General features: G+C 72.5%; 57 protein-coding genes (1 of these 57 running past the window's edge). 30 read left to right on the forward strand and 27 right to left on the reverse strand.

The annotated features are described in order from the left end of the window. On the reverse strand, window positions 1-780 hold the 5' portion of the coding sequence (gene rho, locus QSK39_RS22445; protein ID WP_285479731.1) for a transcription termination factor Rho. The gene continues 282 nt to the left of window position 1, outside the view; the window shows 780 of its 1,062 coding nt (coding positions 1-780); it begins with the start codon at window positions 778-780; its stop codon lies off the left edge, out of view. A 243-nt stretch (window positions 781-1,023) separates the two neighbouring features. Here rho and QSK39_RS22450 point away from each other — a divergent pair, with 243 nt between their 5' ends. Then, a complete protein-coding gene (locus QSK39_RS22450; protein ID WP_285479732.1) occupies window positions 1,024-1,545 on the forward strand; it encodes an ATP-binding protein in 522 nt (173 codons plus the stop codon). 431 nt (window positions 1,546-1,976) lie between these two features. On the opposite strand, the gene QSK39_RS22455 is transcribed toward QSK39_RS22450, so the two are convergent. Both QSK39_RS22455 and QSK39_RS22460 read right to left on the reverse strand, forming a co-directional pair. After that, window positions 1,977-2,189, reverse strand: a complete 213-nt coding sequence (locus tag QSK39_RS22455) for a hypothetical protein (protein ID WP_285479733.1) — start codon at window positions 2,187-2,189, stop codon at window positions 1,977-1,979. A gap of 42 nt (window positions 2,190-2,231) precedes the next feature. After that, window positions 2,232-3,404 (reverse strand): glycoside hydrolase family 64 protein, encoded by a 1,173-nt coding sequence (locus QSK39_RS22460; RefSeq protein WP_285479734.1) that lies wholly within the window; start codon window positions 3,402-3,404, stop codon window positions 2,232-2,234. Window positions 3,405-3,730: 326 nt separating this feature from the next. Here QSK39_RS22460 and QSK39_RS22465 point away from each other — a divergent pair, with 326 nt between their 5' ends. Further along, a complete protein-coding gene (locus QSK39_RS22465; protein WP_285479735.1) occupies window positions 3,731-4,627 on the forward strand; it encodes a glycoside hydrolase family 16 protein in 897 nt (298 codons plus the stop codon). Between the two features lie 17 nt (window positions 4,628-4,644). Next, on the forward strand, window positions 4,645-5,139 hold the full coding sequence (locus QSK39_RS22470) for a methylated-DNA--[protein]-cysteine S-methyltransferase (RefSeq protein ID WP_285479736.1): 495 nt from the start codon (window positions 4,645-4,647) through the stop codon (window positions 5,137-5,139). On the opposite strand, the gene QSK39_RS22475 is transcribed toward QSK39_RS22470, so the two are convergent. Then, window positions 5,136-7,349 carry an extracellular catalytic domain type 1 short-chain-length polyhydroxyalkanoate depolymerase gene (locus QSK39_RS22475; protein ID WP_285479737.1) on the reverse strand — a complete coding sequence of 738 codons (2,214 nt, stop codon included), beginning with the start codon at window positions 7,347-7,349 and terminating at the stop codon, window positions 5,136-5,138. The two genes, QSK39_RS22470 and QSK39_RS22475, sit on opposite strands and share 4 nt — an antisense overlap. 136 nt (window positions 7,350-7,485) lie before the next feature. Here QSK39_RS22475 and QSK39_RS22480 point away from each other — a divergent pair, with 136 nt between their 5' ends. Genes QSK39_RS22480 through QSK39_RS22495 form a run of 4 tightly spaced genes read left to right on the forward strand, consistent with a single transcriptional unit; the run spans window position 7,486 to window position 11,583 of the window. Beyond that, the gene (locus QSK39_RS22480) at window positions 7,486-9,048 is read left to right on the forward strand and encodes an alkaline phosphatase D family protein (protein WP_285479738.1); all 1,563 of its coding nucleotides are present in this window, start codon (window positions 7,486-7,488) and stop codon (window positions 9,046-9,048) included. 54 nt (window positions 9,049-9,102) lie between these two features. Next, window positions 9,103-9,975, forward strand: a complete 873-nt coding sequence (locus QSK39_RS22485) for a helix-turn-helix transcriptional regulator (RefSeq protein ID WP_285479739.1) — start codon at window positions 9,103-9,105, stop codon at window positions 9,973-9,975. A gap of 46 nt (window positions 9,976-10,021) precedes the next feature. After that, window positions 10,022-10,867 carry an oxidoreductase gene (locus QSK39_RS22490; RefSeq protein ID WP_285479740.1) on the forward strand — a complete coding sequence of 282 codons (846 nt, stop codon included), beginning with the start codon at window positions 10,022-10,024 and terminating at the stop codon, window positions 10,865-10,867. Next, entirely contained in the window at window positions 10,864-11,583 is a 720-nt protein-coding gene (locus tag QSK39_RS22495; protein WP_285479741.1) for an SDR family oxidoreductase, read from the forward strand. Before QSK39_RS22490 ends, QSK39_RS22495 begins: the two co-directional genes overlap by 4 nt. A 3-nt stretch (window positions 11,584-11,586) precedes the next feature. Here QSK39_RS22495 and QSK39_RS22500 read toward each other — a convergent pair whose 3' ends face one another. After that, a complete protein-coding gene (locus QSK39_RS22500; protein WP_285479742.1) occupies window positions 11,587-12,258 on the reverse strand; it encodes a histidine phosphatase family protein in 672 nt (223 codons plus the stop codon). An 82-nt stretch (window positions 12,259-12,340) separates the two neighbouring features. Here QSK39_RS22500 and QSK39_RS22505 point away from each other — a divergent pair, with 82 nt between their 5' ends. Next, window positions 12,341-13,564, forward strand: coding sequence for a PP2C family protein-serine/threonine phosphatase (locus QSK39_RS22505; RefSeq protein WP_285479743.1), 1,224 nt, complete (start codon window positions 12,341-12,343; stop codon window positions 13,562-13,564). 17 nt (window positions 13,565-13,581) lie between these two features. Here QSK39_RS22505 and QSK39_RS22510 read toward each other — a convergent pair whose 3' ends face one another. Next, window positions 13,582-13,965, reverse strand: a complete 384-nt coding sequence (locus QSK39_RS22510) for an STAS domain-containing protein (protein WP_285479744.1) — start codon at window positions 13,963-13,965, stop codon at window positions 13,582-13,584. 172 nt (window positions 13,966-14,137) lie between these two features. On the opposite strand from QSK39_RS22510, the gene QSK39_RS22515 reads away from it, so the two are divergent. The 6 genes from QSK39_RS22515 (at window position 14,138) to QSK39_RS22540 (ending at window position 21,898) form a co-directional block, all read left to right on the forward strand. Further along, window positions 14,138-14,521 (forward strand): STAS domain-containing protein, encoded by a 384-nt coding sequence (locus QSK39_RS22515; protein ID WP_285479745.1) that lies wholly within the window; start codon window positions 14,138-14,140, stop codon window positions 14,519-14,521. After that, a complete protein-coding gene (locus tag QSK39_RS22520; RefSeq protein WP_285479746.1) occupies window positions 14,518-16,092 on the forward strand; it encodes a PP2C family protein-serine/threonine phosphatase in 1,575 nt (524 codons plus the stop codon). Before QSK39_RS22515 ends, QSK39_RS22520 begins: the two co-directional genes overlap by 4 nt. Further along, the gene (locus QSK39_RS22525; protein ID WP_285479747.1) at window positions 16,089-16,514 is read left to right on the forward strand and encodes an ATP-binding protein; all 426 of its coding nucleotides are present in this window, start codon (window positions 16,089-16,091) and stop codon (window positions 16,512-16,514) included. Before QSK39_RS22520 ends, QSK39_RS22525 begins: the two co-directional genes overlap by 4 nt. Before the next feature lie 83 nt (window positions 16,515-16,597). After that, complete coding sequence (locus QSK39_RS22530) at window positions 16,598-20,665, forward strand: SpoIIE family protein phosphatase (RefSeq protein WP_285479748.1); 4,068 nt, start codon at window positions 16,598-16,600, stop codon at window positions 20,663-20,665. After that, complete coding sequence (locus tag QSK39_RS22535; RefSeq protein WP_285479749.1) at window positions 20,662-20,964, forward strand: STAS domain-containing protein; 303 nt, start codon at window positions 20,662-20,664, stop codon at window positions 20,962-20,964. Before QSK39_RS22530 ends, QSK39_RS22535 begins: the two co-directional genes overlap by 4 nt. Window positions 20,965-21,175: 211 nt before the next feature. Beyond that, window positions 21,176-21,898, forward strand: coding sequence for a GAF and ANTAR domain-containing protein (locus QSK39_RS22540; protein ID WP_285479750.1), 723 nt, complete (start codon window positions 21,176-21,178; stop codon window positions 21,896-21,898). Window positions 21,899-21,901: 3 nt separating this feature from the next. Here QSK39_RS22540 and QSK39_RS22545 read toward each other — a convergent pair whose 3' ends face one another. Then, window positions 21,902-22,312, reverse strand: a complete 411-nt coding sequence (locus QSK39_RS22545) for an ATP-binding protein (protein ID WP_284742631.1) — start codon at window positions 22,310-22,312, stop codon at window positions 21,902-21,904. 123 nt (window positions 22,313-22,435) lie between these two features. Between QSK39_RS22545 and QSK39_RS22550 the strand changes: the two genes are divergently transcribed. From QSK39_RS22550 to QSK39_RS22560, 3 genes are all read left to right on the forward strand, one after another. Next, window positions 22,436-25,708, forward strand: a complete 3,273-nt coding sequence (locus QSK39_RS22550) for a glucodextranase DOMON-like domain-containing protein (RefSeq protein WP_285479751.1) — start codon at window positions 22,436-22,438, stop codon at window positions 25,706-25,708. 18 nt (window positions 25,709-25,726) lie between these two features. Continuing rightward, a complete protein-coding gene (locus QSK39_RS22555) occupies window positions 25,727-26,284 on the forward strand; it encodes a DinB family protein (RefSeq protein WP_285479752.1) in 558 nt (185 codons plus the stop codon). 125 nt (window positions 26,285-26,409) lie between these two features. Further along, window positions 26,410-26,943 carry a DUF4232 domain-containing protein gene (locus tag QSK39_RS22560; RefSeq protein ID WP_285479753.1) on the forward strand — a complete coding sequence of 178 codons (534 nt, stop codon included), beginning with the start codon at window positions 26,410-26,412 and terminating at the stop codon, window positions 26,941-26,943. A gap of 158 nt (window positions 26,944-27,101) precedes the next feature. Here the strand turns inward: QSK39_RS22560 and QSK39_RS22565 are convergent, their stop codons facing one another. From QSK39_RS22565 to QSK39_RS22575, 3 genes are all read right to left on the reverse strand, one after another. Then, window positions 27,102-27,515 (reverse strand): hypothetical protein, encoded by a 414-nt coding sequence (locus tag QSK39_RS22565; protein ID WP_285479754.1) that lies wholly within the window; start codon window positions 27,513-27,515, stop codon window positions 27,102-27,104. A gap of 73 nt (window positions 27,516-27,588) precedes the next feature. Further along, complete coding sequence (locus QSK39_RS22570; RefSeq protein ID WP_285479755.1) at window positions 27,589-28,854, reverse strand: sensor histidine kinase; 1,266 nt, start codon at window positions 28,852-28,854, stop codon at window positions 27,589-27,591. Further along, on the reverse strand, window positions 28,851-29,540 hold the full coding sequence (locus QSK39_RS22575; protein ID WP_285479756.1) for a response regulator transcription factor: 690 nt from the start codon (window positions 29,538-29,540) through the stop codon (window positions 28,851-28,853). Before QSK39_RS22575 ends, QSK39_RS22570 begins: the two co-directional genes overlap by 4 nt. 101 nt (window positions 29,541-29,641) lie before the next feature. Here QSK39_RS22575 and QSK39_RS22580 point away from each other — a divergent pair, with 101 nt between their 5' ends. Beyond that, window positions 29,642-30,115, forward strand: a complete 474-nt coding sequence (locus tag QSK39_RS22580; protein WP_285479757.1) for a hypothetical protein — start codon at window positions 29,642-29,644, stop codon at window positions 30,113-30,115. Here the strand turns inward: QSK39_RS22580 and QSK39_RS22585 are convergent. Further along, window positions 30,112-31,122 carry an aldo/keto reductase gene (locus tag QSK39_RS22585; protein WP_285479758.1) on the reverse strand — a complete coding sequence of 337 codons (1,011 nt, stop codon included), beginning with the start codon at window positions 31,120-31,122 and terminating at the stop codon, window positions 30,112-30,114. The two genes, QSK39_RS22580 and QSK39_RS22585, sit on opposite strands and share 4 nt — an antisense overlap. Before the next feature lie 184 nt (window positions 31,123-31,306). On the opposite strand from QSK39_RS22585, the gene QSK39_RS22590 reads away from it, so the two are divergent. From QSK39_RS22590 to QSK39_RS22600, 3 genes are read left to right on the forward strand one after another with little or no spacing between them, the layout of a single operon-like run. Further along, window positions 31,307-31,834 carry a YbaB/EbfC family nucleoid-associated protein gene (locus QSK39_RS22590; protein ID WP_285479759.1) on the forward strand — a complete coding sequence of 176 codons (528 nt, stop codon included), beginning with the start codon at window positions 31,307-31,309 and terminating at the stop codon, window positions 31,832-31,834. Beyond that, a complete protein-coding gene (locus QSK39_RS22595; protein ID WP_285479760.1) occupies window positions 31,831-32,145 on the forward strand; it encodes a hypothetical protein in 315 nt (104 codons plus the stop codon). Before QSK39_RS22590 ends, QSK39_RS22595 begins: the two co-directional genes overlap by 4 nt. Further along, window positions 32,145-33,890, forward strand: coding sequence for a WXG100 family type VII secretion target (locus QSK39_RS22600; protein WP_285479761.1), 1,746 nt, complete (start codon window positions 32,145-32,147; stop codon window positions 33,888-33,890). Before QSK39_RS22595 ends, QSK39_RS22600 begins: the two co-directional genes overlap by 1 nt. On the opposite strand, the gene QSK39_RS22605 is transcribed toward QSK39_RS22600, so the two are convergent. From QSK39_RS22605 to QSK39_RS22640, 8 genes are all read right to left on the reverse strand, one after another. After that, window positions 33,891-35,369 (reverse strand): PucR family transcriptional regulator, encoded by a 1,479-nt coding sequence (locus QSK39_RS22605; protein ID WP_285479762.1) that lies wholly within the window; start codon window positions 35,367-35,369, stop codon window positions 33,891-33,893. It abuts the gene before it with no gap. A gap of 392 nt (window positions 35,370-35,761) precedes the next feature. Beyond that, window positions 35,762-36,832, reverse strand: a complete 1,071-nt coding sequence (locus QSK39_RS22610; protein ID WP_285479763.1) for an S-methyl thiohydantoin desulfurase family protein — start codon at window positions 36,830-36,832, stop codon at window positions 35,762-35,764. A gap of 21 nt (window positions 36,833-36,853) precedes the next feature. After that, on the reverse strand, window positions 36,854-37,564 hold the full coding sequence (locus QSK39_RS22615) for an SDR family oxidoreductase (protein WP_285479764.1): 711 nt from the start codon (window positions 37,562-37,564) through the stop codon (window positions 36,854-36,856). After that, a complete protein-coding gene (locus tag QSK39_RS22620) occupies window positions 37,561-38,655 on the reverse strand; it encodes an S-methyl thiohydantoin desulfurase family protein (protein WP_285479765.1) in 1,095 nt (364 codons plus the stop codon). The genes QSK39_RS22615 and QSK39_RS22620 overlap by 4 nt, the downstream gene beginning before the upstream one ends. Next, window positions 38,652-39,722, reverse strand: coding sequence for an S-methyl thiohydantoin desulfurase family protein (locus QSK39_RS22625; RefSeq protein WP_285479766.1), 1,071 nt, complete (start codon window positions 39,720-39,722; stop codon window positions 38,652-38,654). The genes QSK39_RS22620 and QSK39_RS22625 overlap by 4 nt, the downstream gene beginning before the upstream one ends. After that, a complete protein-coding gene (locus tag QSK39_RS22630) occupies window positions 39,722-41,263 on the reverse strand; it encodes a hydantoinase/oxoprolinase N-terminal domain-containing protein (RefSeq protein ID WP_285479767.1) in 1,542 nt (513 codons plus the stop codon). The genes QSK39_RS22625 and QSK39_RS22630 overlap by 1 nt, the downstream gene beginning before the upstream one ends. Before the next feature lie 11 nt (window positions 41,264-41,274). Continuing rightward, window positions 41,275-42,603, reverse strand: a complete 1,329-nt coding sequence (locus QSK39_RS22635) for a purine-cytosine permease family protein (protein WP_285479768.1) — start codon at window positions 42,601-42,603, stop codon at window positions 41,275-41,277. A gap of 105 nt (window positions 42,604-42,708) precedes the next feature. After that, on the reverse strand, window positions 42,709-43,569 hold the full coding sequence (locus QSK39_RS22640) for an SDR family NAD(P)-dependent oxidoreductase (RefSeq protein ID WP_285479769.1): 861 nt from the start codon (window positions 43,567-43,569) through the stop codon (window positions 42,709-42,711). 32 nt (window positions 43,570-43,601) lie between these two features. Between QSK39_RS22640 and QSK39_RS22645 the strand changes: the two genes are divergently transcribed. Both QSK39_RS22645 and QSK39_RS22650 read left to right on the forward strand, forming a co-directional pair. After that, the gene (locus QSK39_RS22645) at window positions 43,602-44,225 is read left to right on the forward strand and encodes a TetR/AcrR family transcriptional regulator (protein WP_285479770.1); all 624 of its coding nucleotides are present in this window, start codon (window positions 43,602-43,604) and stop codon (window positions 44,223-44,225) included. Between the two features lie 21 nt (window positions 44,226-44,246). Next, complete coding sequence (locus tag QSK39_RS22650; protein WP_285479771.1) at window positions 44,247-45,077, forward strand: alpha/beta fold hydrolase; 831 nt, start codon at window positions 44,247-44,249, stop codon at window positions 45,075-45,077. On the opposite strand, the gene QSK39_RS22655 is transcribed toward QSK39_RS22650, so the two are convergent. Next, on the reverse strand, window positions 45,064-45,432 hold the full coding sequence (locus QSK39_RS22655; RefSeq protein ID WP_285479772.1) for a DUF742 domain-containing protein: 369 nt from the start codon (window positions 45,430-45,432) through the stop codon (window positions 45,064-45,066). The genes QSK39_RS22650 and QSK39_RS22655 overlap by 14 nt on opposite strands. Before the next feature lie 102 nt (window positions 45,433-45,534). Then, window positions 45,535-46,557 carry a LacI family DNA-binding transcriptional regulator gene (locus tag QSK39_RS22660; RefSeq protein WP_285479773.1) on the reverse strand — a complete coding sequence of 341 codons (1,023 nt, stop codon included), beginning with the start codon at window positions 46,555-46,557 and terminating at the stop codon, window positions 45,535-45,537. A 126-nt stretch (window positions 46,558-46,683) separates the two neighbouring features. Between QSK39_RS22660 and QSK39_RS22665 the strand changes: the two genes are divergently transcribed. Beyond that, window positions 46,684-47,970, forward strand: coding sequence for an ABC transporter substrate-binding protein (locus QSK39_RS22665; RefSeq protein WP_285479774.1), 1,287 nt, complete (start codon window positions 46,684-46,686; stop codon window positions 47,968-47,970). A 37-nt stretch (window positions 47,971-48,007) separates the two neighbouring features. Then, a complete protein-coding gene (locus QSK39_RS22670) occupies window positions 48,008-48,553 on the forward strand; it encodes a S1 RNA-binding domain-containing protein (protein ID WP_285479775.1) in 546 nt (181 codons plus the stop codon). Between the two features lie 11 nt (window positions 48,554-48,564). On the opposite strand, the gene QSK39_RS22675 is transcribed toward QSK39_RS22670, so the two are convergent. Next, window positions 48,565-49,926 carry an NAD-dependent succinate-semialdehyde dehydrogenase gene (locus QSK39_RS22675; RefSeq protein ID WP_285479776.1) on the reverse strand — a complete coding sequence of 454 codons (1,362 nt, stop codon included), beginning with the start codon at window positions 49,924-49,926 and terminating at the stop codon, window positions 48,565-48,567. Window positions 49,927-50,045: 119 nt separating this feature from the next. Here QSK39_RS22675 and QSK39_RS22680 point away from each other — a divergent pair, with 119 nt between their 5' ends. Then, window positions 50,046-50,480, forward strand: coding sequence for a hypothetical protein (locus QSK39_RS22680; protein ID WP_285479777.1), 435 nt, complete (start codon window positions 50,046-50,048; stop codon window positions 50,478-50,480). Between the two features lie 56 nt (window positions 50,481-50,536). Further along, window positions 50,537-50,986 (forward strand): hypothetical protein, encoded by a 450-nt coding sequence (locus tag QSK39_RS22685; RefSeq protein WP_285479778.1) that lies wholly within the window; start codon window positions 50,537-50,539, stop codon window positions 50,984-50,986. On the opposite strand, the gene QSK39_RS22690 is transcribed toward QSK39_RS22685, so the two are convergent. Together QSK39_RS22690 and QSK39_RS22695 are read right to left on the reverse strand one after the other, a co-directional pair. Next, window positions 50,941-51,378: a L,D-transpeptidase gene (locus QSK39_RS22690; protein ID WP_285479779.1), complete on the reverse strand. Its 438-nt coding sequence runs from the start codon at window positions 51,376-51,378 to the stop codon at window positions 50,941-50,943. The two genes, QSK39_RS22685 and QSK39_RS22690, sit on opposite strands and share 46 nt — an antisense overlap. 69 nt (window positions 51,379-51,447) lie before the next feature. Beyond that, window positions 51,448-52,365, reverse strand: a complete 918-nt coding sequence (locus tag QSK39_RS22695) for a hypothetical protein (protein ID WP_285479780.1) — start codon at window positions 52,363-52,365, stop codon at window positions 51,448-51,450. Window positions 52,366-52,499: 134 nt separating this feature from the next. On the opposite strand from QSK39_RS22695, the gene QSK39_RS22700 reads away from it, so the two are divergent. Continuing rightward, window positions 52,500-52,805 carry a hypothetical protein gene (locus QSK39_RS22700; protein ID WP_285479781.1) on the forward strand — a complete coding sequence of 102 codons (306 nt, stop codon included), beginning with the start codon at window positions 52,500-52,502 and terminating at the stop codon, window positions 52,803-52,805. A gap of 1 nt (window position 52,806) precedes the next feature. Here QSK39_RS22700 and QSK39_RS22705 read toward each other — a convergent pair whose 3' ends face one another. Further along, a complete protein-coding gene (locus QSK39_RS22705; RefSeq protein WP_285479782.1) occupies window positions 52,807-53,253 on the reverse strand; it encodes a nuclear transport factor 2 family protein in 447 nt (148 codons plus the stop codon). 86 nt (window positions 53,254-53,339) lie between these two features. On the opposite strand from QSK39_RS22705, the gene QSK39_RS22710 reads away from it, so the two are divergent. After that, on the forward strand, window positions 53,340-54,200 hold the full coding sequence (locus QSK39_RS22710; protein ID WP_285479783.1) for a LysR family transcriptional regulator: 861 nt from the start codon (window positions 53,340-53,342) through the stop codon (window positions 54,198-54,200). A 15-nt stretch (window positions 54,201-54,215) separates the two neighbouring features. Here the strand turns inward: QSK39_RS22710 and QSK39_RS22715 are convergent, their stop codons facing one another. Together QSK39_RS22715 and QSK39_RS22720 are read right to left on the reverse strand one after the other, a co-directional pair. Then, window positions 54,216-54,599 carry an STAS domain-containing protein gene (locus QSK39_RS22715; RefSeq protein WP_285479784.1) on the reverse strand — a complete coding sequence of 128 codons (384 nt, stop codon included), beginning with the start codon at window positions 54,597-54,599 and terminating at the stop codon, window positions 54,216-54,218. Between the two features lie 121 nt (window positions 54,600-54,720). Next, on the reverse strand, window positions 54,721-55,401 hold the full coding sequence (locus QSK39_RS22720) for a TetR/AcrR family transcriptional regulator (RefSeq protein ID WP_285479785.1): 681 nt from the start codon (window positions 55,399-55,401) through the stop codon (window positions 54,721-54,723). A gap of 118 nt (window positions 55,402-55,519) precedes the next feature. On the opposite strand from QSK39_RS22720, the gene QSK39_RS22725 reads away from it, so the two are divergent. Continuing rightward, window positions 55,520-55,726: a 4-oxalocrotonate tautomerase family protein gene (locus tag QSK39_RS22725; RefSeq protein WP_285479786.1), complete on the forward strand. Its 207-nt coding sequence runs from the start codon at window positions 55,520-55,522 to the stop codon at window positions 55,724-55,726. Window positions 55,727-55,733: the final 7 nt, after the last annotated feature.

Here is a 55,733-nt window from a genome sequence, read left to right on the forward strand (position 1 = left end):
CGTGTCGGCCAGTGAACTGGTTTCCACCAGCGCCGACGCGACGATCGTGAGCGAGCCGCCGCCTTCGAGGTTGCGGGCCGCGCCGAGGATGCGCTTCATCGGCTGCAGCGCGGCCGCGTCGACGCCGCCGGACAGCGTCCGGCCGGATGGGCGGGCCGAAAGGTTGTACGCGCGGCCGAGGCGGGTCAGCGAGTCGAGGAGCAGCACGACGTCTTCACCGCGCTCCACCAGGCGTTTCGCGCGCTCGACGGCGAGTTCCGCCACGGCCACGTGTTCGGCGGGCGGACGGTCGAAAGTGGACGCGATCACCTCACCGCGCATGGTCCGGCGCAGCTCGGTGACCTCCTCCGGACGCTCGTCGGCGAGCAGCACCATCAGCCGGCATTCCGGGTGGTTGACCGCGATGCCGTGGCCGATCTCGCGCAGCACGGTGGTTTTCCCGGCCTTCGGCGGGGAAACGACCAGCGCGCGCTGCCCCTTGCCGAGCGGGGTGACGAGGTCGATGACGCGCGGCAGCAGGCGCGCCGGCGTGGTTTCGAGCAGCAGCCGCTGGTCCGGGTGCAACGGGACCAGGTCGGCGAAGTGCGGACGCGGCTCCGCCGGGTCGGCACCGTTGACGCTGGCGATTTCTTCGCCCGCGCCGGTGATTTCGTCGCCGGGACGCAGCTTGTGCTTGCGGACGACGGAAAGCGGGAGCCTGGTGTCGTCCGGGGCCGGCCGGTAGCCGGTGCGGACGAAGGGGGTTTTTCCTGACAGGTCAAGGATTCCGTGAAAAGACATGAGTGTTCTCCTGATGAGGGTTCGGTCCACGCGAACAGCGGGACCGGAGATGAGGAAGAAGGCCGATCGGCCTGGATCCGGGAGCTTCCTCCGGGCGGCCGACGGGCCGACATCCGCGAGGAGCACCTTTACGTTAGCGCGACGTCACGGAAAGCACAACGGGTAAGACCCGGTGGCGTTGGGTAGCTCTCCAGAGGAAGCCCTGAGCACGGGGGAAACCACGGCGGACGATGGGAGCGGATCGTGTACCGACACACCCCGGAACCTGGCCTCGACGTGGGCGAGGCCACCGACGCCGACCAACCGGGGACCACGTCCCCGGCGCGCACCCGCGCCGGCGCCGTGGTCACCTCGACGTTCGAAGAGCTGGCGCCCGCGCTGCCGAACGAGATGGCGGACCTGCGCCGCAAGCTGACCCGCTGGCTGGGCGAGCTCCCACTCGACCCGGCGAGCACGCACGACATCACGCTGGCCACGTACGAGGCACTGGCGAACGTGGCCGCCCACGCCTACCCGGACGGCCACGGCTGGGCCCGCCTCCAGGCAGCCCGCACCGGCGACGCGGTGACCATCACGGTGACGGACACGGGTTGCGGCATTTCGGCGACCCGCCCGCGCCAGGCAGGCCTGCGCACCTCGGGTGGCCGGGGCCTGGTGCTCATCGACAAGGTGACGGACCAGTCCGACATCGACACGAGCGCCGACGGCACAACGGTCCGCATGACCTGGCGCCCAGCGGCACTGAGGGATCAGAACCCGGCCTGACCGGGCGACATTCGAGCGGGTTTGCGCAACCACCGGAGTTGCGGGGTGAGATTGTGCAACCACCGGGGTTTCGGGTGACTTCGCGCGACCACTGCGGTTGCGGGCGAGTTTGTGCGCCCACCGAGATTGCGGGTGGCCGGTGCAGCCGAGCGCAGATGCTTACGCAGCAAGCGTTGCACGCAGAGGACTTTGCCCGGCGACGGCTTGCACGACACAGGCTTCGCACGGCGACTTGCGCCGGCTGGCCGGCAGACCGACCGGCCAGCACCGAATGTCCGGGCGCGGGATCTTCGTCGTCGCGAGCTTCGCGACGAACCCGAACTGGCCCTGTCCCGCAACCGGCATCCCCGCAGGGCAGCGAAAGCGGTTCAGCTCGCTACAACAGCCGAATCCGCCCCGCCATTCCCCCAGTGTCCTACCTCACAACCCCCTCAGGCCGCTCCGGCCAGCCGGACCAGCCGGTTCCGCGGGTACGAAACCAGTTCCCTCTCCTCGTCCGTGGTGAAGATCTCGACGGAGTCCTCCCGCAACTCCGCCGAGGTCACCTGCAGCTGCCACGCGGGCAGTCCCGGCGCCGGCTCGTGCCAGAACCACTGGCCCTTGGTCAGCTGGTCCGCCGGGACCGTCGCGTCGTCCGTGTTCATGCCATGAGGCTAGCCGTCACCACCGACAGTTTTCGCACTGCCTCAGCCGTGCGCCGCGTTGACCGTGAGCGTCAGCACCTCGGGGTCGCCCGCGAAGACCGCTCCGCTGAAGTCCGGGCCCGGGCTCACGTCGTCGTACGGGAACGCGTACCCCCTGTTGTCCGGGAGTTTCGAGTGGACGATGCGCGCGTAGTGGTTGGTCACGTCGCCCTGGTAGAACTTCGCCGGGTCCTCGCCCGTGGGCTGGTTCGGGTTGTCCAGCAACGTCGTCCGGTTCAGCGCCGCGGCCAGGCGGGGGACGATCGCCTTGCGCGCGTCGCTCGCGCCTTCCGCCAGCGCGAACGGGCCGCTGTCGCAGCTCCACACGTCCGCCGTCGCCGGCTTGGCGAACGACTCGGCGCCGAACACCAGCTGGTCGCCCGAGACGCGGCCCGTGAACGTTCCCACGCCCGGGTTCTGCGAGTCGACGACCAGGTCCGTGCCCGCGTACTTCTGCCACACCTGGTCGATGTAGGCGTCGAGGTAGCCGCCGAACTGCGTCGCGTGGTGGTGCGGGGACAGCACGCGCAGGTTGCCGCTGCCGCCCGTCTGCACCAGCCCGCCCCATTCGCCGCCCAAAGCGGTCAGCGCCGAGGCGATCTGGTCCAGAGAACCAGCAGGCAGCCCGTTGACCGTTGACGTACCGGATCCGGACGTGGTCAGGGAAAGTCCCATCGGGATGCCGACGAAGTCGACGTAGCTGATGTTGGCGAACAGCTGCGTGTCGTTGAACGTGAACTCGCTGAACGACCAGTTCTTGCCGTAGTTCGCGTCGCCGGAGTTGAGGAAGCTCGGGTGCACCAGGTTCGGGCCCGGGTCGAGGAAGAAGTCGAGCTTCGCGTCGGTGACGACGTAGATGCGCGCGCCGCCCATCTTGGGCACCGACACCTGCGCCCCCGAGGCGATCGGGATGGCGCAGTCCTCCGGCAGCGGCGTCGTCGGTGCCGACGGCGAGTCCGGGTAGTACGGCGTGCCGTCGGCACGCAGCAGCACCAGGCGCCCGTCCGGCGTCGTGCCGGTGACGTAGGCGTACACGGTGCCGGAGCCCGAGTTGTTGACCAGCTTGAGGCCGAACGTGTCCGGCGTCGCGGCGTAGGCGGACCGCGCGAGGGGCAGCGCGGTGGCCGTGGCGAGCGTCGCCGCCGTGAGGCTGAGGAACGAGCGACGGGAGATCATGGTGTCCTCCACGTTGAGGATACGGCGGAGTCCATAATGGACGTCCGAGGACGGTTCGCAGGGATTCGTTGTGGACGTCAACAAACTATGACTCCACTTTCGTTACCTGGCAACCCTTCGAAAGAAGGTCCAGACCACCGCATCAGCCGGCCCGCGCGTTGCCCCGCCGCGGCGAATTCCAAACGCGACTCCCCCGGGACTGCCCACGGGTACCGGGTGCGGAGTACTTCCGGGCACATCCCTTGACGCGGGCGCGAACCGGCGGTGACAGTGGACGACCTCGCAGGTCGTGGACGGCCCCATTCCCCTCAGGAAGCGAGACCTCCATGCGCACCGTCAAGCGGCTCACCGCCGTGCTGGCCACGTTGTCCTTCGTCCTGGCCGCCGCTCCGGCCCACGCCGCCGACGAGTGGACCACCGTGTTCCAGGACGACTTCGACGGCGCCGCCGGCACCGGCCTCAGCGCCCAGGACTGGCTGTACGACACGGGAACCGGCTACCCCGGCGGCGCGGCCAACTGGGGCACCGGCGAAATCGAGACGGCCACGAACTCGACCGACAACGTCTACCACGACGGCGCCGGCCATCTGGCGATCAAGCCGCTGCGCGACGCCGCGGGCAACTGGACGTCCGGCCGGATCGAAACGCAGCGCACCGACTTCGCCGCCCCCGAAGGGGGTCAGCTGGAGATCAGCGCGACGCTCAAGCAGCCCTCCCCCGCAAGTGGCCTCGGCTACTGGCCGGCGTTCTGGGCGATGGGCGCCGACGCCCGCCCGGTCGGCGCGACGAACTGGCCGAGCATCGGCGAGCTCGACATCATGGAGGACGTCAACGCCCTGAGCAAGCACTCCACTACTTTCCACTGTGGACAGTGGCAGGGCGAGTGCCACGACCCGGACGGCATCACCAGCGACCTGCAGGACTGCGCCGGCTGCCAGGACGGCTACCACAGCTACTCCGTCGTCGTGGACCGGCGTGACGCCGCGGCCGAAGAGCTGCGCTTCTACCTCGACGGCAACCAGACGTTCGCGGTGAAGCAGAACCAGGTGTCCGACGCGACCTGGAAGGCCGCTGTCGACCACGGCTTCTTCGTCATCTTCGACGTCGCGATCGGTGGCTCCTACCCGAACAAGGTCTGCGGGTGCACCTCCCCGAGTGCGGACATCACGCCCGGCGCCGAGATGAGCATCGACTCGCTCTCGGTGAAGACCAGCCAGGGCTGACCCGTAAGCTGAGCGCCATGAAGCACGCCGTCATCGCGTCACCGATCGGACCGCTGACCCTGGTCGGCGACGGCACCGCGCTCATCGGCCTCTACTTCGACGGCCACCTGCGCACGCCCCGCGTCACCGATCTCGGACCTCGCGTGGACGACGGTTTCGAGGCGGCGGAGCAGCAGCTCGGCGAGTACTTCGCGGGCACGCGGCGCGAGTTCGACCTCGAACTCGCGCCGCGCGGCTCGGCGTTCGAGAAGCAGGTCTGGGCGCTGCTCACGAAGATCCCGTACGGCGAGACCCGCACGTACGGGCAGCTGGCCGCCGAGCTGGGCGACCCCGGCGCCGCGCAGGCGGTCGGGAACGCCAACGGCTGGAACCCGATCAGCGTCATCGTGCCCTGCCACCGCGTGGTCGGCACCAGCGGCGGCCTGACCGGGTACGCCGGCGGCCTCGACCGCAAGCGGTTCCTCCTCAGCCTGGAGGAGCCGCCCGCGGACGAGGTCGGCCGGTTGTTCTAGCCCGCCGAGCAGGTCACGGTCGGCGCCGTCAGGTTCCCGCCGTGCTGCACGGTGAACCCGATGACGTTGCCGCTCCCGTTGGGCCGCGCGGTCAGCACGTACCCGGTGCTGTCCCAGGTGCCCGTGTAGTTCCAGCTGCCGATGACCTTCTGGGGTGCCGAGAAGGTCATCGTGAGCACCCAGGTGTTCGACCCGGTCACCGTCACCTGGCCGTTGAAGCCGACGTTCCACTCCGCCGTCTTGGCGTAGGTCCCGGTGCACCCGCCCGGCGGCGGGGTCGTGGTCGTCGTCGGTGTGGTGGGCGTGGTGGTCGGCGTCGGGGTGGTGCCGCCGTTCAGCGCGTCGAGCACCGCGGTGTAGGCGGCCTTCTTCTGGCCGTTGCCGTCGAACAGCAGCGGCGTGCCGGACGCCCGCCACGAGTCCGTGTCCCGGATGCCCCACACGGTGATGCCGGTGCAGCGCGCGACCGCGAGACAGGCGTTCGTGACCGTCCGGAAGTTGTCCGCCTGCGTGGTGCCCGACCCTTCGATGTCCAGCTCGGTGATCTGCACGTCCACGCCGAGGGCGGCGAAGCTCTGCAGGGTCGTCCGGTAGTTCGACGGCACCGGGCTGTTGGCGTTGAAGTGCGACTGGAAGCCGACGCAGTCGATCGGCACGCCGCGGGACTTGAAGTCCTGGACCATCCGGTACACGGCCTGGGTCTTCGCCTGGTTCCAGTCGTCGGTGTTGTAGTCGTTGTAGCAGAGCTTGGCGCCCGGGTCGGCCGCCCGCGCGGCGCGGAACGCCGCCTCGATCCAGTCGTCGCCGGTGCGCTGCAGGTTCGAGTCGCGCCGGGCCCCGGAGCTGCCGTCGGCGAAGGCCTCGTTGACGACGTCCCAGGCGTAGATCTGCCCGCGGTAGTGGGTCGCGACCTGGGTGACGTGGTTCAGGATCGCCGAGCGCAGCGCGGACCCCTCCATGCCCTGCATCCAGCCGGGCTGCTGCCCGTGCCAGGCCAGCGTGTGCCCGCGCATCCGGGCACCCTGGCTCGTCGCCTGGCTGACGATCCGGTCGGCGTTGCCGTAGCTGAACTGGCCCTGCGAGGGCTCGGTGGCGTCGATCTTCATCTCGTTCTCCGGGGTGATCATGGAGAACTCGCGGCTCAGGATGCCGGTGTAGACGCTGTCCGAGAGCTTGCCCGCCGAGACCGCGGTGCCGAAGTAGCGCCCGGTCCCGTTCGCCGCGCCACCCAGCGTGGTGCCGCCGGACGGCGGCGGAGAAGTCGTCGTCGTGGTCGTGCCACCGCTGTTCAGGCCGAGGAACGCGATCGCGTACGCCACCATCCCGTTCTGCGGCAGAGCGTGCCCGGCACCCTGGACGCTGATCCCTTCGACCGGCGCCTGCGTGCCGGTGGCGCCGTAGCGCGTGCGCGTCCAGCCGGACTGCGGAGCGTCACTCGACGACGGTGTCTGGCTCACCCCGCGCAGGTTCGTCCACTGCTTGATCTCCTCCCCGAAGTTCGGGTAGCGCAGGGTGTCGTCGGCGGTGCCGTGCCACAGCTGCATGCGCGGGTACGGGCCGGCCTGCCCGCCGCTCATCTGGCGGGCCTGGTCGCCCCACTGCTGGGCGGTCTTGACGAGCTGCCCGCCCGAGCACTGGCTGTTCCAGCTCGACCCGTCGGTGGTGGCGAAGCAGCCGGCGGGGACGCCCATGAACGCCGAACCGGCGGCGAAGACGTCCGGGTACTCCGCGGCGAGGACGTTCGTCATCATCGCGCCGGAGGAGAACCCGGTGACGAACACGCGGCCGGGATCGACGTTGTAGTGCTGCTTGGCGTAGCCGACCATCGACAGGATGCCGACCGGGTCGCTGCCGCCGCCGCGGGTGAGGGCCTGCGGTGAGGAGACGTCGAAGCACTGCCCGCTGCGCGTGGCTTCCGGGAACACGATGACGTACCCGTACTGGTCGGCCGCGGTGACGTAGTCGCGCGCGTAGCCGTTGAAGACCGCCGAAGCCGAACCGGTGCAGTAGTGGAGGGCGACCAGCAGCGCCGGGCGGGCCGCGACGTGGTCGGGGACGTAGGTGTACATGTTGAGGTTGCTGGGGTTGGTGCCGAAGCCGGTCACGCGGGTCAGCGTGGCGGCCGACGCGGGCTGCGCCGTGATCACCAGCACGATGGCGGCGGCGATCGACAGAACGGCGGCGAGGAGGGCGGTGCAGAGTCTTCGCACTCGAGTCAATCCTTTCCGGGAGCAGGGCGCAGCTGTGACGATCGTTCGTTCGCGGCCCGGAACCGGTCAACGATTATCGGAATGTTTCGGGACCTTTCGAACTGCCGACCCGCCGTACTGCTGAAAGGATCCGGGGATGACCGAGCTCCTCCTGGGACCGCTGCTCCGGCACGTCGACGCCACCTCCGCGACGATCTGGGTCGAGACCGGCGGCCCGTGCGAAGTCCTTGTCGCGGAAGCGAAAGCGCGGACGTTCGAGGTGTCCGGGCACCACTACGCCCTGGTCGTGCTCACCGGGCTGGAGCCGGGGCGCAGCACGCCGTACGAGGTCCGGCTCGACGGCGAGCTCGTCTGGCCCGACCCCGGCAGCGACCTGCCGCCCAGCCGGATCCGGACGCTGGCCCCGGACGACCCGCGGTTCCGGCTGGTCTTCGGGTCGTGCCGCAAGCCGCGGGAGGAGGACGCGCTCGGGCCGGACGCGCTCGCCGCGTACGCCCACCGGATGGCCCGGCTCGACGAAGCCGAGTGGCCCGAGTCGCTGCTGCTGCTCGGCGACCAGGTCTACGCCGACGAAACCACCGACGCGACGCAGGAGTGGCTCGCCACCCGGCGTGACACGAGCCAGCCGCCCGGCAAGGAGGTCGCCGACTTCGAGGAGTACTGCCACCTGTACTTCGAAGCCTGGTGCGAACCGGCGGTGCGCTGGCTGATGTCCACCGTGCCGACGTCGATGATCTTCGACGACCACGACGTGCGCGACGACTGGAACACCTCGCAGGCCTGGCGCGAGGAGATGGCCGGGACCTCGTGGTGGCCGGAGCGGATCCGCGGCGCGCTCGCGTCGTACTGGGTCTACCAGCACCTGGGCAACCTCGGGCCGCACGAGCTGGCCGAAGACGACCTCTACCAGCGGGTGAGCACCTCGGGGGTGGACAACGCGCAGCTGCTGCGCGAGTTCGCCGACCACGCCGACCGCGAAGCCGACGGCGCGAAGGGCACCCGGTGGTCCTACCGGCGCGACTTCGGCCCGGTCCGGCTGCTGGTCATCGACTCGCGGGCCGGGCGGATCCTCGGCGGCGGCGAACGCTCGATGATCGGCGAGGCGGAGTTCCGCTGGATCGAGGAGCAGGCCTCCGGCGAGTTCGACCACCTGCTGATCGGGACGTCGCTGCCGTGGCTGATGCCCACCGCGCTGTCGGCCGCGCAGTCGCTCAACGAGCGCCTCTGCGAGCGGCCGGGACTCGTCGGGCGGCTGTCGGAGCGGTTCCGGCAGTTCGCCGACCTCGAGCACTGGCCGGCCTTCCGCGAGTCGTTCGCCCGGCTGACGCGGCTGATCGGGCGGGTCGCCGACGACGGCCCGGCGTCGGTGAGCGTGCTCTCCGGCGACGTCCACCACGCGTACGTCGCGCGGGCCGACCTCCCGGGGGCGCCGGTGCACCAGCTCACCTGCTCGCCGGTGCACAACACCGTCCCCTGGTACATGAACCGCCTGTTCCGCGCGGGCTGGGCGCGGGGGCTGACCCGGCTGAGCGAGGGGCTGGCCCGCCGGGCCGGGGTCCCGCCCGCGCCGCTGACCTGGGGTTGCGTGTCGGGGCCGCACTTCGGGAACGCCGTGATGACCTTCGACGTCGACGGGCGCGAAGCCACCGCGACGCTGCTGCAGCCGGAGCGGGACGGGGAGCCGATCCGGCTCACGTGAGGGTGGGTGCGCCACGACCTCCCTTCCCCTCCCGGGCCGGGTTAGCCTCGGATCATGGCTCAGAAAGACCCGCGGCGCGAAGCTCCTCCGTTGAGGGCGGCGGCGGGGGCATCGGCGGAGAACGCACTCGGGGAGTTCCTCCGGGCCCGCCGTGAACAGGTGGGCCCGGCGGAGCTGGGCCTGCCCGCGGGCGGGGCGCGCCGGGTCGCCGGGCTGCGCCGCGAGGAGGTCGCGGTGCTGGCCGGCGTCAGCACCGACTACTACGTCCGGCTCGAACAGGGCCGGGAGCGGAATCCGTCGGCGCAGGTCCTCGACGCGCTGGCCCACGGGCTGGCCCTCGACGAGGACGCCACCGCCCACCTGCACCGGCTGGCGCAGCCGGCGCCGAAACGGCGTCGCGCGCGGCGGCGGGAGCAGGTCAGCCCGAACCTCCTGCGGCTGATGGACGGCTGGCCGGACACCCCCGCGCTGGTGCTCGGCCGGTGCCTCGAGGTGCTCGCGCACAACGCGCTGGGCGAGGCGCTGTTCGGCGGGCACACCCACAGCGGTGACCTGGTCCGGCTGGTGTTCCTCGACCCGGACGCGCGCGAGTTCTACCCGGAGTGGGAGCGCGTCGCGGTCAACACCGTCGGCGGCCTGCGCGTGGCCGCGGGCCTCGATCCGGACGATCCCCGGTTGATCGAGACGGTCGGCGAGCTGTCGGTCAAGAGCGCGGACTTCCGCCGGTTGTGGGCGCGCCACGACATCCGGCAGAAGACGCACGAGACCAAGCGCTTCCACCACCGGCTGGTCGGCGAGCTCGTGCTGAGCTACGAGGCGCTGACCGTGAACAGCGCGCCCGGCCAGCAGCTGGTCGTCTACCAGGCCGAGCCCGGCAGCCCGTCGGAAGCCGCGCTCGCCCTGCTCGGCAGTCTCGCCGCGAGCTAGAAACCCCTTTCTGTCACCACCACCACCGAGGACGGAGTACTTCGTCATGCCCGAAAACTGGTTCATCACCGGCTGTTCCACCGGCCTCGGCCGCGCCTTGGCCGAAGCCGTGCTCGGCCGCGGCCTGCGAGCCGTGGTCACGGCCCGCGACCCCGCGCAGGTCGCCGACCTCGTCGCACGGCACGGCGACCGCGCGCTGGTGCTGCCGCTCGACGTCACCGACCACGCTCAGGTCGCCGACGCGGTGAAGCAGGCCGAAGCGGCATTCGGCCGGATCGACGTCCTGGTCAACAACGCCGGCTACGGCTACCTCGCCGCGATCGAGGAAGGCGAGGACGACGAGGTCCGGAAGCTCTTCGACGCCAACGTGTTCGGCCTCGCCGACGTCACCCGCGCGGTGCTGCCGGGCATGCGGGCCCGGCGGAGCGGGCACGTCGTGAACGTGTCGTCCCTCGGCGGGCTCGCCGCGTTCGGGGCCACCGGGTACTACCACGCGACGAAGTTCGCCGTGGAAGGCCTTTCCGAGTCTCTGGCCGCCGAAGTGGCGCCGCTGGGCATCAAGGTGACGATCGTCGAGCCCGCCGCGTTCCGGACCAACTGGTCCGGACCCTCCATGCGCCAGTCGGCGACCCGCATCGACGACTACGCCGAGACAGCCGGCGCCCGCCGGGCCGCGACCACCGCGACCTACGGCCACCAGCCGGGTGACCCGGTGCGTGCGGCCGAGGCGATCCTGACCGCGGTCGAGGCCCCCGAGCCGCCCTTGCGGCTGCTCCTGGGCAAGGCCGCCTACGACATCGCCACCGCCCGCCTCGACACCCTCCGGGCGGGCTTCGACGCCTGGCGCGAAACCACGCTCGGTGCCGACTTCCCGGCCAAGGAGAACTCGTGAAGATCGTCCTCATCACCGGCGCCAGCAGCGGCATCGGCCGCGCCACCGCGCTGCGGCTGGCCCGCGAAGGCCACCACGTCGTGCTCGGCGCGCGGCGGGAAGACCGGCTGACCGCGCTGGCGAAGGAAATCCACGACGCCGGGGGCACGGCCGACGTGCACCGCCTCGACGTCACCGACCGCGCGGACGTCGCCGCCTTCGCCGACGCCGCCGTCGAAGCCCACGGCCGGCTCGACGTGTTCGTCGCCAACGCCGGCGTGATGCCGTTGTCGCGCCTGGACTCCCTGCACGTCGACGAGTGGGACCGGATGCTCGACGTCAACGTCCGCGGCCTGCTCCACGGGATCGCGGCCGCGCTGCCACACTTCCGGCGCGCCGGCGGCGGGCACTTCGTGACGATCGCCTCCACCGGCGCGCACGAGGTCGTGCCGACCGCCGCGGTCTACTGCGCCACGAAGTACGCCGCCCGGGCGATCACCGAAGGCCTGCGGCTGGAGGCCGATCCCGGCATCCGCGTCACGACGGTGTCGCCGGGCGTCGTCGAGTCCGAGCTGGCCGACACGATCACCGAGCCCGGCGCGCGGGAAGCGATGCGCGCGTACCGCGCGGTGACGCTCCCCCCGGACACGATCGCCGGGGCGATCTCCTACGCGATCAGCCAGCCGGAAGGGGTCGACGTCAACGAGCTGGTCGTGCGGCCGACCGCGCAGCGGTGAGCCTCAGGACGGCAAGGGGGCGACCTGCTGGGCCAGCACCATGGTGAACGCGCCGTCGGGGTCGCGCTCCCACGTCGTCACCGAGCCGTTCGGGACTTCGGTGGCCCCGGCGGCGCGCATCAGCTCGGGCTCCGGCAGTCCTTCGAGGAGGTAACGCAGCGCGTAGATCGTCATCTCGTGCGCGGACAGCAGGACGCGCGCGCCGGGGTGGTCCGCGCTGAGCTCGTTCAGCAGGGATCGCAGCCGCAGCACGACGTCCGCCCAGGACTCGCCGCCCGGGGGCCGGTAGTAGAACTTGCCCAGCCGGCGCTTGCGGCGCAGCTCGTCGGGCCAGCGCTCGCGGACGCCGTGGGAGGTCAGCAGGTCCAGGACGCCGAGTTCGCGGTCGCGCAGCCGCTCGTCCGGGACGATCCGCACGCCGACGGGCGCGGCCAGGCGGGCGGTGTCCCGGGCCCGGCGGTAGGTCGAAGTGACCACGAGGTCCGGCGGGCGCTCGGCGAAGAACGCCCCCGCGGCCTTCGCCTGGTGCCGGCCCAGGTCGGTCAGCGGGACGTCGGCGTCGCGTTCGGCGACCTCGATCACGTCCGCCCCCGCCGACTCCGCCGCCTCCCGGGCCACGTTCCCGGTGCTCTCACCGTGGCGGACCACGGCCACCCACTCCAAGTCGACGCTCACGCCGGGGCTGGTACCCGCGGGGACCCGCCGACGAAACCCGGGATGGTTAGGCGCGCCAAGGGCTCCCGGCTAGGGTCGGTCCATGTCGCGAAGTCTCGACGCCGAGGATCGTCTCAAGCTGCTGGAGACGATCATCGGCGCGCCCGCCGAGCACCTCGGTCTCGCCGCGCTGCTCGCCGAGACCCTGCAGCGCCTGCGCGAGGGCATGGACGTCGACACCGCGACCGTGCTGCGGTACCAGGCCAGCGGCCGTCAACTGGTCGCCTTCGCGGCCGCCGGCATCGAAGAAGAGGTCCACCAGGGCGTCCGGGTGCCGATCGGCAGCGGGTTCGCCGGCCGGGTGGCGCTCGAACGCACTCCCGTCGTCCTGGACCACGTCGACGAAACCACCGTCGTCAACTCCCTGCTCTGGGAGCGGGGCCTGAACGCCATGCTCGGCGTGCCGATGGTCGCCGCGGGCGAGCTCGTCGGGGTGCTGCACATCGGGTGCGTCGCGCCCCGGCGGTTCACCCCGGGCGAAGTCGGCACCCTGCAGCTGCTCGCCGACCGCCTGGCCATGGCGATCCAGGTCGAGGCGCTCGAAGAGAACCGCACCGCCACCATGGCGCTGCAGCGCAGCCTGCTGCCGAACAGCCTGCCCGACCTGCCCGGTCTCACGTTCGGTGCCCGGTACGTGCCCGGCGCGGAAAGCGGCCTCGGCGGCGACTGGTACGACCTGTTCTCGCTCCCGGGCGACCGCGTCGGCGTCGTGATGGGCGACGTCTCCGGCCACGGTCTCGAGGCCGCCGTGATCATGGGACGGCTGCGCAGCGCCCTGCGCGCCTACGCCCTCGACTGCGAGAACCCGGCCGACGTGCTCGCGAAGCTCGACCGCAAGGCCAACCACTTCGAGCACGGCGCGATGGCCACCGTCGCGTACGGGGTCGTCGAGCCGAGCCGCGAAACCCTCGCCCTGTCGCTCGCCGGCCACCTGCCGCCCGTGCAGGCCGAGCCGGGTGAACCGGGCCGGCTGCTGGACGTGCCGCCCGACCCCCCGATCGGGCTGACCATCGGACAGCCCCGGCGGCGCACGACGGCGGTGGCGCTGACGCCGGGCAGCGTGCTCGCGTTCTACACCGACGGCCTGGTCGAGCGCCGCGACCGGCCGGTGGACGCCGGGATGAGCCAGCTGGCGGAAGCCCTGCGCGCCGGGGACCCCGACCGGGTCTGCGCGCAGGTGATGGCCGAGATGATCGGCAGCCGGGCGGCCCAGGACGACGTCGCCCTGCTGGCCATCCGGCGCCAGGACGTCCCGGCCGGCGGCTGACCCGGCCGGGACGTCGTTCAGGACGCGGTGAGCGCCGCCTCGCGGGTCGGGAACAGCGAAAGGCTCGCTTCGAGCCCGGTGAGCTGGATCGGGCGCAGGGTCGCCCGGCCGGCCGCGACGATCCGCACCACGGTGCCGGGGCCGGCGTCGCGGTGGATGGTCAGCAGCGCCGTCAGGCCGGGCGAGGCGAGGAAGTCCACCCGGGTCAGGTCGACCACCAGCAGCCGCGGGCCGGCTGCCAGCACCTCCGCGGCGGCTTGGACGAGAGCAGGCGCGGTGGTCGTGTCCACATCCCCGGCGACCTCCACGACGATCGCGCCGCTCTGCTCCGTTCGGGCGATCCGGAACTCGCCGAATGGCACAGCGGTGGCCGAGCCTTCACTGTGGATGTGTTCCGTCATCGTGTTTCGTCTCCTCGCCTTCGGCAACACCCCCGGGATTTCCGGTGGGCATGCTTGATCACGAAGGCTGTCTGCTCAACCGGTGCCAATCATGCCCTCCCGCCACGCCCACCGCCGTTTCAACACCGCGTCCCGCCTTGCGCACCCGGTACGAACAGGCAGGATGGTCGGCATGGCCGAAACGGACGAGACCGGGAACACCCTCGGTGCCGCCGCGAGCTCAGCGGGCACGGTGACGCTGGAAGACCGGGACGGCACCGCCGTGCTCCGGATCGACGGAGCCCTCGACCTCGCGCTGGCGCCGAAACTGCGGCAGCTGGCCGAGCGAGCCGCGCGCCTGGCGCCCGCGGTCCTCGTCATCGACCTGACCGGGGTCACCTTCCTGGCGTCCGCCGGGATGGCCGAGCTCGTGCGGGCGCACCGCGGGCGGACGGTGTCCGCGCCGCTGCGGGTGGTGGCCACCGGCCGGATCACCCTGCGGCCGCTGCAGCTGACCCGGCTGACCGACGAGCTCGCCATCTACCCGTCGTTGTCCGAGGCACTGGCCGCCGGATGACCGCGCCGGGGTTCGACGAGCTGCTCGGCGCCGTGCGCCGGGCGTTCGCCGACGGCTCCGGAACCCCCGTGGCCACCGAGGTCCGCTTCCTCTCCCCGGCCGAAGCACGCTCGGTGCTCGGCGACCACGCCGCGGTCGCCGTGACCGGCCGCGCGCTCCTGGCGGATCTGGTGCCGGGCCGGGAGATCACCGGCGCGATCGCCGTCACCGGCGACGAGCAGGACGCGCTGGTCTACACCACCGACGAGATCGGCGGGACGCCGTCCGCCGTCGCCGCCGCGATCGACGCCGCGGCCGCCCACCTGGCGGGCACCGTGCGCCGGCTGCGGGGTGAAGCCGTGGTGCTCGACGCGCTGCACTCCACCGGCCGGGAACTGACCGCGCAGCTCGACATCGACCGGATCGTGCAGGACGCCACCGACGCGGCCACGAAGGCGACCGGTGCCGAGTTCGGCGCGTTCTTCTACAACCTGGTCGACGAGCTCGGCGAGTCCTACACGCTGTACACGATTTCGGGCGTCCCGCGCACGGCGTTCGAGCGGTTCCCCATGCCGCGCAACACCGAGGTGTTCGCGCCGACCTTCGACGGCACCGGCACGGTCCGCAGCCCCGACATCACGCGGGACCCGCGGTTCGGGAAGAACGCGCCCCACCACGGGATGCCGGCCGGGCACCTGCCCGTGTGCAGCTACCTGGCCGTGTCGGCGCTCAGCCCGACCAGCGGCGAAGTGCTGGGCGGGTTCTTCCTCGGCCACTCGGAGCCGGACCGGTTCACCGCGCGGCACGAGTACCTCGCCGAGGGCATCGCCGCCTACTCGGCCATCGCGCTGGACAACGCCCGCCTGTACGAGCGCGAGCGCACCCTCGCTTCGGAGCTGTCGCGCAGCATGCTGCCGGTCGTGCCGGAGACCCCCGGCCTCGACGTGTTCACGCGGTACCTGCCCGCGGCGACCGGGAGCAAGGTGGGCGGCGACTGGTTCGACGTCATCCGGCTGCCGTCCGGCGCGACGGCGTTCGTCATCGGCGACGTCGTCGGCCACGGCGTCACGGCCGCGACCGTGATGGGCCAGGTCCGCACGGCCATCCGCTGCTACGCGCTGCTCGAACTGCCCCCGTCGGAGGTGCTGCGCAACGTCTCCGCGCTGACCGGCGGGCTGTTCGGCGAAAGCTTCGTCACCTGCTTCTACGCGGTCCACCGGCCGGACGACGGCACGCTGACCTTCGCGAACGCCGGCCACCTGCCGGCGATCCTGGTCCGCCCGGGCACCGCGCCGGAGGAGATCGGCGAGGCGCTGGCGCAGCCGCTGGGCGTCGGCGCGGAGTTTCCCCAGCGCACCACCGGGTTCCCGGCCGGCGCGGACCTGGTGCTCTACACCGACGGACTGGTCGAAAGCCGCACGCGGGATCTCACCCTGGGTGTGGAATGGCTCCTGGCGGGCATCCCGGGACTGCTGGCCGCGGCCGACCTCGGCACGGCGTGGGACAAGCTCGTCGACGAGCTCACCCACGGCCGGCACGACGACGACATCGCGCTGATCCACGTGCGTCACCGCGGAGAGGACGGAGCATGACGGACCCCCTCCCCCCGGGCGCGCCCGCGCCACCGGTGACGTTCCACCGGCGCATTGCCGCCGTGGCGGACCGGCTGCCGGAGCTGCGCGAAGCACTGGCGGTCTGGCTGGGCACGCTCGGCCTGGACGAAGAACGCCAGGAGGACGTCGTCCTGGCGGGGTACGAAGCGATGGCCAACTCCGCCGAACACGCTTACCACGACGGCGAAGCGGGCCTCGTCGACGTCCGCGCCGAGGCGCAGAACGGGCGCTTGACGGTGACGGTCACCGACTACGGGGCCTGGCGCGCCCCGGCGGCGACGAACGGGCTGCGGGGCCGCGGCCTGCTGCTCATCGACAGCCTCGCCGACCACAGCGCGCAGGTCCACCGCGAGGACGGCACGACGGTCACGATGACGTGGCTCTCCGACAGCGCGGGTTGACGCCGCCGCGCCCCGCACTCGCGTGCACGGCGGTGCCGGGCCCGCGCGGGTAGGCTCACGGGGCCCCGTCTACCTGGAGTGTGATGAGCGTCGGCGAGGAATCCGGCCAGCGCGCCGTCTTCCCGGGAACCAGCCAGATGGCGGCCCGGATGCGCGAGTTCGACTGGACCGCGTCCCCGCTGGGGGAACCGGCGGCGTGGCCGGTCAGCCTGACGACGGCCGTGCGGATCTGCCTCACCTCGCGCTTCCCGATGATCGTCTGGTGGGGCCCGGAACTGCGGTTCCTCTACAACGACGCCTACCTGCCGCTGCTCGGCACCAAGCACCCGGCGCTCGACAAGCCGGGCGCGCACGTCTGGGACGAGATCTGGCACATCATCGGCCCGATGCTCGAAGGCGTGATGACCACCGGCGAGGCGACCTGGTCGGAAGACCTGCTGCTGCCGATGAACCGGCACGGCTACTGGGAAGAGACCTACTGGACCTACTCCTACAGCCCGGTCCACGACGACGAAGGCGTCGTGCGGGCCGTCTTCACCGCGGTCACCGACACCACCGAGCGCGTGATCGGCGAACGGCGGCTGGCGACCCTGCGCGAGCTCGGCGCCCAGGCCGGCATCGCCCGCAGTGTCGGCGAGGCCTGCGCGCTGGTCACCGGCGTGCTCGGCCGGGCCGGTGCCGACGTCCCCTACGCCGCGATCCACGTCCGTGCGGACGGCGGCGGGGTCACCCTGGCGGCCGTCACCCCCGGCGGCGCCGGGCACGCCGACGGGTGGCCGCTCGGCGAGGTGCTCGCCGACGGCGTTCCGCGCACCGTGTCCGACCTGACGGCCTTCGGCGAGCTGCCGGCGGGCACCTGGTCCACCCCGCCCGCCGAGGCGGTCGTGCTGCCGCTGCCCGGACACGCCGAGGCCGCCGGCGTGATCGTGCTCGCGGCGAGCGCCGGGCACGCGCTCGACGAGTCCTACCGGACGTTCCTCGGGCTGGTGGCCCAGCAGACCGCCGCGCTGGTCAACGGCGCGCTCGCCTACCAGGCGCAGCAGGAGCGCGCGGAGGACCTGGCCGCGCTGGACGCCGCGAAGACCACCTTCTTCGCCAACATCAGCCACGAGTTCCGGACCCCGCTCACCCTGATCCTCGGTCCCGTCGCCGAGCTGGACCGGACGCTGGGCGACGCGGACGAGCGCGTCCGGGAAGAGATCGCCGTCATCCACCGCAACGCGCTGCGGCTGGGCCGGCTGGTGAACAACCTGCTCGACTTCTCGCGGATCGAAGCGGGCCGGATGCAGGCCAGCTTCGAACCGGTCGACCTCGCCGCGTTCACCGCGGAGCTGGCGAGCGTGTTCCGCGCCGCCGTCGAGCGGGCCGGGCTGCGGTTCGAGGTCGACTGCCCGCCGCTGGCCCCGCCGGTGCACGTCGACCGCGGGATGTGGGAGAAGGTCGTCCTCAACCTGCTCTCCAACGCGGTCAAGTACACCTTCGACGGCTCGATCCGGGTGACGACCGACCTCGACGGTGACCACGCGGTGGTCACGGTGGCCGACACCGGGATCGGGATCGACGCCGCCGAGCTGCCCCGGCTGTTCGAGCGGTTCCACCGGATCCCGTCGGCGCGGGCGCGCTCCAACGAGGGCAGCGGGATCGGCCTGGCCCTGGTGCGGGAGCTCGTCGGCATGCACCAGGGCGAGATCGCCGTGGAGAGCACACCCGGCGCCGGCACGACGTTCCGGATCCGGCTGCCGCTGGGCACCCGCCACCTGCCTGCCGAACACGTCGTGCCGGAGCGGCCGGCGGGCGGGATCGACGCCGAGACCGCCGAGCCGTACGTGCAGGAGGCCCTGCGCTGGCTGCCGGACGGCGACCCCACCCCCGACGTCGCACCGGTCCCGGTCACGGGCGCCCGGGTGCTGGTCGCCGACGACAACGCCGACATGCGCGACTACCTCGTCCGGCTGCTGCGCGAGGACTACGCGGTGACCGCGGTGCGCGACGGCGTCGAGGCGCTGGCCGCCGCGGCCGGCGAGCCGCCCGACCTGATCATCAGCGACGTCATGATGCCGCGGCTGGACGGCCTGGGCCTGCTCACCGAACTGCGGCGCGACCCGCGCACCGCCGCCGTGCCCGTGCTGCTGCTGTCCGCCCGCGCCGGGCAGGAGGCCGCCGTCGACGGGCTGGCCGCCGGGGCCGACGACTACCTCGTGAAGCCGTTTTCCGCGCAGGAGCTGATCGCCCGCGTCCGCACGACCATCCGGCTGGCCCGGCTGCGGACCCAGCACTCCCGGTGGCGCGCGGCGATGATCGACTCGCTGCAGGAGGGCTTCTTCGTCTGCGACGCCGACGGGCGGGTCGTGGAGCTGAACGCCGCGTGCGCCGAGCTGCTCGGCTTCGGCCCCGCCGGCCTGCCGTACCCGCCGCCGCACCCGTGGTGGCCGTCCCGCGCCGCCGACCCCGACGCCTACCGGCAGGTCGCCGCCGCCTTCGCCCGCGCGCGGAACGAGCCGGCCGGCAGCTTCGTGCTGCCGCTGCGCCACCGGGCCGGGCACCGGGTGTGGGCCGCGATCGCCTACAACGAGCTGTACGACGACGAGGGCAGCCGCCGGCTCGTCGGCACGATCCGCGACGTCACCGCGGAGCGCTACGCCGTGCAGCGGGAAAACGCGCTCGCCGCGATGAACCAGCGCCTCGCCGGGGTCAGCGGGGTGCCGGACGCGCTGCGCACCGGGCTGGACCTGCTGTGCGAGCTGTGGCAGGCCGAACGCGTGCTCGCCGTGACCTGGCCGCACGACGGCGAGCCGGAGCTCACCTCGACCGACCCCGCCGACGGGAAGTGGACGGACCTCGCCGCGCCGCTGCGCGCGCGGCTCGACGAAGTGCGCACGCTCCCGGCGCTGCACGCGACGCCGGCGGAGGGCGGGGCCGGCGCGACCCTGGACCACCCCGGCGGCCGGCTGACGCTCTGGGTGGAGCCGGACCCGCGCCGCCCGCTCGGCACCGAGGACCGGACGTTGCTGGCGCTGCTGGCCGGGACGCTGGCGCACGCCCTGCGCCGCGCCCACCGCGACGACCGGCAGCGCGAGGTCGCCATCGCGCTGCAGCGCTCGATCCTCGGACCGGCCCAGCTGCCCGACGGCTTCGCGGTGCGCTACGAACCGGCGAACCCGCCGCTGGAGGTCGGCGGCGACTGGTACGACGTCGTCCCCCTGTCCGGTGACCGGATCGGCATCGTCGTGGGCGACTGCGTCGGCCGGGGACTCGCCGCGGCCACGGTGATGGGCCAGCTGCGCAGTGCCTGCCGCGCGCTGCTGCTGGAGGCGAACGGCCCGGCGCACACCCTGACCACCCTCGACCGCTTCGCCGACCGGCTGCCGGGTGCCCTGTGCACCACCGTCTTCTGCGGGATCCTCGACCCCGCCACCGGCGCGCTCACCTACAGCAGCGCCGGCCACCCGCCGGCCACGCTGGTGCACCGCGACGGCTCGGCGGAGTTCCTCGACGCGGGCGGCAGCGTGCCGCTCGCGGTCCGCGTCCCCGCCACGCGCCCGGAGGCCACGGCGGTCGTCCCGGTCGGCTCGCTGCTGATGCTCTACACCGACGGCCTCGTCGAACGCCGCCGCGAGTCCCTGGACGACGGCATCGACCGGGCCACCTCGGCCGCCCACGACGCGCGGGACGCCGACCTCGCCGACCTGGCGGCGGCGCTGATGACCGGGCTCCGGCCGGCGGACGGGTACGAGGACGACGTCGCGCTGCTGCTCTACCGCCGGTCGGTACCGCCGCTGGAGCTGGACTTCCCGGCGCACCCGGACAGCCTCGCCTCGACGCGCCACTGGCTGCGTGCGTGGCTGGGCACGGCTTCGCTCGGCGAAGACCTCGCGCAGGACGTGCTCGTCGCCACCGGCGAGGCCTGCGCGAACGCCGTCGAGCACGCTTATCCCGAAGACTCGGGCAACGCGCACCTCTCGGCCCGCTTCGCCGGTTCGCAGCTGCTGGTCACGGTGACCGACCACGGCCACTGGAAGCGGCCGCCCCCGGACAACCACGTCCTGCGCGGTCGCGGGATGCCGATGATGGAAGCACTGGCCGACACGGTCGCGGTGCAGCACGACACGACTGGCACCACCGTCACGCTGGAATGGAGAATCGGTTCGTGACGACGGCACTCACGCTGGTCGCCTCGGCGGGCGACGACGGGGACCGGATCCTGACCGTGACCGGTGAGATCGACATGGGCAACGCGGCCGAGTTCGGGGCCGCCCTGGACCGCGAGCTCGCGGCCGGGACCGCCCTGACCGTCGACCTGACCGGGGCGACCTACCTCGACAGCGCGGGCATCGCGGCCCTGTTCGACCGCGCCGCGGCCCACGACCTGCGCCTGATCGCACCCCGGTTGCTCGAACGCGTCCTGCGGGTCTCGGGTTTCACCGAAGCCGCGAAAGTCACCATCCGCTGAAGGGTTGACCCGCTCCGTACCGGGTATGCGACGGTCAGCGACGGCCGCGGGGTGGGTTGTGCCGCCAGGTCGCCGCGAGGTGGTTCCCGGCGCCAACCCACGACGTTCAGCAGTGAGCCTCGGGCCGGTGCCACCGCTCCCTCCTGGCTCACCGGGCCCGTTCCGCCCGCGGGTAAGGTTCGCGCAGGAACTCGGGACGGGAGTGAGCGCAGTGACCGGTGATCCCATCCCGTCGGAGCACCTCGACGAGCTGACCGCCGCCATGGCGGACCTCACGGGTGCCCTGGAGACCGAACCCTCCGAGGCGGAGATCCTCGACGTCGTCTGCGCCGAAGCCGTCCGCGCCGTGCCCGGGGCCGACATGGCCAGCATCACCGCGATCCGCGACGGCCGGCCGGAAACCGCCGCCTCCACCGACGACCGCGCCGTCGACATCGACCGCGTCCAGTACGCGGCGGGCGAGGGCCCGTGCCTGCGGGCGGCCGAGAGCGGCGAGATCGTCCGGCTGCCGCTCGCCACCGCCGGCGCGCTGTGGCCCGAGTTCACCTCGCACGCGCTGAGCCTCGGCGTCGGCAGCTACCTCGCCGCGCCGCTGCGCGTGGACGGCACCCTCGCCGGCGCGCTCAACCTCTTCGGCTACGGGGACCACGGCTTCGCCGAGACGGACTCACGGATGCTGCGGCTCTACACCACGATCGTCTCGTTCGGACTGCGCACCACGCGCCGCTACCACCGGGCCCGGCAGCGCGCCGCCGAGCTCGAGCTGGCGATGAGCTCGCGGGCGGTGATCGAGCAGGCCAAGGGCATCCTCATGGCCGTGCACGGGATCACCGCCGACGAGGCCATGAAGCGCCTGATCGCGGAGTCGCAGCACACCAACGTGAAGCTCCGGGACGTCGCGACCCGGTTCGTCGAAAGCCTCTCGGCCGGCTGAGGTTCACGCGGTGCGCCGGACCGGGAACGGCCAGGTCAGCGTGATCACCGTGCCGTCGTCGGTCGAGCGGAGGTCCAGGCCGTCGACCAGCGCCTGGATCAGCCGCAGCCCGCGGCCGCCGTCGGACCGCTCCGCGATCGTGGTCCAGCGTCCCTGGTCGGCGACGGTGACGATCAGCACGTCCTCGTCGATCCGCGCCCGGACGTCGATCAGCCCCGGCCGGCCGTGGTAGGCGTGGTCCAGCACGTTCGCCATCGCTTCCCAGCAGGCCAGCACGACGTCGTCGGCCTGCCTGCCGACCTCGTCACCGGCACGTCTGCGCAGCCACGACACGAGGTGCCGGCGCAAGCTCGGCAGAGTCCGTGGCGAAACCGTGCCGCGGTACCGCCAGCCGTCCGCTCCGTGCTCTTCCACGTTCACCTCCTCGGGGGACTGTGGGTTTGCTACCCACCGGTCGGATTTCTCAATCACGGGTAACGACTTTCCCTGCTGCGTTCGGCTCTGGTGCGCCGCGGGCCGGCGTGATCGGATGGGCGGATGACTCGGTCGACGTCGTCCGTGGTGCTGTGCGCGGTGCTGGCCGCCGCCCTCCTGCCCGCACCGGCAGCCGCCGCTGCCGCCCCGGCTCCCGGTCCGGGAGCTCTCTCGCACTTCGGGCTGGCCCGCAAGGACTGCCTGGGCACCGCGCGGAACACGACGAGCAAGGCGTGGTTCACCGTGGCGGGTGGCGTGCTGTCCGATGTGTACGCGCCGGTGATCGACAACACGAACGTCGAGACGCTGCAGTTCGCCGTCACCGACGGCGCCACGTTCACCGACCTGCAGGCGCGGGACATGACCTACACCGTCCGCACCAGCGCGGGCGGGATGGCCTGCGAGGTGACGTCGACCCCGCGCAGCGGCAAGTACCGGCTGGTGACCGAGTACCTGACCGACCCGGCCCGGACCGGCGTGCTCATCCGGACGCGCCTGGACCCGCTGCGGGGGTCCGGCCGCGACCTCAAGGTCTACGTGCGGTTCGACGCGAGCATCAACGGCAACGGCGGGGGTGGCCCGGCGAACGGCGGCGGGGACACCGCGACCGTCGACGCGGCGACGAGCGCGCTGGTCAGCGCCGACCCGAACACGGTGTCGAGCGCGCCGGCCCGCGACTACGCCACCCCGCTGGCCGCCGCGCTGCGCGCCGACCGCCGGTTCCTGAACACGTCCAGCGGGTTCGTCGGCACCGCCGGCGACGGGCTGGCCCAGCTCGACCGCGACCACCGGTTGACCGACCGGACGTCGTCGGCGGTGAACGGCAACGTCGTGCAGACCGCGCAGCTGGACCTCGAGCCGCGCCGCCCGGCCGTGCTGGCGCTGGGCTTCGGCCCGGACGCGCGCGCGGCGGTCCAGACCGCCGGCGCGAGCCTGCGCACGCCGTTCGACCAGAGCTACCGCGACTACGCGCGCGGCTGGCGCGACTACGACAACCGGCTGGTTCCCTTGCACGGCAAGGACTCGGACGCCTACTACCAGTCGGTCAACGTGCTGAAGGCCAGTGAGGACAAGACGTTCCCCGGCGCGGTGGTCGCCTCGCTCGGCAGCCCTTGGGGCCAGGCGGTTTCCGCGGGCGACGCGCCCGGCGGCAAGCCCGTCTACTTCGGTTCCTACCGCGAGATCTTCGCCCGCGACCTCTACGAAAGCTTCTCGGGCCTGCTCGCCGCGGGTGACCGCGAGACGGCGCGAGCCAGCGTCCGGTGGTTGTTCAGCCGGCAACAGCAGCCCGATGGCCGCTTCCCGCGCAACTCCATGCTCAACGGCAAGAAGGCGCCCGACTCCGGCGGCGACCAGCTCGACGAGAGCGCGTACCCGATCCTGATGGCGTTGCAGGCGGGGCTCGACCGCGACCGCACGCTCTACACCGGCCACATCCGCGCGGCGGCGGACTTCGTCGTCGCGCACGGCCCGTCGTTCGGCTCCGAGCGCTGGGAAGAACAGGGCGGCTACTCCCCCTCGACGATCGCCGCCGAGATCGCCGGGCTCGTCGCCGCCGGAGTGATCGCCGACCGCAACGGCGACCCGGCGCGCGCCCGCGTCTACCGGGCCACCGCGGACCACTTCCAGCGCAGCATCAAGGGCTGGACGGTGACGTCGAACGGGCCGTACGGCGGCCGGTACTTCCTGCGCCTGACCAAGAACGGCGACCCGAACTCCGAATGGATCTACAACCTCGGGAACGGCTCGGTCGACGCCGACCAGCGCGCGGTCGTCGACGCCGGGTTCCTCGAGCTGACGCGCCTCGGCGTGCTGCCGGCGAACGACCCGGACGTCACGGCGTCGCTCGCCGTCGTGGACCGGGTGATCAAGCGGGACACCCCGGCCGGGCCGGGCTGGTACCGCTACGGCACTTCCGCGGCGGGCAGCGAGGACGGCTACGGCGACTGCTACGAGCCCGACCCGACGAACTGCGCGCCGACCGGGGCACCGTGGCCGGGGCCGAACACCGGGTCCGGGCACCTCTGGCCGGTGCTCGCCGGTGAACGCGGCGAACAGGCCGTGCAGACCGGCGATCGCGCCGGCGCCGCGGCGCTGCTGCGCGCCATGCGGGCCCAGACCGGCGGCACCGGGCTGATTCCCGAGCAGGCGTGGGAAAACCCGGCGGTGCCGGCGTCGCCCTACGGCTCGGACCCGCGCACGGCGTCGATCGGGTTCGCCCCCGGGCAGCCCGCCGGTTCGGTCGCGCCGCTGAGCTGGGCGCAGTCGCAGTCGGTGCGCCTGGCCCGGGCCCTGGACGACGGACGGCTGACCGAACAGCCCGCCGACGTCCGCGCCCGGTACGTCACGCAAGCACCGCCCGCGGCGCTGACGGTCAGCCTCGACGCCCCGGCGTCGGTGTCGACCGCGACCGCGGCGGTCACCGGCACCGCACCTGCGGGCAGCCGGGTCGATCTCGCCGTGTCGGCCACCGACGCGGGGACGACGTCGGTGCTGTCGACCCGGGCGACGGCGGCCGGGACGTTCAGCGCGACGGTGCCGACGCCGCTGGGCGCGAACGTCGTCACCGCGACCGCGACCTCCGGCAATGGGACCGGATACGCGCAGAAGACGATCAGCTCGGACTTCGTCACCGGCACGGTCCTGCTCGACGCGGCCGACCCGGACGGCGACGACAACGGCCCGGGCACGTACACCTACCCGACGGCGGGCGACTTCCACGCGGGCGCGTTCGACCTGCAGCGGTTCCAGGTCATCGACTCGGGCACGAACCTCGTGTTCCGCGCCCAGGTCCGTGATCTGTCCCCGACCTTCGGCTCGCCGCTGGGCGCACAGCTGCTGACGATCTACGCGCACGACCCGGCCGCGACGGCGACGTCGACCGCGGCGCCGTTCCCGAGCCGCGCGTACTCGATCGCGGCTTCGGACGCGTGGAGCCGGCGCCTCGAGGTCCAGGGCTTCGCCGACCCGGCGCTCGTCGATGCTTCGGGCGCTTCACTGGCGACGCCGTCCGTGCAGGCTTCGCAGGCGACGCGGTACATCACGGTGAGCGTGGCGAAGTCGGCGTTCGGGACACCGGCCGCCGGCTGGACGTTCGCGGTCGTGCTGACCGGGCAGGACGGCAACTCCCCCGACCAGGCGCGGCCGTTCACGCCGACGGCGGGGCAGTACACGTTCGGCCTGTGCGCGGCCGGCGGCACGGCGCCGATCTGCGCGGCGGACCCGGCGACGGCACCGAAGGCGTTCGACGTGCTGACGCCGTCCGGAGTGGACCAGGCGGCCGAGCTGGACCCGACGCGCGGGCCGGTCGCGGTGCGTGGCGTGCCGGTGGGCTGATCTGGCACGCTCGGAAGGGTGATCGACGACTTCGCGAAACGGTATCTGCACGACGATCTGCGCGAGGCCCGCGAGGCGGTGCTGGAGAAGCTCGACGGGCTGGACGAGTACTCCGTGCGCCGCCCGCTGACCGCGACCGGGACCAACCTGCTCGGCCTGGTGAAGCACCTGGCCCTGTGGGAGACCCGGTACCTGGGCGAGGTGTTCGGCCGGCCGTTCCCCGAGCCGCTGCCTCGCTGGGACGACCTCGAAGCGCGCGGCCGGGACTTCTGGGCGACTCCGGAGGAGACCCGCACGGAGATCGTGGCCCGCTACCGCCGCGTCGCGGAGCACTCCGACGCGACGATCGACGCACTCGAGGTCGACGCGCCGGGGCACGTGCCGTGGTGGCCGCGGCCGGATGTGCTGCTGTTCAACGTCATGGTGCACGTGCTCACCGAGACCAACCGGCACGCCGGGCACGCCGACATCCTGCGAGAACAGCTGGACGGGGCGACCAGCGCCCCCTCCCGGGACAGCGAGTTCTGGACGGCGCGGTACGCGGAGATCGAGCGGGCGGCCACAGCTGCTCGTTAGGGGGACGTTCAAGATCACTCGGGGTTGCTTTTGTGCGGGCAATCGCACTTCGGAGCTAACCTGATCGAGTCTTGGGCATCTTTTCCTGTGAACGCGAAGTACTGCCACAGGAAGGGGTTCCTCTGATGTCCGTTCGCCGTACGCTCACCGCCCTCGCCGTGACCGGCGCCGCCGCGACCGCCGTCGCCGCCACGGCCGGGACCGCCTCCGCGATGCCGACCGACTTCAACTGCACCTCTTCGCAGATCGACACGACGCTCGTCGCCGGGTCCCCGGGTGCGGGCCAGCGCTACGCGTCGGTCGAGTTCACCGCGAAGCCGGGTGAGTCGTGCACGCTGCAGGGCGCGCTGCCGCTGGTGTTGTCCGGCGCGCCCGGCGTGACGGTGACCGCGGACCCGGCCGCCGCCGACGCGCCGCCGGTCACGGTCGCCGACGGCGCGCCCGCGTCGATGATGCTGCACTGGACCGGGATCGAGGCCCCGGAGAACCAGGTCCGCCCGGCGAGCGTCACGGTGACCGCGCCCCAGACGACCACCCCGCGCGGCGACACCAGCGACCCGGCGATCACGCTGCCGTGGAACCAGGGCCCGCTCGACGCATCGGCCGAGGCGCACGGCCTGACCGTCGGCGCGGTGACCGCGGGCCCCGCCGAGTCCTGACACGCCCGGCGGACGACACGCCGGCTACCGCCGTGTCGTCCGCCCAATCACGCGTGCCGACCCTCCAAACACGCGAGCCGACCCTCCAAGCACGCAAGCCGACCCTCCAAGCACGCGAGCCGACCGTTCAGGCACGCGTGCCGTCCACTGTGGACCGGTCAGCCGCGGCCGACGTGGTCGTCGCCGGCCTCGTGGTGGCCGCCGTGGTCGTCGCCCGGCTCGTTGCCCCGGCCGCCGTGGTCGTCTCCGGCCTCGTGGTGACGGCCGTGGTCGTCGCCCGGCTCGGTGCCTCGGCCGCCGTGGTCGTCGCCGAGGTCGTGGGTGCGCGTCGGGTACGTGCTCGGCGCGGTCCGGGTCGGGTAGGTGCTCGGCGCCGGGCGGCTCGCGCTCGGCGAAACCGTGGCTTCGCTGCTTCGCGTGGTTTCCGTGGCCGAGGGTTCGCTCGTTGTGGTGGCCTCGGCGGACGTGGGCACCCGCGTGCCGTCGTCGGCTCCGGACTGCGCCAAAGCCGCCGTCGTCCCGCCCACCGCGAGTGCCGCGCCGGCCGCCGCGATCACCAGAATCTTGCGCATGTCTGCTCCTTCTCGTTCTCCGACAACGAAAGAAGCATCACGCGCCCGGCCATAGCGGCGCGCTGCGCGACGCTTAAGGCATCCCTAAAGCCTTCCCGAGGTCCAGCACGATCCGCGCCCCCGGTCCGCGGGTGACCGTGAACTCCCCGCCGGACGCACGGGCCGTCTGGCGGGCGATGTCCAGCCCGAGCCCGGTCGACCCGGCGCCGCTCGCCCCCCGCTCACCCTCGTCGAAGCCCGGCCCCTCGTCCGTGACCTCCAGCCGGGCGCCGTCCGGGGTGGCCGTGAGCCGGATCGCGTAGGCCGTCCCCTCCGGCGTGTGCGCGAAAACGTTGCCCAGCAACGCATCCAGGCTCGCGGCCAGCTCCGCCTCGCCGACCGCGACCGGCAGCGGACCGTCGTCGAGCGAGACCGTCGCCGCGCGGTCCTGGTCCTGCGCGAGCACCGACCAGAACTCGGCCCGTGCGCGGACGACCGCAACCGCGTCGCACGAGCCGGGCGCCGAATCCCGCGCCCGCGCCTGGTCGATCAACGCAGTGACCTGGCGCTCCAGGCTTTCCGCGTGGCCGGTGATCCGCTCGGCCTCGGCGGGATCGGCCAGCGACTCGGCGTCCAGCCGCAGCACGGTCAACGGCGTCCGCAGGCGGTGCGAGATGTCCGCGACGGCCTCGCGTTCCTGCCGCACCAGGTCCCGGATCCGCGCGGCCAGCAGGTTGAGCGCAGCGGCGACCGACCGCACCTCCCCCGGCCCACCGGGGCGCGCCCGGGCGTCGAGGTCACCCTCGGCGAGCCGGCGCGACACCGCCGCGAGCTCGTGCACCGGCCGGACGATCGAGCGGGCCAGCCGGTCGGCGACGAACACCCCGAGCGCCAGCAGCACCACGCCCAGCCCGGCCAGCACCAGCCAGGCCGCCCCCAGTCCGCGGGTCAGCTCGGCCCGCTCGACGAACGCGCGCACGACGGCAGTCCCGCGAGGCAGGCCCTGGACCGCGACGAGGATTTCGCGGCCACCGGCGTCCTCCACGGTCAGGCTGCTGCCCTGCGCCGCGGCCAGGGCGACGCCCGGGGTGCGCGGGGTGGGCGCGCCGAGCACGGTCCCGTCCGGCAGGAACACCGTCACCGGGTGGCCCGCGGTCGTGTTGAGCTGGTCGACCGCCGGGCGCAGCGACGCCGCGTCGGACGTCGCCACCAGGGACGTCAGCGACTGCGCCTTCGCCGTCGCGGCGGTGACCGCGCGGTCCGCGGTGACCGACCGCAGCAGGATCGCCAGCGGCACCAGGAACGCGACGAGCACCAGGCTCATCGCGGCCGCGACCAGCACCGCGAGCCGCTTCCTCACGCCGGGCCCTCCGGTTCGGCCAGCCGGACGCCGACCCGCCGGACGGTGTGCAGGTACCGCGGCTCCTGCGCGGTCTCGCCGAGCTTGCGCCGCAGCCACGACAGGTGGACGTCGACCGTCTTGTCCGCGCCGGCGTAGGGCAGCTTCCAGACGTCGGCGAGCAGCTCGCGCTTGCTCACCACGGTCCCGGCCCGGGTCGCGAGGTAGTGCAGGAGGTCGAACTCGCGCGGGGTGAGGTCCAGCGGCGCGCCGTCGAGGGCCGCCTGCCGCGTCCGCGCGTCGACCGACAGGCCGCCGACGACGACCGGGGCCGTCGTCTCCTCCGGCTCGGCCCGCCGCAGCACGGCGCGGATCCGCGCGTCGAGCTGGGCGCCGCCGAACGGCTTGACCACGTAGTCGTCGGCACCGGCGTCGAGCAGCCGGACGATCTCCTCCTCCGCGCCCCGGGCGGTGACCACGATGATCGGCACCGCGCTGACCGCCCGCACCATCCGCAGCACCTCGCGGCCGTCGAGGTCGGGCAGCCCCAGGTCGAGCAGGACGACGTCGGGCCGGTCGGTGACCGCCGCCTGCAGCCCGGCCATCGCGGTCGGCGCCGAGGTCACCGTGTGCCCCCGCTCGCCCAGCGCGCGCAGCACGGCCGTGCGGATGGTCGGGTCGTCCTCGACGAGCAGCACGGTCGCCATTCCCGGGAGGCTACACACGCGACGCCGCTTCGCCGGGCTCCTGGCGAACGCTAAGGGCGTCTTAGCCGCACGTTAACCCGCCCGGATGGCACAGTGGACGGGTGACCAGGCGCGGACTGCTGATGAGCGGGGGCTGGCTGCTGGCCGCCGCGGTCACCGCGGGCGCCGGCACGGTGGCCCTCGACGTCGTCGGCGCGGGCATCCTCGGCCCGCAGAACCAGCCGCTGTCGCAGGACGACGTGGCTCGCGCGCTGGCAACCGTGCCGACGAGCACGACACCAGTGGCCCCGGCCTCGACCACGACGTCGTCGAGCGCCCCGGCGCCGCGCGGCCTGACCGTCCCCGGCGGCCGCCTGGTCGCGAAGTGCACCGGGGACCGGATCGAGCTGATGTCGTGGAGCCCGGACCCGGGCTGGCGCACCGACGACGTCTCCCCCGGCCCGGCCGCCACCGCGTCGGTGAAGTTCAAGAACGGCGGGACCGAGAACGTGACGGTCGTGACGTGCCTCGCCGGTGAGCCGCACGCCGACACGGTCGCCGACGACAGCGGCGGCGGCCACCACGGACGCGGCTAGCCCGGCAGCCCGGCGTTGAGCCGGGCCAGGATGCCGTGCGGGAACGGCAGTTCCGGCGCGCTGACCGCGGTGAGCCGGTCGAGCTGGGCCTCGGTGAGGTCGAGCCCGAGCGCGCCGACGGTTTCGGCGAGCTGCTCCGGGGACCGGGCGCCGATCAGCGGCGCGGGCATGCCCGGCCGGCGCGTCACCCAGTGCAGCGCCACCTGGGCCGGGGTCGCGCCCGCCTCGGCCGCGACCTCGCGGACGACGTCCAGCACGGCCCAGCGCGTTTCCGGCAGCGAGCGGTAGGGCGCGCCCTCGGCGAGCCGTCCCGCCCCACCGCCGTCGCGGGTGTACTTGCCGGACAGGAACCCGCCGCCGATCGCGCCCCACGGCTGGACCGCGATGCCGAACTCCCGCGCCAGGGGCACGTGCTCGGCCTCGATCGCCCGCTCGACCAGGGAGTACTCCAGCTGCAGCGCGGTCACCGGCGGGCCGCCGAGCATGGCGGCCTTCGTCGCGTACCAGGCCGGGACGTCGCTGAGGCCCACGGCGCGGATCTTCCCGGCGCGCACGAGGTCGCCGAACGCCGCCATGACCTCTTCGGCCGGGGTGAAACCGTCCCAGATGTGCAGCCAGTACAGGTCGACGTGGTCCACGCGCAGCCGCCGCAGCGACGCCTCCAGCGAGGCGACCATGTTCTTGCGGCCGTTGCTGCGGTGGCGCGGGTCGGACCGCGGTTCGCCGCCGCTGAAGTCGGGCCCGGAGTACTTGGTGGCGAGCACGACGTCGTCCCGGCCGACGTCGCGGAGGAACTCGCCGACCAGCTCCTCGCTGCGGCCGGCGCTGTAGTTGTCGGCGGTGTCGACGAAGTTGCCGCCGTCCTCGACGTAAGCGCGGAAGATCTTGCGCGCGGTGTCGTCGTCGGCGCAGAAGGAGCCGGTGCCGAAGGTCATCGCGCCCAGCGCGAGCGGCGAGACCCGCAGCCCGGAGCGGCCCAGCGGCCGGTAGTCGTCCAATCGTGTCATGTCCCCGATCGTGCAACCCGGAGCGTGGTCCGGGTCAAACCCGATCGAGGGCATTCCAGGGCAACTTCGGGGAGAAAACGAGCCATCCTCCCGGTTAGCCCGAAATGAACACCTGGGGTGCGCTAACCTGGCCCGATCGTGGGGCTCGTTGCCCTGTACCCCGGCGTGGCGAGGAGTCGAATTCGTGCAACCCAATCTGGGGCCAGGTGAAGACTTCGAGCTGCTGCTCGAGCGTCAGGTCCGGGACATGCAGTCGAAGGCGGCGGCGCTGAGCGAAGCGCTTTCCGCGGCCGGTGCCACGGTCCGCTCCCGCGACGGGTCGGTCACCGTGACGCTCGCGCCGAACGGCGCGCTCACGAACCTCGAACTCGGGCACCGCGCGACCGAAATGGGCTCCGCACGGCTGACCGCGGCGATCATGAGCACGGTGCGCGAAGCGCAGCGCCAGACCGCCCGCAGCGTCGCGGACTCCTTCTCCACGATCAACGGCGACGGCGAGTCGACCGACATGGTCCGGTCCTTCCTGCCGCCGGACCCGCCGCCCGACGGCGACTTCGCGGCGCCGGAGAGCGCCGAGCCCGAGCGGACCCCGCCGCCGGCCGCTCCCCCGGCGCGGCCGCCCGCACCGCCGGCCCCGCCGGCCGCCGGGCCCGCCCCGCGTCGCCGTCCCCCGGCCGACGACCACCCCGACGACGAATCGAACCCCTGGTGAGCGGCGGCGGCTTCAGGGTCAATTCGGAGCCCCTGGCCACCTTCGGCAAGCACCTCGACGAGCTCCAGAGCAACCTGCAGGGCACGGCCGACCTGGTCGGCGGCATGACGTGCGACCCCGGCATGTTCGGCATCAACCCGGCGTGCCAGCTGATGGCGGCGGGCGCGAGCACGTGGACCGACAAGGCGCACCACCAGTTCGGCGACTACGCCAAGACCATCGGCGAGTTCTCCGACAAGGTCGCCGAGGCCGCGAAGCGCTACCAGTCGGGCGAACAGGACGCCGTCGATTCGATCGTGAGGTTCGAGTAGTGGGCGACGACTACAAGAGCAAGGACGTCAGCCTCCACGGCTCCGAACTCTTCAACAGCGACAACGCCTCCGCCGGTGCCGGGTTCTTCGAAGCGGCGATCGGCCTGGACAAGGCCGTCAAGGAGAACGACCAGGTCGCGATCGGCATCGGCGCGGCGGGCATGGCGCTGGAGACCATCGGTCTCGTGCTGGACCCGATCGGCAGCCTGCTCACCGCCGGGATCGGCTGGCTCATCGAGCACATCACGATCCTGCGGTGGCCGCTGGACATCCTGATGGGTGACCCCATCGGCATCAACGCGGCCGCCGAGGCGCTCTCGGCCGAGAAGAAGAAGCTGGAGCAGTGGTCGACCGACCACCAGTCGGCGATCGAGACGCTCATGAAGGACTGGTCCGGCAACGCCGCGGACCAGTTCAAGAAGGACATGGACGCGGTCACCGAGCAGCTCACCTCCCTCGGCGGCTACCTCGACCAGGCCGGCAAGAACATGAAGATCGCCGGCGGCATCGTCGGCGCGTTCCGCGGCATCTTCCGCGACCTGATCGCGATGCTCCTGGCGACGATCATCAAGGGCGCCCTGATCGCGGCGGCGCTGGCCCCGGTGACGTTCGGCGCGTCGATCGCGATCTTCATCGGCACCACGATCGGCACGGTGGCCACGGCGCTGGGCAAGATCGGCGCGAAGCTCGTCCAGCTGGGCCGCAAGCTCGGCGACCTGGTGAAGGCGCTGGCGAAGATGGGCAAGGCGGGCGACGAGATCGCGGGCGCGAAGCCCCCGACGAGCAGCCTGACGCCGACCCCGACCCCCAAGCCGGACGCGACCCCGTTGCCGAAGCCGGACTCGACGCCCACGCCGAAGCCGGACACGACCCCGTCGTCGGCGACGCCGGAGCCGAAGCCCGAGCCCAAGCCGGACACGACACCCGAGCCCAAGCCCGACACCACGCCGTCGTCGGCCACGCCGGAACCGAAGCCCGAGCCCAAGCCGGACACGACCCCGGAACCCAAGCCCGAGCCGAAGCCCGAGCCCGCGCCGTCGTCGTCCTCGGCGACCCCCGAGCCGAAGCCGGAACCCAAGCCCGATCCCAAACCGGAGCCGAAGCCGGACACCACGCCGTCGTCGGCCGCCCCGGAGCCGAAGCCCGAGCCCAAGCCGGACACCACGCCGGAACCGAAGCCCGACACGACACCGGAGCCCAAGCCGGAGCCCGCGCCGTCGTCGTCCTCGGCCACCCCGGAACCGAAGCCCGAGCCCAAGCCCGACACCACCCCCGAGCCCAAGCCGGAACCCAAGCCGTCCTCGGCGACCCCGGAACCCAAGCCGGAACCCAAGCCCGAGCCCAAGCCGGAACCCGCGCCGTCGTCGTCCTCGACCACGCCGGAACCGAAGCCCGACGCCACTCCGGACCCGAAGCCGGACGCCACCCCGGCGCCGACCCCGGATCCCAAGCCGCACAAGCCGTTCACCGACCAGATGACCGCGGTCATCAAGGACAAGCTGTCCAAGGTGGACGGTGTCACGCCCGAGATCCTGCAGAAGTTCGACAAGATCAACAACTTCTCCGTCGAGCAGCTCGGCAAGGTCTTCGGCAAGGAAGGCGCCGAGAAGTTCGAGTCGGCCATCAAGATCATGACCGACCCGTGGTTCGGCAAGTCGGGCCTGGCCGGCAAGACCGTCGTCGACATGATCAAGGGCGTGCCCGCCAGCATCGGCAACGTCACCGGCGGCGGGGACGACGACTAGTCACTCCTCCGCCAGGATCACCGCCCGGGACGCGAGGTGCAGCGCCAGCCTCTCGTCCGGGCGGGACAGGTCCACCCCGAGCAGCTGCTCGATCCGCGCGATCCGGGCCGCCACGGTGTTGCGGTGCACGCCCAGCACGGTGGCGGTCTCGGCGATCGACGACTCCGCGTCGAGGTAGGCGGCGAGGGTCCGGACCAGCTCGCCCGGCGCGTCCCGCAGCGGCGCGACGAGTGCTCGGGCCGCGGGCTCGAACGTGTCCGTGCGGGTCCACTCCAGCAGCAGCTGAGCCATCCCGAGCTGGTCGACGTGCAGGAAGTGACCGGTCTCGGGCCGGGTCGCGGCGAGCCGGGCCGCGTCGAGGGCCTCCGCGACGGTCGCCGCCAGCCCCTCCGGCCGCGGGTGCGGCCGCCCGACCCCCATGTGCGCGCCGAGGCGCAGCGCCCGGTGCGCGGTCTGGAGCCGGGTCGCCAGGGAGCGCACGCGTTCCGCCGTGGGCTCGTGGTCGAAGGTGACCCAGCCGGTCCAGCCGTCGCCGTGCTCGACGACGACCGCCTCGACGTCCAGCGCCCGCATGACCTCCTGCGTGCGCGCGACCGTGTCGACTGCCGCCGGGACGCCGATGTGCAGGCCGACGTGCCAGCCGCCGAGCCGCCAGCCGGCGTCGGCGACGCGGCGGCGCAGGTCCGCGCCGGGTTCGGTGTCGAGGCGCAGGAGGTCGCCGAGCAACGCGGTGCGGGAGCGCGCGTCGCGTTCCAGTTCGAGCCGGTTGGCGAGCAGCCACCGCTGCAACGCCCCGGCGGCGACGGCGAGCGCGGGCGGCACGACGTCGGCCCGCGCGGCTTCGGTCCCCCGCAGTTCGGCCGCGAGCCACATCGCCGGGCGCTGCAGGAGAACGGGGTGGGCCAGGAAGACGCTGTCGTGGCCGTCGATCCGCTGCGGCACGGCCTCGTCCAGCCGCACGCGCCCGGCGACTTCACCGGCGAGCGGCACACCCCGGTCGTCGAGCACAGCGACGGGCGAACGCAGCAGCCGCCGCAGCACGGCGACGACCTCTTCGGGCGGCCGCAGCCGATCCCCGAGGGCGCGGTGGGTGGCCAGCAGCAGATCGGCCCGGTCGAGTTCGGGCGCGGCGAGCAGCAGCCGCGCTTCGACGAGCAGATCCAGCGGCGCGGCACCGGTGGTCAGCAGCGGAACGGCCAGGCGATCGGCCAGCAGGCGCGACGCGGTGAGCGGTGCGGTCCCGGGCAGCAGGACTCCGGTGGCCCCGGCATCGGCACAGCGCCGCAGAAGGGCATCGATCTGCCAGTCGGTCCCGGCAACCGGCCGGGCGACCACGGTGAGTTCCCCGGGCGCGGGGAGGTGCGAAGCGTCCAAAGTGGCCTGAACGGTCGCGAGTGGACGGTCGAGCCCGGCCGCACCGGCGAGCAGCCGGACGTGTTCGGCCCAGCCGGGGAGGGAGAGAACCCGGCGCAGGCTCACGGGAACCTCGCCAGGCCGGTGCTGCTCACGACAGCTCCGCCGGGCTCGCTGCCCCCACGCACGACGCTCCGCCCGCAACGCACTCGCCGCCCGCTCACCACAGCCCCGCCAGGTTCATTGCCCCCACGCGCGACGCCCGGCCCGCAATACACTCGCCGCCCGCTCACGACAGCCCCACCAGACTCGCCACCCCACGCGCGACGCCCGGCCCGCAACTCACTCGCCGCCCACTCACCACAACCCCACCAGGCCCCGCCCCCACGCACGACGCCCCGCCCGCAACCCACTCACGACAACCCCGCCACGCTCGCTGCCCCCACCCACGATGCCCCGCCCTCCCCGGCCGGTGCCACCCGCCGCGCTGCGCTCCGGCGCAAGCACCCGCCGCCCCCTCACTCCGCGCCCACCGGATCGCAGTCGATTCCGTACGCCCGGGGCCGGACCACCGGCAGCCAGCGCGGGTCCGTCCAGAACGGCGCCGCCGCCAGCCGGACCACGTCCACCTCCACCCCTGCACGGATCGCGTCGCACGACACCGGGACTCCCGTGCGGTGGTCCAGGACCGACAGCACGTCCGGGGTCGACGCCACCGGCTCCCCGTCGCGCAGGGCCAGCAGGTACTCGTTCTCCATCTCCAGCCGCAGCAGCGCGCCGTCGCGGTGGTCGGCCAGCGTGACGCTGCCGCGGCCGAAGCCCGGGCTTCCGTGCTGCCCCGGCCCCGGGTGCCGCGCCACCTCCAAGACCCGCCCGCGCGCCAGCACCGATCCCGCCAACGCCGCCGCAAGCTCGTCGCGAGGCGGGCTCTCCCCCGCCGCCAGCACCCGGCGGCCCAGCTCCAGAGCGCCGCTCGTCGTTCCCGGGACCGAACACTCCGCCAGCTCGCCGGCCGGGATCGGGGCCAGCGCGAACGCCGCCCACCCGCCGGAGCCGGCCAGGAACGCCCGGGTGCCCCGCTCGATCACCACGTCGGACCCGGCCGCGAGCACCACGACCTGCCCGCCGGGCTCCGCCAGCGCCGCCGGGGCGACCCCACGGCCGGTCGCCGCCACCGAGAACTGGTCGAGCCGGGGCAGTCCGCGGCCGGACAGGTCCGCGTCGACGTACCCCAGCCCGAGCTGGTCGGCCACGACCATCGGCAGCAGCCCGTTGAGGCCGCCGATCTCGATCGACATCAGCGCGTCGGCACGCTCGCCGGTCCAGCGTTCGACGGCGGCCACCGCGGCCGCGAACTCGCCGCCGCCCGGCAGCTTCTCGGTGAACGCCGCCGTCGCCCCGACGACGCCGATCGGCACCACCCGGGCCGAAGGCGCCAGCTCGGCCGCCGGGGACACCACCAGCGACCGGCCGTCCGCGAGCAGCCGGCGCAGCAGCACGGCGGCGGTCACGGTGTCCCCGCCGCCGCCGGACCCGAGCAGGGCCACCCCGCGTTCGAGGGCGGCCACGTCACCAGCGGTGATGCGCATGACTGACCACAGTAGACGAGCTCAGCGCAGCGCGTAGCCACCGTCGGGGTAGAGCGTCGACCCGGTCGTGTAGCTGCTGCCGAACAAGTACAGCACCGCATCGGCCACTTCGGACTCCTTCCCGACGCGGTGCAGCAGCGTGTCCGCGCGGTACTGCGCGAAGCTCGCCTCCCGCACGTCCGCGGGCCGCCCCGCCCACAGGTTCCCGTCGATGGTCCCCGGCGCGACGACGTTCACCCGGACCGGCGCCAGCTCGACCGCGAGCCCGCGGCCGAGGCCCTCGACCGCCGCGTTGCAGGCGACGTACGCGGGCGCCGCACCCGGCGGCCGGACGCTCGCCGCCCCGGACATCAGCACGATCGACGCGTCGGGCGCCAACCGAGGCACCGCGTGCTTGACGGCGTGGTACTGGCCCCAGAACTTCGTTACGAACGGGCTGGCCGCGTCCTCGTCGCTCAGCTCCCGCAGCGGCCCGACCGTGTACGACGCGCCGGGCGTGAAGAGGTGGTCGATGCGGTCCACGGCGCCGAAGAACGCGGCCAGCGACTCCTGGTCGGTGCTGTCGACGACCTGCCAGGTCGCCCCGACCGAGTCAGCCGCCGTCGACAGCTTCTCCGGCGTGCGCCCGCCGAGGTGCACCGAAGCACCCGCGGTGGCGGCACGCCGCGCCACCTCCAGTCCGATCCCGGAACCACCACCGATGATCACGACGTGCTTCCCGGTCAAGCTCATCCGATCTCCTCGACGGGGACGAAGGGGTGCGGCAATCCGAACGCACCCGGGCCGAAGGTGTCCAGCGCTTCCGGTGTCCGCATCAGCGGCGGGGTCGAGATGCCGACGACGGTGACGCGCTGGCCGTACCGCAGCGTCTCCGTCGTGATCGGCTCGGCCGTCGACGACTCCAGCACGCAGATCAGGTCGGGCACCACGCACCGCACGGTACCGTCCACAGTGGCCAGCAGGTTCTCGTTCTGGAACAGGATCTCCAGCTTGCTCGAACCGTCGAACGACACCGCCGCGGCGCGTCCGCGTGCGAAGCCCGCCTCGGTCCGGCGCTCCACATCGGACACCTTGCCGCGGAACAGCACCCGCAGGTGCTGGTACGGCGTCGACCGCAGCGCGGAAGCCAGCCGGTCGACCGGATCCTCGTTGCTCGAACGCGCTTCCCGGATCGTCCGGCCGACCGTCAAGGCCAGTGAAAGCGTTTGCGGCACCGCTGTCCGCTTCACGTCGGCGCCGCTCATCGCGTACTCGGCGATGTGCGCGACGCCGCCGAGCCGGATGGTGACGCCGCGCGCCAGCCACTCCATCCGCCGGTTGTCCGGGCCGGTGTCGATCACCGTCGTCTCGCCGCGCTCGCCGCCGATCGCCATCGGCGAGCCCGGGATACCGTAGACGCCGAACGTCTCCATCTGCAGTTCCGGGAACGCCCGGCCCATGCCGTCGGCGTCGACCACCGGCAACCCGAGCCGCGCGCCGACCAGCAGCGGGATCATCGAGTTGATGCCGCCGCATTCGATCGGCATGGTCGCGTCCGCGGATCGGCCGAGGTGCTTCTCCAGCGTCCGCAGGGCCAGCACGGGCTCGGCGCCGTTGGGCAGCTTCTCGTGCACCACGGTCGGCGCGCCCATCTGCGCGGTCGGGATCACGAGCGCGTTGTCGTCCACTTCGGACGGATCCAGGATCGTGATCGGCCCGTGCTCCCGGATGGCTTCGCGCACGAGCAGCCGGCCGACGTACGGGTCGCCACCCCCGCCGGTGCCGAGCACGGCGGCGCCGCGGGCGAGGTCGGGCAGGTCGTCCTCGGTCAGGGTCCAGCTCACCCGGCGACTCCGATCGGGTCGATGTCGTAGCCGAAGTACCGCGGCCCGGCGAGCGCGATGCCCTCTGGCGTGTGCCAGCGCGGGTCGGCGGGTGCGGCGATGACCGTGACGCGCTGGCCGAACCGCAGGCCTTCGGTCGTGACGGCTTCCCCGGTCTCGCGTTCCAGCGTGCAGATCAGGTCGGGCACCGACGCCTCGACGACGCCGTCGCGCTCGGCCACCAGGTGCTCGTTCTGGAAGCGCAGCACCAGCTCGGCGCCGGTGTCACCGTCCATCCCGGACAGCCGGGCCTCGCCGCGGGCGAAGCCGGTGACCGTCCGGCGCTCGACGTCGACGACCTTGCCGCTGAACAGCCGCCGCCCGCCGAGCCGCTCGACGACCTGCGCGACGGGGTCCTCGTGCGCGGCGCGCGCGGAACGGACCAGCGCGCCCAGCTCGGCGCACAGGCTGAGCGTGCCGGGCACCAGCGACTCCCGGGCCTGGACCCCGGACATCGCGTAGTTGCTGATCATCGCCGAGCAGCCCATGTCGATCGTCGCCGACCGGGCCAGGCGCTCCGCCCAGCGGTTGTCCACTGTGTCCAGTACTCCGCGGTTGCCCTTTTCGTCCGCAATGGACATCGGGGTCGCGCGGATGCCGTACAAAGTCGGCAAAACCATTTGCAGCTCCGGGAACGCGCGGCCCATGCCGTCGGCGTCCACCAGCGGCAGGCCGAGCTGCGCGGCCGCGACGACCGGGATGAGCGAGTTGACCCCGCCCGCCTCGGCGCACGCGACGTGCGTCAGCTCCTTGCCGAGGTAGCCGGCGAGCGTGCGGGCCGCCAGCCCGACCTGCTCGGCCGAAGGCAGCTTCTCCACCATCACCGTCGGCGCGCCCATCATCGCGACCGGCAGCACGACCGCGTCGTCCGGCACCTCCGCCAGGGGCACCAGCGGCACCGGCCCGTGCGAGCGGACCGCGGAAAGCGCGAGCAGCCGGCCGATGTACGGGTCGCCTCCGCCGCCAGTGCCGAGGATCGCCGCGCCACGGGCGATGTCATGCAGGTCGTGCTCGGTGATCTCGCGCATCACGCCCCCAGCTGCAGGTCGCCGACGGCCTTGGCGCGGATGCGCGTGGCGTTGCCGGGCAGGTACGGGATGGGCACCTCGTCGAAGTCGACGATGCCGACCGAAGCCGGCGAGGCACCGGCGGCGACCGCACGATCGATCGCCTCCTGCTTCGCCTCCTCGACGACGGCCTCGCGACGGCCGGGCTCGATCACGTAGACGCGGTCGACTTCGCCGCCGATCTGCGCGATGGCCGCGCCGATCGCGTTGGCCACGGCGTAGTTCTCCGGCCGGTGCACCTCGCCGCACCCGGCCAGCTCGTCCGGCAGCAGCACCGAACCACCGCCGACGGCGACGACCGGCAACGGCTCGGCCGACGTCCGCATCCGTTCGACCACGTCGGACACGTCGGCGGCGATCTTGTCCAGGGCCGCCCGCACCAGGCCCTTGTCCAAATGCGACACCAGCGACGCGTCCCCGATGTCGGCCCGCCCGGCCGCGACCGCGATGTCGGTCGCGGTGAGCGTGTCGCCGCCGAAGACGAGCGCCTTCGACGTCAGTTCGTAGCCGACCGAGTCCGGGCCCACCGTGACGTTCCCGCGCACCCGGCTGCCGCCGCCGATGCCGATCGACAGCACGTCCGGCATCCGGAAGTTCGTGCGGATCCCGGCGACGCTGACGTCCGTCGTCGCTTCACGGGGAAAGCCTTGCCGCAGCACCCCGACGTCCGACGTCGTGCCGCCGACGTCGACCACCGCGCAGGTGTCCAAACCGGACAGCACGGCCGCGCCGCGCATCGAGTTCGTCGGCCCCGAGGCGAAGGTGGCCACCGGGTAGCGGCGGGCGAAGTCGACGTCCATCAGCGTGCCGTCGTTCTGGCTCAGGTACAGCGGCGCGGTGATGCCCGCGCCGGTGACCGACGCGGACAGCCCGTCGACGATGTGCGCGGCCAGCTCGCGCAGCGCCGCGTTGATCACCGTCGCGTTTTCCCGCTCCAGCAAGCCGATCCGGCCGATCTCGTGGGACAGCGAGATCGCGACGTCCGGCAGCTGCGCGGCGATGATCTCCGCCGCGCGGGTCTCGAACTCGGCGTTGACCGGGGAGAAGACCGAGGTGATCGCGACGCTGCGCACCCCGGCCGCCCCCATGTCGTCGGCGGCCTTGCGCAGCTCGCTCTCGTCGAGCTCCGCGATGTGGCGGCCGTCGAACTCGTGTCCACCGTGGACGAGATAGCTGCGCCCCGACACCGCGTCGACGAGCCGCTGCGGCCAGTCGACCATCGGCGGCAGCGACGCCCCGGCCGGCAGGCTCAGCCGCACGGCCGCGGTCGGCGCGAGCCGGTGGGCCTCGACGAGGGCGTTGATGAAGTGCGTGGTGCCGATCATCACCGCCCGGACGGCCGCCGGGTCGAACGCGCGTTGCCGCTGCAGGCCGTCGATCGCGGCGACGATGCCCGAGGTGACGTCCGCGGTCGTGCTGGTCTTGACCGAGGCGAGCACCTGACGGCCGTCGAGCAGGACAGCGTCGGTGTTGGTGCCGCCGACGTCGATGCCGATGCGCACGAAGGTTCTCCTTAAGCAGACTGGACGGCGGGAGCGGCCTCGGCGGTCCGGCTGCTGCCGATCCCGCGCACCAGGCCGAGCTTCCCGGCGACGACGTACAGGACGAAGGCCACGACGAGCGAGTTGATGCTCGGCAGGCCCCACTCGACGAACTCGCCGAACAACGCGGCGGCGACCCAGACGACGAGCGTCGCGGGCACCCACACCGGGGCGTCTTCGGGCACCGTGCCGCGGGCGCGGGCGGATTCCAGGTCCCCGCGCCACTTCTTCACGACGAAGTACTCGGCGACCATGATCCCGGCGATCGGCGGGAACGCGACGCCCAGCACGGTCAGGAAGTCCGTGAACTTCGCCAGGATCCCGGCCGCGGCGAGCAGGCTGCCCGCGACGCCGAGCACCGCCGTGACGAGTCCGCGGTGGGCCTTGCGCCCGGACACCGTGCCGATGAAGTTCACGACCCCGAGCCCCGACGAGTACAGGTTCCAGTCGTTGATCTTCATCGTGCCGGCGATGACGATCAGCAGCCCGATCCAGCCGACCGACGACGTCACGATCGTGGTGATGCCGGCGCTGCCGACGGCGTGCGCGAGCAGGACGCCGGACAGGCCGATGACGTACTCGCCGAGGGTGATCCCGACGAGCGTCTGCTTGACGACGTCGGCGGTGGTGCGGTTGAAGCGGGTCATGTCCGGGGTGATGACGGCGCCGACGATGAAGCCGCCGGCCACCAGCGTGGTGCCCTGCAGCAGGCTCAGCGACGGCCCGGGCGGGGCCGAGGAGACGAGCGCGCCGAGGTCGTGGCGGGTCAGCTCGGAGATGACCGACCAGCCGACGAGGATCAGGAACGCCGGCACGGTCAGGTACGCCGTCCAGGCCATGGAGTGGAAGCCGCGCACCACGATCGCGGTGACGAGCAGGCCGAACAGCAGCGCCCAGCCCCACTCCGGCAGGCCGCCGATGAGCGCGACGAGCCCCTGCGCGGACACTGCCGACTGGATACCGAACCAGCCGATGAGGCTGATCCCGATGGCGAGCCCGATGAGCGCCGAGCCGCCGCGGCCGAAGCCGGTCCAGCGGGCGATCATGGACGTGGACAGACCTTCGCGGACGCCGATGACGCCGACGAGGATCGTGATGAGCTCCAGGATGACCGAGCCGAGGGTGAAGGCCAGTACCGCCGGCCAGAAGCCCATCCCGAAGCCGACGGTGGCTCCGAGCAGGAACTGCGACAGGGCGGACACCTGACCGAACCGCTGGACGGCGACCGACCACCACGAGTACCGGGCGTGGTCCGGCACTCTGGTGAGGGCATAGTCATCGACACCGACTGTTGAGGCCACGCCGACCTCCTAATCCGGGAAGGGGAACGGTTCCCCGCACCGTAAGCAGCGGTCCCGGCGACGTCACCGTGCAATGTGCACAACCGCCACCTGACCGCTGTGCATTCAGCCCAGGGGGTCCACTCCGGTCAGCGCGACACTTTCCGCCCAAAGCCGCTCGGCCGCGGCGTCGGTCAGGTTCGCCCAGCGCTCTTCGAGGCGGGGGCGGCCGCGCAGGCCGAACACGCGCGGGCCCCACAGCTGCCCGCCGGTGACGTCCGGGCCGAGCACCGCGCGGACGGCGGGGCGCGCGCCGGCGTCCTTGCCGTGCAGCAACGCGCGGGCGGGCGCGCCGCGCAGCCACTGGCCGCCGGTGCGGACGTGCACCGGCGGGCGTGACGGCGTCAGCGAGTCGAGCGCGCCGCCGGGGTGGGCCACCACGCTCAGCCGCTTCGAACCGGCCTCGCGCAGCCGCCGGTCGAGTTCGACCGCGAAGAGCATCTGGGCCAGCTTGGACCGTTCGTAGGCGCGCTTCGGCTGGTAATCGCGCTCGCTCTGGAGGTCGGCGAAGTCGAGGCTCGCGGACTTCGCCGCGAAGCTGCCGGTGGTGACGATGCGCGCGTCCGGCGCCAGCCGCGGCATCAGCCGGGCGACCAGCGCGAAGTGACCGAGGTGGTTGGTGCCGAACATCAGCTCGTGCCCGGCCGCGGTCTCCCGGCGGGGCGGGTGGTCCAGCATCACGCCGGCGTTGCAGACGACGGCGTCGAGCTCGCCGGGGTCGACCGCTTCGAGCGAGGGCAGGTCGGCGAGGTCGAGCGGGACGTGCGTGATCCGCGCACCGGCGACCTGCGAGCGGATCGCGGCGGCCGCCGTCTCGGCCTTCGCCGGGTCGCGGCTGCCGATCACCACCTCCGCGCCCGCCGAGGCCAGCTGTTCGGCGGCGAAGTAGCCGATCCCGGCGTTGCCCCCGGTCACCAGCACCCGCATGACGGTCCCCTCCCCGTGTCAAGCTGTCCCGCGTGGACAACGCTACCGGGGAACGGGCGGGCTACCGGCGATCGGCGGGGTCGCCCCGCGGCGAAGCCCGGCGACGGGAACTCTTGGCGAAGATCACCGACGACGTCGCCGAGAACGGTCTGGTGGACTTCTCGCTGCGGCGCGCCGCGCGGGCGGCCGGGACGACGCACAAGGTGCTGCTCTACCACTTCGATGGCGCCGAAGACCTGCTCCGCCAGGTGGTCTTTTCCTTGCGGGAACGGCGGATCGGCAACGCGCTGACGGCGGTCGCGGAGTCGCCGGCCACCTTGACCGACCGCGTCCGCGCCGCCTGGGCGAGCCTGCGCGACGAGGAGTCGGAGCTGCGGCGCGTGCTCGACCAGGCGATGGGGCTGGCGATGTACGACCCGGGCCGGTACGCCGCGCTCGGCCGCGGCGCGTCGCAGCAGTACCTGCCGACGCTCATCGCGTTCTGCCCGGAGCAGTGGCCGGTTCAGCGGAAGCACGAGGTCGCGTCGATGATCCTCGCGACCCTGCGCGGCTTCCTCGTCGACCTGCTGACCAGTGACGACGGCTCCGGCGCCGAGGCCGGGTTCGCGGCGTTGCTGCGTGCGGTCGAGCGGGAGGAAGCCCTCGACACTTTGTGAACCGCGTGGTTCACTTCTGGCATGGAGATCGAGCTGGGGGCGGGAACCGTCGAGTACACCGACACGGGCGGGCCGGGTCCGGTCGTCGTCTTCGTCCACGGCCTGCTGATGGACGGCTCGCTGTGGGACGGCCCGGTCGCCGCCCTGGCCGAGCACCGCTGTGTGGTCCCGACCCTGCCGCTGGGCGCGCACCGGCACCCGATGCGGGAGGACGCCGACCTCTCGATGCCCGGGATCGCGGCCTTGCTCGCGGAGTTCCTCGAGTGCCTCGACCTGCGGGACGTCACACTGGCCGGTGTCGACACCGGCGGCGCGCTGGTTCAGCTGCTCATGGCGGACGGCGCCCCACGGGTGAGCCGCGTGGTGCTCGCTTCGTGCGACGCGTTCGACAACTTCCCGCCCGGGCTCACCGGCAAGACGCTGTTCCTGACGGGAAAGCTGTCGCCGGGCCTGTTCGGGCTGTTCATGCAGCAGATGCGGCTGAAAGCGGTGCGGCGGCTGCCGATCGCGTTCGGCCGGCTGACCAAGCGCGGGGACGCCGTCTCGGCTCGCTGGATCCGGCCGTTGCTGAGCCAGGCGGGCGTCCGGCGGGACACGGTCCGCGTCCTGCGCGCGGCGGCCGCGTCGCCGGGGATCCTGGTGGAGGTGGCTTCGCGGCTTTCGGCGTTCGACCGGCCGGTGCTGGTGGTGTGGGCCCGCGAGGACCGCGTGATGCCGCCGGAGCACGGGACCCGGCTGGCCGCGTTGCTGCCCAAGGGAAAGCTCGTCGAGGTGGCCGACAGCTACACGCTGGTCCCGCTGGACCAGCCGGCGGAGTTCGCCCGGCTGGTCCGGGAGTTCACAGCCGGCTGAGGCCGTGGAGGATGCGTTCCATCAGCTCGAGGCTCGGCCGGTTCCCCGAGCTCTTCCGGGCCGTGTGCACCGCGACGATCCCCCGGTCCGCAAGGTCGGACAGCAGCACCCGCGCCACCCCCAGCGGGATCCGCCGCCGCGCCGCGACCTCGGCGACCGACTGCGAAGTCCGCAGCAGTGCGCAGATCTCCGTCTCCTCCGGGGTGCTCCCCCGCACCACCGCCCGCCCGCGCTGGGTGATCGACACCAGCGTCTCGATCGGGAGGTCCCGGGTCGGGCGCGTTCGGCCATGGGTGCGGAAGTACGGGCGGACCATCCCCGCCCCGCCTTCTTCGAGCACGGACCCCCAGTGCACAGCCAGCTCCTCACGGCGATTAATCCTTGTCGGCGATTATTTGACCTAATGATCGAGTAGGCCGCAATCGACCGAACAGAGCAACGCCGGAAAAACAGCAGGTCAGCGCAGGGACGGCGGAGCAGTACTGCCGCGAAGGACTAGTCGGGTCCCGAGAATCGCCGGAGATGTCGCGATTTTTCCACCGGACAATCTCGCCAGCAGGAGGCGGCCGGCCCGCTCGCCGAGCTCCGCGACGGGCTGCGCGACCGTGCTCAGCTCGAGCAGGTCGGCGAGGTCGTGATTGTCGAACCCCAGCACCGAGACGTCCGCCGGCACCCGCAGCCCGGCCCGGCGCAGCGTCCGCAGCGCCCCGAACGCCATTTCGTCCGACGCGGCGAACACCGCGGTCGGCCGGCGGGGCAGGCCGAGGAGGTCGCTCATCGCGCGCTCCCCGCCCGCGACGGTGAAGCCGCCCCCAGCCTCGAAGGCCGGCTCCGGCTCGCGCCCGTCCTCCCGGCACACCGCGTGGTAGACCTCGCGGTAGGCGGCCAGCCGCCGCAGCGGAGTCGTGAACCCGAGCGGGATCGGGGCGTTCTCGCCGATGTACGCGATTTCGCGGTGGCCCAGCTGGACGAGGTGGCGCATCGCGGTCACCGCCGCGCCGTGGTCGTCGATCCCGACGGAGTCGCCCCACGGCTCCTCGGTGCCGATCGTGACGAGCGGGACGTCGAGGCCCAGCAGCTGCTCGCGCTCGGTCTCCGTCAGGGGCAGGGAGAGCACGAGCACCGCGTCGACCCGGCGGCGCAGCGGCAGGCCGGCGAAGAACCGCTCGCGGCCCGGGTCGTCGCCGAGGTTGTAGAGCAGCAGGCTGATGCCGGCGTCGCGCAGCACCCGCTCGACGCCGGAGATGATCCGCGAGAAGTACCAGCGGTCGACGTAGGGCACGATCACGCCGACCGTCCCGGTCCGGCCCGTGGCCAGGCTCGACGCGGCGGGCGAGATGGCGTACCCGAGCTCCGCGGCGGCCGCGAGCACCCGCGTCCGCGTGCCGTCGGCCACGCCGGGCACCCCGCGCAGGGCCCGCGACACGGTGGCCGCCGAGACACCCGCCAGCCGCGCCACGTCGTCGAGCTTGTCCGGCATCCCGTGCCCCATTCGTTGCAAGCGCTTGCAACCGTCTGCGTCTTTACCATTGACACTGCCCTTGATCAAGGATAATCATCAATGCAAGCGCTTGCAATGCGTTGCCTGTCCGGCAAGGAGGCCGCCATGCGCCAGTTCCTCCCCCTCACCGGTGCGACGTTGCTCGCCGCCACCGCGCTCGCCGCGTGCTCGTCGGCCTCCGGCCTGACGATCAACCTGTACATCTCCCCGGAGGACCACCTCCAGACAGTGGTGGACCGGTGCACGCAGGAGGCCGCGGGCCGGTACAAGATCGTCTACAACAAGCTGCCGCGCGGCGCGGACGGCCAGCGCGAGCAGATGGTCCGCCGGCTCGCCGCAGGCGACACCTCGCTGGACGTGCTCGGCCTCGACGTCACGTGGGTGCCGGAGTTCGCCGAAGCGGGCTGGGCCGAGGAGTGGACCGGCGCGAACGCGGCGGCGGCCACGCGGGACGTGCTGCCGGGGCCGCTGGCCACCGCCAAGTGGAACGGAAAGCTCTACGGCGCGACGAAGAACACGAACGTCCAGCTGCTCTGGTACGACGACCGGATCACGCCGTCGCCGCCGAAGACGTTCGACGAGCTCATGACGCAGGCACAGCAGCTGAAGGCCGCCGGGAAGCCGTACCAGGTCGTGTTCACCGGCGCGCAGTACGAAGGGCTGGTCGTCTTCTACAACACGCTGGTCGCTTCCGCGGGCGGCCACATCCTGTCGGACGACGGCAAGTCCGTGGTGATGGACGACGGCGCGGTCCGCGCGCTTTCGCTGTTGAAGACGATCACCACGGCGGGGATCACGGACCCGTCGCTGACGAACCAGAAGGAGGACGACATCCGCCAGGCGTTCCAGCGCGGCCAGGCGGCGACGGAGCTGAACTGGCCGTTCGTGTACGCCTCCTACGCGAAGGAGAAGCCGCAGGACCTGGCGCACTTCAAGTGGACGCGCTACCCATCGGTGGTCGCCGGCCAGCCGAGCCGCGTCACGATCGGCGGGTTCAACCTGGCGGTCTCGACGTATTCGCAGCACAAGCCGGAGGCGTTCGAGGCAGCGCTGTGCCTGCGCAACGCGACTTCGCAGAAGTACCAGGCCCTGGTCGACGGCATCCCCCCGAGCATCGCATCGATCTACAGCGACAACGCACCGTTGGACACCGCGAAGCCGGCGGACCCGAAGGAAAATCCGACAATGGCCGACCAGTACCCGATGAAGGGCGACATCCAGGCGGCCTTGACGGACGCGGCGGTCCGTCCCCTGACCCCGGCGTACCAGAACCTGTCGACGGTGATTTCGAAGGTCCTGTCACCCCCGGCGGAGATCGACGTCCAGGCAACGGCGAAAGAACTGCGCGAGCGGTTGACGGACGCATTGAACTCGCGAGGAATCATCCCGTAGCCCTCCGGCCGCTCGCGCCCCGTGAGAGACTGGGCGTGTGCTGGGCGGTCAAGCCGAACACCCGGAGCTCTGGGCTTTCCTGTCATCGCTGTGCCCCGGCGACCTGCTTTCCGGCACCGTCGCGGCGATCGAACGGTTCGGCGTGTTCGTGGCGCTGGACGACGGTCCCGGCCACCCGGTCTTCCCCGGCGTCGGATTCGTCTCCTATCCCGAGCTGTCTTGGCGGCGTTTCGAAGCCGCCACCGACGTCGTGCGTACTGGCCAACGCGTCTCCGGTGAGTTCCTCCAGTTCGACACGTGGAACCTCGAGGCCCGGCTTTCCTTGCGGGCGACGCAGCCGGATCCTTTCCAGGCCTTCGCCGACATCGCGGCGGCGGGGCAGGAACTGCCCGGCTTCGTCACCAAGCTGACGCCGTTCGGCCTTTTCGTCGAGGTCGCCGACGGAATCGAGGGCCTGGTCGAGCTGTCCGGACTGCCACCCAAAGGCATCCAGGCCGGCAACGCGGTCAGGGTGGTCATCACACAGATCGACCGAGAGCGACGCCGCCTCACCTTGTCCTGGCCCAACCGCGACGGCTTGTAGTGATTCGCTGGTCAGAGGCGGATCGGCTTCTTGTTCATGAATTCCTCGATCCCCAACGGCCCCAATTCCCGCCCGATCCCCGACCGCTTGATCCCTCCAAAGGGCAAATCCGCCTCCGACCCACCCGACTTGTTCAGATAAACCATCCCCGCCTCGATCCGCCGGGCCACCCGCACCGCCCGTTCCCGATCGGTCCCGAACACGCTGGCCCCCAGCCCGAACGGCGTGTCGTTCGCCAGTGCGATCGCCTCTTCCTCGGTCTCCGCGCGGAACACCAGCACCACCGGCCCGAAGATCTCCTCGTGGTACGCCGCCATCTCCGGGGTCACGTCGGTGAGCACCGTCGCCTCCAGGAACGCCCCCGGCCCCGGCACCCGCCGCCCTCCCGCGCGCAAGGTCGCCCCCTCGCGGATCGCCGTCTCGACCTGGGCCGCCACCTCCTCCGCCGCCGCGATCGAGGCCAGCGGCGGGAGCGTCGTCGACGGGTCGGCCGGGTCGCCCGGTACGTAATACTCCGCCACGCGCTTGGCCAGCCGGTCCACGAACTCGTCGTACAACTCGCCGAGCACGATCATCCGCTTGGGCGCGTTGCACGACTGGCCGCAGTTGCGCATCCGGGCGGTCGCGGTGACCTTGACCGTCTCGTCCAGGTCGTCGGTGTCCAGCACGATCAGCGGGTCGGACCCGCCCAGCTCCAGGACGCACTTCTTGAGGTTCCGCCCGGCTTCCGCCGCGACCGAGATCCCCGCCTGCTCGCTGCCGGTCAGCGAGACGCCGACCAGGCGCGGGTCGGCGAGCATCCACGGCACCTGGCGGCTCGACGCGAACACGTTCACGTAGGCGTCCGACGGCACCCCCGCGTCCCGCAGCACGCTCTCGATCGCCGCCGCCGAGCGCGGGCAGATCGACGCGTGCTTGAGCAGGATCGTGTTGCCCAGCACCAGGTTCGGCGCGACGAACCGGGCGACCTGGTACGCCGGGAAGTTCCACGGCATGACACCGAGCAGCGCCCCGATCGGCTCCTTCGTCAGCACGGCCTCGCCGCCGCGGATCGGGATCGGCTCGTCGGCCAGCAGGTCCGGGCCGCGGTCGCCGTAGTACCGGAAGATGTCGACGACGACGCCGACCTCGCCGCGGCCTTCGTTGATCCGCTTGCCCATTTCGAGGGTCATGATCGCGGCCAGCTCGTCGGCGCGTTCGGCGAACAGCTCCGCCGCGCGCAGCACGATCGCGGCCCGCTCGGCGACCGGCCGGGCGCACCAGGCCGCGAACCCGCCGTGGACGCGCTCGATCGCGGCCCGGACCTCCTCGTCGGTCGCGTTGGGGATCTCCTCCACGAGTTCACCGGTGGCGGGGTTGGTGACGGAATACATGGCGGTCTCCTCTGCCCGGGCCGACTGCTGCGCCTACTGCATACTGTATACATCATGGGATCGTCGGTCGACACCCGCGCGGCGGTACCGCGCGCCGCGTGATCGACTATCGTTCTCGCATGACGCTGGAGATCACCGGCGGAACCCCTTTCTCCGCCCTGGCAACGCAAAGCTGGACCCGCTGCTACGCAGGTGGCGCGATCACTTTCGGCTGTCCCGGGCGCACGTACGAACGCGCACCGCGGGTCTGGGGCGGCCGTGGCCTCGGCCTGCCCGAAGACGAGCTGCCGGCCTTCGCCGCCCAGCTCAAGCGCGTCATGAAACACGAGGCGTACTGGCTGGCGCGAGCCGACTGCCCGGACCGCCGGGCAGGTGACGCGGCCCGCTGGTCACCGGGCCGGTACGACGACGAAGACGGCTTCGTCTACTTCGCGGGCCCGTGCACGCACGGCGATCCGTGGCCGGGTTACCGGCCGACGGAAGAGTTCACGCTAACGCTCCCGCACGTCCGGGGCTTGCGGATCCGGGTGGCCGCATACCTGGCGGCCGGGTGACCCGGAATGTCCTGAATGACTCATTCAAGTCATCGGCGACCCGGTTCGGCAGCCCGGTGATCCGCCGAGCCATCCGGGCCGGCGCCATCGCCGCCGTGGTGAGCGGGATACCGTCGACCGCCCACGCGCTCCACACCGGCCACGACCTCCTCGCCGCGACCCGCGCGGCCGGGACGCTGCTCCCCGGCCGGCGCGACCGGCCCGGCGTCGCCGCCGGGCTGATCGCGCACGCCGTCGTCTCGGCCGCCTGGACCGGGGTCCTCGCCGCGACCGCCCGCCGCCACCGCCTCGGACTGCTCCGGGGCGCGGCCGCCGGGCTCGCGATCGCGGCGCTGGACCTGGGCGTAGCCGGCCGGGCCTACCCGGCCGTGCGGGCGCTTCCCCGCGCCCCGCAGGTCCTGGACCACCTGGTCTTCGGCGCCGTCACCGGCGCGCTCCTGGACCGTCCACACGGGACGGATCAGGGCACGACCTGGACGACGTCACCCGGGTGCAGCGAGTTGTAGAACGTCACCGCGGCCGCGTGCGAAAGGTGCACGCACCCGTGCGACTTCACCTTCAGGCTGCCCTGGTGGAACGCCACGCCGGTGTTCGTGAAGAACACCGAGTACGGCATCGGCCCGTTGAACTGCTTGCTGTAGTGGTCGATGTCCTTGTACTGCACGTGGAACGTCCCGACCGGCGTCGGGTACTTCGCGAGCCCCACGGTGATCGGGACCCCGCCGTAGGTGACGTGGCCGGCACCGTCGGTCAGCCACGCCGTATTCGAACTGCGCTGGACACAGGCCTTCGCGGCGGCACTGCACGGCGTCGATGCCGCTTCGGCCGTTCCCGCGAACGCCAAGGTCCCCGCCATCGCGGCAACCCCGCCCAGTAGTGCGATCATCCTCCGGTTCATCGCGCGCCTCCCGTTGTCGTTCGGCTACAGGAGGTAAGGTGCCCAGTTTTGCGATCTTCGAACCGAAGATCACCGAGCGGGTTGCGACAGCTGGAGGAACTCGTTCTGCTCACGGTCGTAGCGCTGGGTCAGGCCGTTGCCGTAGCGGTCCCACCAGTTCGCCGTGTGGCCGCCCTGGCGGGTGGTCGTGTCCCCGTAGATCTGGCGGTCGTACTCGATGCGCGCGTCGTGGAACTCCTGCTGGAACTGCTCGGGCGTGAGGCCCTGCGCGTGCTGGACCGCCGCGTCGCTGATCGAGTTCGAGCTGCGGACGATGTCGTCGCCCGCCATGTGGTTGAGGATCGCGCGGACGCCGCCGGCGCCGCGCATGTGCGCGCCGGACATGACCGCGGCCTGGGCGCCGGCATCGGTGAAGTTGAGCGCGCCCGCGGTGCGTGCGTTCGCGGTCATCAGGTCGGAGACGACGGCGCGCTCTTCCGCGCTGCCGATGCCGTACTGCTCGCGCGCGGCGATGATCCGGTCGTAGCCGTTGTGCATGTTCTGCCGGAAGCCGTAGGCCTCCGGCACGCCGCCCTGCTCTCCCGTGGCGCCTTCGGAGCGCATGATCGAGTCGACGACCCGCGGGTCGAGCTGCGGCGGTGCCGCCGCGGCCGCCGCTCCCCCGCCACCCTGCTGCGCCTGCTGCCCGCCGCCGTACGCTTGCGCGACGTCGGAGTCGGCCGCGTTGTACCCGTTCGCGGCCGTCTGGACGTTCTGGTTGACGTTCGTGATCAGGCTCAGGAACTTCTGCAGCGCGCTCCCCAGCGAAGAGTGCAGCGCCGAGTTCGCGGCGGCGACCCCGCTGCCGATGCCGGCGAACGACATCGCGTCCAGCACCAGGCTCTCCAGGTCGCGGGTGGTCGACAGGAAGGACGACCCGACTTCCTCGACCGCCTTGGCGACCGTCCCCATTTCGGTGGTTTCGGCGCGGTAGGCCCCGGCACTCATGGTCTGCTCCCTCCGGACACCGGCTGTGCGCATCGAGAATTCCCCACCGGACGATCCCGGCACACGGCCGAATTACCCACCCGCCACGGCCGCGGTACCGGCAGGACTGACCACTCCGGCGCTAAAGTCGGGGTATGGACAAGCCCCAGGACGAGCCGGACGTCGTGGACGCCGAGATCGTCGACGAGACGCCGACCGCCGCGCTGGCGATCCCCTCGCCGCCGCTGCCGGACCCGGACTACAGCGAGGGTGGCGTGCCCAGCTTCGACTTCGTCCGCGACAAGATCGAGAACCGCTACACGACGTCGCTGGGCGCCGCCGACGTGGCCGGGCTGGGCACGGAGAACACCGCCGAAGCCCTCGACAAGAAGATCGCCGACCGCGACCAGGCCGCCAAGGACCGGCTGGCCGAGATCCGCCGCTCGATGCGCGGCGAGTAGCTCAGCCGAAGATCGCGACCGGATCGCCGGTGTACCAAGCGTTTTCGATCCGCACGCGGCGCATCACCCAGCGGTCGCCGTCGCGGACCAGCGTGACGTCGTAGCGGTTCTTCAGCAGCGCGTGCTTGCCGTGGTCGTCGCTCAGCAGGTGCTGGGCCTCGACCAGGGCCGTCAGCCGCGCGGTGTCGCCGTCCACCTCGACGCGCGGGTTGGTGACCTGGTGCGTCGTGTCGACGCGGCCCTCGAACAGCGCGAGGATCGTGTCGACGATCGCGTCCCGGCCCGTCATCAGCGGCGGCTCGGCGCCCCAGCGCGCGGCCGCCGGCCGGAAGTCCAGCTCCGCGTCGGCGGCGAACGACGACGCGAACAGCTCACGGTCCTTGAGGTCCTGGCCGAGGCCGAAGCGGTAGAGGGCGTCGACGATCTCGACGCGGTCATCGTGGTTCATGGCTCCAGCCTCACCGCGCCCGCGAAGCCGATCAACGCGCTTCTGTGTGACGATCGTGAAGCAGGGATTGACGGTGGAGGGGCGGGATGGCGGAGACGCGCGAGGTCGAGTCGTTCCTGGCACTGGCCGAGGAGCTGCACTTCGGCCGCACCGCGGAGCGGCTGCGCGTGTCGACCGCCCAGGTCAGCCAGACGATCCGGAAGCTCGAACGGCGGATCGGCGCGCCCCTGTTCACCCGGACCAGCCGCCGCGTCGAGCTGACGCCGGTCGGGCGGCAGCTCCTCGCCGACCTCGGGCCGGCGTGGTCGGCGGTCGGCGCGGCCCTGGACCGGGCGGTCGAGGCCGGCCGCGGGGTCACCGGCACGCTGCGCGTCGCGTTCGGCGACGCCGCGGGCGGGCAGCTGCTGGCCGGGGTGGCCGAGCTGTTCCGGCAGCGCGCGCCGGGCTGCGCGGTCGAGTTCCGCGAGGTGCGCCCGGCCGAGGTCCTGCCGTGGCTGCGCGAGGGCGAGGTGGACGTCGTGCTCGCCGGGCTCCCGCTCGACGGACCCGATCTGGTCACGAGCCCGGTGCTGGTGCGGGAGACGCGGTTCCTCGCCGTGGCGGCGGGCCATCCGTTCGCGCGGCGCGACGCGGTGCCGGTCGCGGACCTGGCGCGCGTCACGGTGCTGCGCTGCGCGCTGCCGGACCCGTGGCTGGACGAGCACGCGCCCGGCGCGACGGTGCGGCCGCGTGCCGGGCTCCAGGAACTGCTGACGCTGGCCGGCGCCGGTGAAGGCGTGCTGCCGGTCGGCGCCCACATCCGGCGGTACTACCCGCGGCCCGACGTCGCGTACGTCCCGCTCGACGGCGCGCCCCGGCTCGAGTGGGCCCTCGTCTGGCGGTCCGCGACGGCCCGGATGCGCGCCTTCGCCGAGGCGGCGGCCGACCTGGTCCGCGAACCGGCCTGACATCCCGTCGTCCGGTCAGCCCGGGAGCCAGCGCATCTCCACCGGCTGGCACGCGGCGATCGCCGTCAGCCGGTTCGGGAACACCCGCACCTGGCCGGCGAGCCTCGTCAGCCGCACCACCCGGTCGGGCACGCTCCCCGGGACGACGATCAGGCAGCCGGTTATCCCGCGGTCCCGGTAGCCCTCCACCGCCGCGAGCAGTCCCCGGGCGCCGTGCGCCGACAGGAACTCCAGCGCCGTCAGGTCGAGCACCAGCAGGTGCGGTTCCGGCAGCTCGCAGAGGGCGGCTTCGATCAGCGTCGTCCACCGCAACACGGTGTCGATGTCCAGCTCGCCCCGGAGCTCGACGACCAGTGCGCCGCTGATCCGCTCCGCGACGGCTTCTTCCCGCTCGCGCATCGCGCGCCTCCCCGGAGCCGGATCGGGGCCGGCCCCAGGCCATCGTCCCACTTCCGCCCGGCCGCGGCCGGGCGGAAACCGGGGGCACGAGCGGACGGCCCAACCGGCGCGGCCGTCCGGCTCAGTGTCCACTGTGGATACTCAGCCGGGCCAGCCACTCCCGCAGCAACGTCACCTCGGCCGCCGTCAGGTCGCCCGCCGCCTCCGGCAGCCTCGCGGCGAGCGTCGTCGCCGTCGCCGCGAGGTCGCCCGGCTCCTCCGGCGCTTCGGCGAGCACGCCGGACAGCACGCTTTCCCGCACCCGGACGGAAAACCCGGGATCCGGGTAGAGCTCCGGCCGGGTGATCAGCGACAGCGCGACGCCGGCGTTGGCCGCCATGACCATCTGTGCGGCGAGCGGCGGCGGCAGCTTCAGCCGCCCCGCGGCCGCGCACCGCTCGAGGACCGCGAGCAGCAGGCTGTGCGCCTCGGCGGCCGCCCCCGGCGGCGTCGAGAGGCCCGAATACATCAGGCGGTAGTAGTTGGGGTTGCCGAGCGCGAACGCGACGTGGTTGTCCCAGCCGTCGCGCAGGTCGCACACCGGGTCGCCGGACGGTTCCGCGGCCCGCTTGCCGGCGAGGTACTTCTCGAACCCGCGATCGACGACGGCGGCGAGCAGGCCCTCCTTGTCGCCGAACTGCCGGTACAGCGCCGGAGCGCCGACGCCGGCGGCTTCGCAGACCGCCCGCGTGGAGAAGTCGGCCTCGGCCGAGTGCGCCAGCAGGTCGGCCGCCGCCTCCAGGATCCGCGTTCGCACGTCCACGAGACCGGACGCTACCAGCGGATATCATCGATATCAAGTCAGAGGTAGCGTCGGTTCGCCACCTGTGTTAGCGTCGCTTACGCAAGCACGACAACATCGATAACAAAGGACGCCCACCATGCCGTTCGCCAACTTCAAGGTCCCCGCCGGCACCCTCACCCCGGAGCAGAAGGAGCAGCTCGTCACCCGCACCACCGACCTGTACGCCGAGATCTACGGCGACCGCGCCCGCGCGACCACGATGGTGCTGGTCGAGGAGGTCGCCGACGGCGGCTGGGGCATCGGCGGCGACGTGCTCACCCTCGCGAAGCTCCAGGCCGGCTGACGTCAGG

This window comes from Amycolatopsis sp. NBRC 101858, assembly GCF_030269325.1.
Taxonomy (GTDB): Bacteria; Actinomycetota; Actinomycetes; order Mycobacteriales; family Pseudonocardiaceae; genus Amycolatopsis; species Amycolatopsis ponsaeliensis.

Coding starts and splice junctions, on each gene's coding strand:
- QSK39_RS22610 (WP_285479763.1), bottom strand. CDS start 36,832: ATGCGCATCACCGCTGGTGACGTGGCCGCCCTCGAACGCGGGGTGGCC.
- QSK39_RS22465 (WP_285479735.1), top strand. CDS start 3,731: ATGCGCACCGTCAAGCGGCTCACCGCCGTGCTGGCCACGTTGTCCTTC.
- QSK39_RS22515 (WP_285479745.1), top strand. CDS start 14,138: ATGGCCGAAACGGACGAGACCGGGAACACCCTCGGTGCCGCCGCGAGC.
- QSK39_RS22700 (WP_285479781.1), top strand. CDS start 52,500: ATGGACAAGCCCCAGGACGAGCCGGACGTCGTGGACGCCGAGATCGTC.
- QSK39_RS22550 (WP_285479751.1), top strand. CDS start 22,436: ATGACTCGGTCGACGTCGTCCGTGGTGCTGTGCGCGGTGCTGGCCGCC.
- QSK39_RS22665 (WP_285479774.1), top strand. CDS start 46,684: ATGCGCCAGTTCCTCCCCCTCACCGGTGCGACGTTGCTCGCCGCCACC.
- QSK39_RS22485 (WP_285479739.1), top strand. CDS start 9,103: ATGGCTCAGAAAGACCCGCGGCGCGAAGCTCCTCCGTTGAGGGCGGCG.
- QSK39_RS22565 (WP_285479754.1), bottom strand. CDS start 27,515: ATGCGCAAGATTCTGGTGATCGCGGCGGCCGGCGCGGCACTCGCGGTG.
- QSK39_RS22660 (WP_285479773.1), bottom strand. CDS start 46,557: ATGCCGGACAAGCTCGACGACGTGGCGCGGCTGGCGGGTGTCTCGGCG.
- QSK39_RS22725 (WP_285479786.1), top strand. CDS start 55,520: ATGCCGTTCGCCAACTTCAAGGTCCCCGCCGGCACCCTCACCCCGGAG.
- QSK39_RS22505 (WP_285479743.1), top strand. CDS start 12,341: ATGTCGCGAAGTCTCGACGCCGAGGATCGTCTCAAGCTGCTGGAGACG.
- QSK39_RS22715 (WP_285479784.1), bottom strand. CDS start 54,599: ATGCGCGAGCGGGAAGAAGCCGTCGCGGAGCGGATCAGCGGCGCACTG.
- QSK39_RS22615 (WP_285479764.1), bottom strand. CDS start 37,564: ATGAGCTTGACCGGGAAGCACGTCGTGATCATCGGTGGTGGTTCCGGG.
- QSK39_RS22640 (WP_285479769.1), bottom strand. CDS start 43,569: ATGCGGGTGCTGGTGACCGGGGGCAACGCCGGGATCGGCTACTTCGCC.
- QSK39_RS22705 (WP_285479782.1), bottom strand. CDS start 53,253: ATGAACCACGATGACCGCGTCGAGATCGTCGACGCCCTCTACCGCTTC.
- QSK39_RS22520 (WP_285479746.1), top strand. CDS start 14,518: ATGACCGCGCCGGGGTTCGACGAGCTGCTCGGCGCCGTGCGCCGGGCG.
- QSK39_RS22490 (WP_285479740.1), top strand. CDS start 10,022: ATGCCCGAAAACTGGTTCATCACCGGCTGTTCCACCGGCCTCGGCCGC.
- QSK39_RS22695 (WP_285479780.1), bottom strand. CDS start 52,365: ATGAGTGCCGGGGCCTACCGCGCCGAAACCACCGAAATGGGGACGGTC.
- QSK39_RS22585 (WP_285479758.1), bottom strand. CDS start 31,122: ATGACACGATTGGACGACTACCGGCCGCTGGGCCGCTCCGGGCTGCGG.
- QSK39_RS22480 (WP_285479738.1), top strand. CDS start 7,486: ATGACCGAGCTCCTCCTGGGACCGCTGCTCCGGCACGTCGACGCCACC.
- QSK39_RS22510 (WP_285479744.1), bottom strand. CDS start 13,965: ATGACGGAACACATCCACAGTGAAGGCTCGGCCACCGCTGTGCCATTC.
- QSK39_RS22690 (WP_285479779.1), bottom strand. CDS start 51,378: ATGAACCGGAGGATGATCGCACTACTGGGCGGGGTTGCCGCGATGGCG.
- QSK39_RS22530 (WP_285479748.1), top strand. CDS start 16,598: ATGAGCGTCGGCGAGGAATCCGGCCAGCGCGCCGTCTTCCCGGGAACC.
- QSK39_RS22650 (WP_285479771.1), top strand. CDS start 44,247: ATGGAGATCGAGCTGGGGGCGGGAACCGTCGAGTACACCGACACGGGC.
- QSK39_RS22575 (WP_285479756.1), bottom strand. CDS start 29,540: ATGGCGACCGTGCTGCTCGTCGAGGACGACCCGACCATCCGCACGGCC.
- QSK39_RS22625 (WP_285479766.1), bottom strand. CDS start 39,722: ATGCGCGAGATCACCGAGCACGACCTGCATGACATCGCCCGTGGCGCG.
- QSK39_RS22470 (WP_285479736.1), top strand. CDS start 4,645: ATGAAGCACGCCGTCATCGCGTCACCGATCGGACCGCTGACCCTGGTC.
- QSK39_RS22460 (WP_285479734.1), bottom strand. CDS start 3,404: ATGATCTCCCGTCGCTCGTTCCTCAGCCTCACGGCGGCGACGCTCGCC.
- QSK39_RS22680 (WP_285479777.1), top strand. CDS start 50,046: ATGACGCTGGAGATCACCGGCGGAACCCCTTTCTCCGCCCTGGCAACG.
- QSK39_RS22455 (WP_285479733.1), bottom strand. CDS start 2,189: ATGAACACGGACGACGCGACGGTCCCGGCGGACCAGCTGACCAAGGGC.
- QSK39_RS22525 (WP_285479747.1), top strand. CDS start 16,089: ATGACGGACCCCCTCCCCCCGGGCGCGCCCGCGCCACCGGTGACGTTC.
- QSK39_RS22675 (WP_285479776.1), bottom strand. CDS start 49,926: ATGTATTCCGTCACCAACCCCGCCACCGGTGAACTCGTGGAGGAGATC.
- QSK39_RS22560 (WP_285479753.1), top strand. CDS start 26,410: ATGTCCGTTCGCCGTACGCTCACCGCCCTCGCCGTGACCGGCGCCGCC.
- QSK39_RS22710 (WP_285479783.1), top strand. CDS start 53,340: ATGGCGGAGACGCGCGAGGTCGAGTCGTTCCTGGCACTGGCCGAGGAG.